The 55,346-nt window shown below is 68.8% G+C and carries 55 protein-coding genes (2 of these 55 cut by a window edge); 42 read left to right on the top strand and 13 right to left on the bottom strand.

Annotated features, from left to right (window positions below):
• Positions 1–483, bottom strand: partial view of a thiamine pyrophosphate-dependent enzyme gene (locus ACQ754_RS11820; RefSeq protein ID WP_440997236.1) — the 5' portion only. 1,659 nt of this gene lie to the left of the window's left edge; only the first 483 of its 2,142 coding nucleotides appear in the window; it begins with the start codon at positions 481–483; its stop codon lies beyond the left edge, outside the window.
• A 48-nt stretch (positions 484–531) separates the two neighbouring features.
• Positions 532–1,320: a cyclase family protein gene (locus tag ACQ754_RS11815; protein ID WP_440997235.1), complete on the bottom strand. Its 789-nt coding sequence runs from the start codon at positions 1,318–1,320 to the stop codon at positions 532–534.
• A gap of 161 nt (positions 1,321–1,481) precedes the next feature.
• Between ACQ754_RS11815 and ACQ754_RS11810 the strand changes: the two genes are divergently transcribed.
• On the top strand, positions 1,482–2,000 hold the full coding sequence (locus ACQ754_RS11810) for a MarR family winged helix-turn-helix transcriptional regulator (protein ID WP_440997234.1): 519 nt from the start codon (positions 1,482–1,484) through the stop codon (positions 1,998–2,000).
• Between the two features lie 19 nt (positions 2,001–2,019).
• Here the strand turns inward: ACQ754_RS11810 and ACQ754_RS11805 are convergent, their stop codons facing one another.
• Positions 2,020–4,386 (bottom strand): bifunctional salicylyl-CoA 5-hydroxylase/oxidoreductase, encoded by a 2,367-nt coding sequence (locus ACQ754_RS11805; RefSeq protein ID WP_440997233.1) that lies wholly within the window; start codon positions 4,384–4,386, stop codon positions 2,020–2,022.
• A 223-nt stretch (positions 4,387–4,609) separates the two neighbouring features.
• On the opposite strand from ACQ754_RS11805, the gene ACQ754_RS11800 reads away from it, so the two are divergent.
• The 13 genes from ACQ754_RS11800 (at position 4,610) to ACQ754_RS11740 (ending at position 16,151) form a co-directional block, all read left to right on the top strand.
• The gene (locus tag ACQ754_RS11800) at positions 4,610–5,068 is read left to right on the top strand and encodes an acyl-CoA thioesterase (protein WP_440997232.1); all 459 of its coding nucleotides are present in this window, start codon (positions 4,610–4,612) and stop codon (positions 5,066–5,068) included.
• A complete protein-coding gene (locus tag ACQ754_RS11795; RefSeq protein WP_440997231.1) occupies positions 5,065–5,823 on the top strand; it encodes an SDR family NAD(P)-dependent oxidoreductase in 759 nt (252 codons plus the stop codon). Before ACQ754_RS11800 ends, ACQ754_RS11795 begins: the two co-directional genes overlap by 4 nt.
• A 27-nt stretch (positions 5,824–5,850) precedes the next feature.
• The gene (locus ACQ754_RS11790; protein ID WP_440997230.1) at positions 5,851–6,660 is read left to right on the top strand and encodes an enoyl-CoA hydratase family protein; all 810 of its coding nucleotides are present in this window, start codon (positions 5,851–5,853) and stop codon (positions 6,658–6,660) included.
• Position 6,661: 1 nt separating this feature from the next.
• Positions 6,662–7,837, top strand: a complete 1,176-nt coding sequence (locus ACQ754_RS11785) for an acyl-CoA dehydrogenase family protein (protein WP_440997229.1) — start codon at positions 6,662–6,664, stop codon at positions 7,835–7,837.
• On the top strand, positions 7,834–8,262 hold the full coding sequence (locus ACQ754_RS11780) for an acyl-CoA thioesterase (RefSeq protein ID WP_440997228.1): 429 nt from the start codon (positions 7,834–7,836) through the stop codon (positions 8,260–8,262). Before ACQ754_RS11785 ends, ACQ754_RS11780 begins: the two co-directional genes overlap by 4 nt.
• 19 nt (positions 8,263–8,281) lie before the next feature.
• Positions 8,282–8,674: a RidA family protein gene (locus ACQ754_RS11775; protein WP_440997227.1), complete on the top strand. Its 393-nt coding sequence runs from the start codon at positions 8,282–8,284 to the stop codon at positions 8,672–8,674.
• A gap of 96 nt (positions 8,675–8,770) precedes the next feature.
• Entirely contained in the window at positions 8,771–10,378 is a 1,608-nt protein-coding gene (locus ACQ754_RS11770; protein ID WP_440997226.1) for an AMP-binding protein, read from the top strand.
• 39 nt (positions 10,379–10,417) lie between these two features.
• Entirely contained in the window at positions 10,418–11,599 is a 1,182-nt protein-coding gene (locus ACQ754_RS11765; RefSeq protein ID WP_440997225.1) for an ABC transporter substrate-binding protein, read from the top strand.
• Positions 11,600–11,711: 112 nt separating this feature from the next.
• Positions 11,712–12,629, top strand: coding sequence for a branched-chain amino acid ABC transporter permease (locus tag ACQ754_RS11760; protein WP_440997224.1), 918 nt, complete (start codon positions 11,712–11,714; stop codon positions 12,627–12,629).
• Complete coding sequence (locus tag ACQ754_RS11755; protein WP_440997223.1) at positions 12,622–13,608, top strand: branched-chain amino acid ABC transporter permease; 987 nt, start codon at positions 12,622–12,624, stop codon at positions 13,606–13,608. Before ACQ754_RS11760 ends, ACQ754_RS11755 begins: the two co-directional genes overlap by 8 nt.
• Positions 13,601–14,359, top strand: coding sequence for an ABC transporter ATP-binding protein (locus ACQ754_RS11750; RefSeq protein ID WP_440997222.1), 759 nt, complete (start codon positions 13,601–13,603; stop codon positions 14,357–14,359). Before ACQ754_RS11755 ends, ACQ754_RS11750 begins: the two co-directional genes overlap by 8 nt.
• Positions 14,359–15,048 carry an ABC transporter ATP-binding protein gene (locus ACQ754_RS11745; protein ID WP_440997221.1) on the top strand — a complete coding sequence of 230 codons (690 nt, stop codon included), beginning with the start codon at positions 14,359–14,361 and terminating at the stop codon, positions 15,046–15,048. Before ACQ754_RS11750 ends, ACQ754_RS11745 begins: the two co-directional genes overlap by 1 nt.
• A 275-nt stretch (positions 15,049–15,323) precedes the next feature.
• Positions 15,324–16,151, top strand: coding sequence for an alpha/beta hydrolase (locus ACQ754_RS11740; RefSeq protein ID WP_440997220.1), 828 nt, complete (start codon positions 15,324–15,326; stop codon positions 16,149–16,151).
• On the opposite strand, the gene ACQ754_RS11735 is transcribed toward ACQ754_RS11740, so the two are convergent.
• Positions 16,138–17,127, bottom strand: a complete 990-nt coding sequence (locus ACQ754_RS11735; RefSeq protein ID WP_440997219.1) for an MraY family glycosyltransferase — start codon at positions 17,125–17,127, stop codon at positions 16,138–16,140. The genes ACQ754_RS11740 and ACQ754_RS11735 overlap by 14 nt on opposite strands.
• Positions 17,128–17,324: 197 nt before the next feature.
• On the opposite strand from ACQ754_RS11735, the gene ACQ754_RS11730 reads away from it, so the two are divergent.
• Genes ACQ754_RS11730 through cysZ form a run of 3 tightly spaced genes read left to right on the top strand, consistent with a single transcriptional unit; the run spans position 17,325 to position 19,907 of the window.
• Positions 17,325–18,275 (top strand): glycosyltransferase family 2 protein, encoded by a 951-nt coding sequence (locus ACQ754_RS11730; RefSeq protein WP_440997218.1) that lies wholly within the window; start codon positions 17,325–17,327, stop codon positions 18,273–18,275.
• Entirely contained in the window at positions 18,262–19,092 is an 831-nt protein-coding gene (locus tag ACQ754_RS11725; RefSeq protein WP_440997217.1) for an NAD-dependent epimerase/dehydratase family protein, read from the top strand. Before ACQ754_RS11730 ends, ACQ754_RS11725 begins: the two co-directional genes overlap by 14 nt.
• Before the next feature lie 20 nt (positions 19,093–19,112).
• Entirely contained in the window at positions 19,113–19,907 is a 795-nt protein-coding gene (gene cysZ, locus ACQ754_RS11720; RefSeq protein ID WP_440997216.1) for a sulfate transporter CysZ, read from the top strand.
• Here cysZ and ACQ754_RS11715 read toward each other — a convergent pair.
• Positions 19,889–21,070, bottom strand: a complete 1,182-nt coding sequence (locus ACQ754_RS11715; RefSeq protein WP_440997215.1) for a pyridoxal phosphate-dependent aminotransferase — start codon at positions 21,068–21,070, stop codon at positions 19,889–19,891. The genes cysZ and ACQ754_RS11715 overlap by 19 nt on opposite strands.
• A gap of 306 nt (positions 21,071–21,376) precedes the next feature.
• Here ACQ754_RS11715 and gluQRS point away from each other — a divergent pair, with 306 nt between their 5' ends.
• The 8 genes from gluQRS (at position 21,377) to ACQ754_RS11675 (ending at position 32,208) form a co-directional block, all read left to right on the top strand.
• A complete protein-coding gene (gluQRS, locus tag ACQ754_RS11710) occupies positions 21,377–22,291 on the top strand; it encodes a tRNA glutamyl-Q(34) synthetase GluQRS (protein ID WP_440997268.1) in 915 nt (304 codons plus the stop codon).
• 95 nt (positions 22,292–22,386) lie between these two features.
• Complete coding sequence (locus ACQ754_RS11705) at positions 22,387–22,584, top strand: hypothetical protein (protein WP_440997214.1); 198 nt, start codon at positions 22,387–22,389, stop codon at positions 22,582–22,584.
• Positions 22,574–25,495, top strand: coding sequence for an ATP-binding protein (locus ACQ754_RS11700; RefSeq protein WP_440997213.1), 2,922 nt, complete (start codon positions 22,574–22,576; stop codon positions 25,493–25,495). The genes ACQ754_RS11705 and ACQ754_RS11700 overlap by 11 nt, the downstream gene beginning before the upstream one ends.
• Positions 25,496–25,506: 11 nt before the next feature.
• Positions 25,507–26,856: a sigma-54-dependent transcriptional regulator gene (locus ACQ754_RS11695; RefSeq protein WP_440997212.1), complete on the top strand. Its 1,350-nt coding sequence runs from the start codon at positions 25,507–25,509 to the stop codon at positions 26,854–26,856.
• A 191-nt stretch (positions 26,857–27,047) separates the two neighbouring features.
• Positions 27,048–28,985 (top strand): acetate--CoA ligase, encoded by a 1,938-nt coding sequence (gene acs / locus ACQ754_RS11690; RefSeq protein ID WP_440997211.1) that lies wholly within the window; start codon positions 27,048–27,050, stop codon positions 28,983–28,985.
• 202 nt (positions 28,986–29,187) lie between these two features.
• Positions 29,188–29,460, top strand: a complete 273-nt coding sequence (locus ACQ754_RS11685) for a DUF4212 domain-containing protein (RefSeq protein WP_440997210.1) — start codon at positions 29,188–29,190, stop codon at positions 29,458–29,460.
• An 18-nt stretch (positions 29,461–29,478) separates the two neighbouring features.
• Positions 29,479–31,269: a sodium:solute symporter family protein gene (locus ACQ754_RS11680; protein WP_440997209.1), complete on the top strand. Its 1,791-nt coding sequence runs from the start codon at positions 29,479–29,481 to the stop codon at positions 31,267–31,269.
• 105 nt (positions 31,270–31,374) lie between these two features.
• The gene (locus ACQ754_RS11675) at positions 31,375–32,208 is read left to right on the top strand and encodes an SDR family oxidoreductase (RefSeq protein ID WP_440997208.1); all 834 of its coding nucleotides are present in this window, start codon (positions 31,375–31,377) and stop codon (positions 32,206–32,208) included.
• A gap of 11 nt (positions 32,209–32,219) precedes the next feature.
• On the opposite strand, the gene ACQ754_RS11670 is transcribed toward ACQ754_RS11675, so the two are convergent.
• Both ACQ754_RS11670 and ACQ754_RS11665 read right to left on the bottom strand, forming a co-directional pair.
• A complete protein-coding gene (locus ACQ754_RS11670) occupies positions 32,220–32,936 on the bottom strand; it encodes a DUF72 domain-containing protein (RefSeq protein WP_440997207.1) in 717 nt (238 codons plus the stop codon).
• 2 nt (positions 32,937–32,938) lie between these two features.
• Entirely contained in the window at positions 32,939–33,472 is a 534-nt protein-coding gene (locus tag ACQ754_RS11665) for an NUDIX domain-containing protein (RefSeq protein WP_440997206.1), read from the bottom strand.
• Between the two features lie 110 nt (positions 33,473–33,582).
• Between ACQ754_RS11665 and ACQ754_RS11660 the strand changes: the two genes are divergently transcribed.
• From ACQ754_RS11660 to ACQ754_RS11640, 5 genes are all read left to right on the top strand, one after another.
• On the top strand, positions 33,583–34,770 hold the full coding sequence (locus ACQ754_RS11660) for a YbfB/YjiJ family MFS transporter (RefSeq protein WP_440997205.1): 1,188 nt from the start codon (positions 33,583–33,585) through the stop codon (positions 34,768–34,770).
• A gap of 92 nt (positions 34,771–34,862) precedes the next feature.
• A complete protein-coding gene (irrA, locus tag ACQ754_RS11655; RefSeq protein WP_440997204.1) occupies positions 34,863–35,282 on the top strand; it encodes an iron response transcriptional regulator IrrA in 420 nt (139 codons plus the stop codon).
• A 135-nt stretch (positions 35,283–35,417) separates the two neighbouring features.
• Positions 35,418–35,843, top strand: a complete 426-nt coding sequence (locus ACQ754_RS11650) for a rubrerythrin family protein (RefSeq protein ID WP_440997203.1) — start codon at positions 35,418–35,420, stop codon at positions 35,841–35,843.
• 55 nt (positions 35,844–35,898) lie between these two features.
• Positions 35,899–37,239 (top strand): heterodisulfide reductase-related iron-sulfur binding cluster, encoded by a 1,341-nt coding sequence (locus ACQ754_RS11645; RefSeq protein ID WP_440997202.1) that lies wholly within the window; start codon positions 35,899–35,901, stop codon positions 37,237–37,239.
• Between the two features lie 22 nt (positions 37,240–37,261).
• Complete coding sequence (locus ACQ754_RS11640; protein WP_440997201.1) at positions 37,262–37,846, top strand: DUF3501 family protein; 585 nt, start codon at positions 37,262–37,264, stop codon at positions 37,844–37,846.
• Position 37,847: 1 nt separating this feature from the next.
• Here the strand turns inward: ACQ754_RS11640 and ACQ754_RS11635 are convergent, their stop codons facing one another.
• Together ACQ754_RS11635 and ACQ754_RS11630 are read right to left on the bottom strand one after the other, a co-directional pair.
• Complete coding sequence (locus ACQ754_RS11635) at positions 37,848–38,675, bottom strand: patatin-like phospholipase family protein (protein ID WP_440997200.1); 828 nt, start codon at positions 38,673–38,675, stop codon at positions 37,848–37,850.
• Between the two features lie 73 nt (positions 38,676–38,748).
• The gene (locus ACQ754_RS11630) at positions 38,749–38,901 is read right to left on the bottom strand and encodes a DUF3149 domain-containing protein (RefSeq protein ID WP_440997199.1); all 153 of its coding nucleotides are present in this window, start codon (positions 38,899–38,901) and stop codon (positions 38,749–38,751) included.
• A gap of 158 nt (positions 38,902–39,059) precedes the next feature.
• On the opposite strand from ACQ754_RS11630, the gene ACQ754_RS11625 reads away from it, so the two are divergent.
• Positions 39,060–40,241 carry a diguanylate cyclase gene (locus ACQ754_RS11625; RefSeq protein WP_440997198.1) on the top strand — a complete coding sequence of 394 codons (1,182 nt, stop codon included), beginning with the start codon at positions 39,060–39,062 and terminating at the stop codon, positions 40,239–40,241.
• A 32-nt stretch (positions 40,242–40,273) separates the two neighbouring features.
• Here ACQ754_RS11625 and ACQ754_RS11620 read toward each other — a convergent pair whose 3' ends face one another.
• The 4 genes from ACQ754_RS11620 to ACQ754_RS11605 form a co-directional block, all read right to left on the bottom strand.
• Complete coding sequence (locus ACQ754_RS11620) at positions 40,274–40,720, bottom strand: PaaI family thioesterase (RefSeq protein WP_440997197.1); 447 nt, start codon at positions 40,718–40,720, stop codon at positions 40,274–40,276.
• A complete protein-coding gene (locus ACQ754_RS11615; RefSeq protein ID WP_440997196.1) occupies positions 40,717–41,184 on the bottom strand; it encodes a PaaI family thioesterase in 468 nt (155 codons plus the stop codon). Before ACQ754_RS11615 ends, ACQ754_RS11620 begins: the two co-directional genes overlap by 4 nt.
• 20 nt (positions 41,185–41,204) lie before the next feature.
• Positions 41,205–42,572: a magnesium transporter gene (gene mgtE / locus ACQ754_RS11610; protein WP_440997195.1), complete on the bottom strand. Its 1,368-nt coding sequence runs from the start codon at positions 42,570–42,572 to the stop codon at positions 41,205–41,207.
• Between the two features lie 93 nt (positions 42,573–42,665).
• Positions 42,666–43,610 carry an ABC transporter substrate-binding protein gene (locus ACQ754_RS11605; protein WP_440997194.1) on the bottom strand — a complete coding sequence of 315 codons (945 nt, stop codon included), beginning with the start codon at positions 43,608–43,610 and terminating at the stop codon, positions 42,666–42,668.
• A gap of 117 nt (positions 43,611–43,727) precedes the next feature.
• Here ACQ754_RS11605 and betI point away from each other — a divergent pair, with 117 nt between their 5' ends.
• The 11 genes from betI to ACQ754_RS11550 all read left to right on the top strand — a co-directional run.
• Positions 43,728–44,339, top strand: coding sequence for a choline-binding transcriptional repressor BetI (betI, locus tag ACQ754_RS11600; RefSeq protein WP_440997193.1), 612 nt, complete (start codon positions 43,728–43,730; stop codon positions 44,337–44,339).
• Positions 44,323–45,786 carry a betaine-aldehyde dehydrogenase gene (betB, locus tag ACQ754_RS11595; RefSeq protein WP_440997192.1) on the top strand — a complete coding sequence of 488 codons (1,464 nt, stop codon included), beginning with the start codon at positions 44,323–44,325 and terminating at the stop codon, positions 45,784–45,786. The genes betI and betB overlap by 17 nt, the downstream gene beginning before the upstream one ends.
• Positions 45,787–45,799: 13 nt before the next feature.
• Positions 45,800–47,455, top strand: coding sequence for a choline dehydrogenase (gene betA, locus ACQ754_RS11590; protein ID WP_440997191.1), 1,656 nt, complete (start codon positions 45,800–45,802; stop codon positions 47,453–47,455).
• Positions 47,456–47,747: 292 nt separating this feature from the next.
• Positions 47,748–49,241: a polyphosphate:AMP phosphotransferase gene (gene pap / locus ACQ754_RS11585; protein WP_440997190.1), complete on the top strand. Its 1,494-nt coding sequence runs from the start codon at positions 47,748–47,750 to the stop codon at positions 49,239–49,241.
• On the top strand, positions 49,238–50,524 hold the full coding sequence (locus ACQ754_RS11580) for an MgtC/SapB family protein (RefSeq protein ID WP_440997189.1): 1,287 nt from the start codon (positions 49,238–49,240) through the stop codon (positions 50,522–50,524). Before pap ends, ACQ754_RS11580 begins: the two co-directional genes overlap by 4 nt.
• The gene (glpK, locus tag ACQ754_RS11575) at positions 50,521–52,020 is read left to right on the top strand and encodes a glycerol kinase GlpK (protein WP_440997188.1); all 1,500 of its coding nucleotides are present in this window, start codon (positions 50,521–50,523) and stop codon (positions 52,018–52,020) included. The genes ACQ754_RS11580 and glpK overlap by 4 nt, the downstream gene beginning before the upstream one ends.
• On the top strand, positions 51,983–53,137 hold the full coding sequence (locus tag ACQ754_RS11570; RefSeq protein WP_440997187.1) for an ABC transporter permease: 1,155 nt from the start codon (positions 51,983–51,985) through the stop codon (positions 53,135–53,137). The genes glpK and ACQ754_RS11570 overlap by 38 nt, the downstream gene beginning before the upstream one ends.
• Positions 53,138–53,140: 3 nt before the next feature.
• Entirely contained in the window at positions 53,141–53,917 is a 777-nt protein-coding gene (locus ACQ754_RS11565; protein ID WP_440997186.1) for an ABC transporter ATP-binding protein, read from the top strand.
• Positions 53,902–54,828: an MlaD family protein gene (locus tag ACQ754_RS11560; protein WP_440997185.1), complete on the top strand. Its 927-nt coding sequence runs from the start codon at positions 53,902–53,904 to the stop codon at positions 54,826–54,828. The genes ACQ754_RS11565 and ACQ754_RS11560 overlap by 16 nt, the downstream gene beginning before the upstream one ends.
• Before the next feature lie 124 nt (positions 54,829–54,952).
• A complete protein-coding gene (locus tag ACQ754_RS11555; protein WP_440997184.1) occupies positions 54,953–55,150 on the top strand; it encodes a hypothetical protein in 198 nt (65 codons plus the stop codon).
• 137 nt (positions 55,151–55,287) lie between these two features.
• On the top strand, positions 55,288–55,346 hold the 5' end (the start) of the coding sequence (locus ACQ754_RS11550; protein ID WP_440997183.1) for an ABC-type transport auxiliary lipoprotein family protein. It continues 622 nt past the right edge of the window; only the first 59 of its 681 coding nucleotides appear in the window; it begins with the start codon at positions 55,288–55,290; the stop codon falls past the right edge of the window.

The following is a 55,346-nucleotide window of genomic DNA, read 5'->3' as shown; positions in this document are numbered from 1 at the left end:
GCTCGGCAGGTTGGGGCGCGGGTCGAGCAGCCACATCTGCGACTTCATGGCGAAGGCGTGGGTGCGCTCCTGCATGATGCTGGAGCCTTCGCCGTAGTCCTCGCCGACGATCACCAGCGATCCGCCGGTGACCCCGCCCGAGGCGAGCTGGGCGAGGGCGTCCGAGGCGACGTTGGTGCCCACGGTGGACTTCCAGGCCACGGCGCCGCGGATGGGATAGTTCACCGAGGCCGCCAGCGTGGCCGCCGCGGTGGCCTCCGAGGCCGAGGACTCGAAGTGGACGTCGAGCTCCTCGAGGATCTCGTTGGCGTCGGTGAGCACGTCCATCAGGTGGGAGATGGGCGCACCCTGGTAGCCGGCGACATAGCCAACGCCGGACTGCAGCAACGCCTTGGTGACGGCGAGGATGCCTTCCCCGTGGAACTCCTCGCCGGCGCCCATGCGCAGCTTCTTGACCTCTTTCGCGAATGAACGCTCCGCCATAGCTCTCCCTCCAGGGGCGATGGCCGGCGGCGCCGGCCCTGCCCTCTCTTAGTTGCCGCCGACCAAGGCGATGACCCGGCAGGGGCTGCCCGAGCCCTCCTCGATCTTCAGCGGCGCGGCCACGATCAGCGCCCCCGTGGGCGGCAGCTGATCCAGGTTGGTCAGGCTCGCCAGGCCGAACTTATTGGTACCGTGCATAACGTTGTGGCACGGGAACGGCGGGTCCATCTGCGGGGCCTGGCCGGCGTCGGTGCCCACCGTCTCGGTGCCGAAGCCGAGCACGTCGCGTTCCTCGGCGAGGAACTTCACCACTTCGTGGCTCGGACCGGGGGTATGGGCGCCGTCCTCGCGCATGTTGAGGAAGGCGTCCGGATCGGTGCGATCCGACCAGCGGGTCTGGAACAGTACCCAGTGGCCGGCGGGGATGCGACCGTGATCCCGCTCCCAGGCCTCCACGTGGGAGCGCTGGAGCAGGAAGTCCTCGTCCTCGGCGGCGTAGGCGGTGCAGTCGATCACACAGGCCGGGGCGACGAACTGCTGCGGATCGACGGTGTCGGTGGCGTTGTTCTCAAAGTCCTTGCCGGTGACCCAGTGGATGGGGGCATCGAAATGGGTCCCGGTGTGCTCGCCGCAGGAGATGTTGTTCCAGTACCAGGCCGGCCCGCGCTCGTCGTAGCGCGAGATCTCCTCCTTGCGGAACGGCCAGCCCTGGTTGAACTGCTCGGGCAACTGCAGGATGGGGGTGTCGTGCCTCAAGGTGACGCTGAGGTCGACGATGCGCACGCCGCCCTGGGCGACGGCGCTGGCGAGCTGCTGGAGCGTGTTGTTTGCGGTCATGCCTCTCCTCCGAAAATTGGATCCACTTGGATAGATTGCCACGCTGTGGGCGGCAACGTCGTTTACGTATAAAACATTTAGCTATGAGATATCAACCCGTCAGCTGATATCCGCTTCGCTGTTATCATGCGCTCATTGACACCCAGGCCCAGGAGAGCACGATGGCCCCGCCCGGTGAAGGCCCCGCCCGAAACGTGCCGGCGACGGATGCGCAGGACGCCCACATGTTGCCGCACAGCAAGCGCTCGCTGCGTGCCTGGCTGCACCTGATCAAGTGCTCCAAGCGCGTGGAACAGGCGATCTCGGACCTCTTCCGCGACGACTTCGACAGCACGCTGGCGCGCTTCGACGTGCTCGCCCACCTGGATCACGTCCACCCCGACGGGCTGAGCACCTCGGCGCTCGCCCAGCGGCTGCTCGCCTCCAAGGGCAATATCACCCGGTTGCTCGACCGCATGGAGGCCGACGGGCTCCTCCTCCGCCGGGCCTCCCACCGGGACCGCCGGGTCAGCGACGTCTACCTCACCGACCAGGGACTGCAGCTCTTTCGGGCCATGGCCGGCGCCCACGAGGCCTGGTCCGACGAGATCTTCGGTATCCTCGACGACGGCGAACTCGACCAGCTCGTCGAGCTCCTGGACCGGGTACGCCACCACCTGGACGCCCGGGGGCGCACCTGAACGGTGCGCCCCCGGCGGCTCACGCCGCCCGGCCAGTGCCCCTGCCCTCGCCGGACCCCGCCGGCTCCTCGACCACCTCGTGGCTGCGTGGCCGGGTCTGGATGCGCAGGTCGGTGAGCTCCTCGCGGTCCTTCTCGGCGTTGCGGTAGGCCTGGAAGCGCCCGGCCCCGTGGGCGCGGTGCCATTCCACGTCCGGCTGCTGGTACCAGGCGCCTGCGTGCAGGGTGAAGTACGGGTCCGAGAGATGCGGTCGCGCCAGGGCCACCAGGTCGGCACGCTCCGCCATCAGGATGGTGTTGACCTGGTCCGGCGTGGTGATGTTGCCCACGGCCATGGTGGCCACCCCCGTCTCGTTGCGCACCTTGTCGGCGAACGGGGTCTGGAACATACGCCCGTAGACCGGCTTCTGATCCGGCACCGTCTGCCCGGCGGAGACGTCGATGAGGTCCACGCCGGCATCGCGGAAGCTCCGCGCCACCACGCTGAGCTCCTCGTCGGACAGCCCGCCCTCCTTCCAGTCGGTAGCGGAGATGCGCACGGACATGGGCTTGTCCTCGGGCCAGACCGCACGCACCGCCTCGAAGACCTCCAGCGGGAAACGCAGCCGGTTCCCCACGCTGCCGCCGTATTCATCCTCACGCAGATTGGTCAGCGGCGAGATGAAGCTCGCGAGCAGGTAGCCGTGGGCCATGTGCAGCTCGAGCATGTCGAAGCCGGCCTCCTCGGCGAGCTTCGCCGAGCGCACGAAGTCATCGCGCACCCGGTCCATGTCCGCGCGGCTCATCTCGATGGGGACTTGGCTCTCGCCCTCGAAGTAGGGGATCGGTGAGGCCGAGTAGATGGGCCAGTTGCCCTCGGGCAGCGGGTGGTCCATGCGCTGCCAGCCCACCTGGGTGGAGCCCTTGCGCCCGGAGTGGCCGAGCTGCATGCAGATGCGGGTGTCCGACTGTTGATGAACGAAGTCCACGATGCGCCGGAAGGCGTCGCGCTGGGCCTCGTTCCACAGCCCCGTGCACCCGGGGGTGATGCGCGCATCCGGGGAGACGCAGGTCATCTCGGTATACATCAACCCCGCCCCGCCGACGGCACGGCTGCCGTAGTGCACCAGGTGCCAGTCATTGGGCATCCCGTCCTCGGCCATGTATTGCGCCATGGGTGAGACCACCACCCGGTTGGGCACGGTCATGCCGCGCAGCCGGAACGGCGTGAACATCGGCGCGGTGTCGTCGGCGACTTCGAAGCCGCGCTCGCGCTCGCGGCGGACGAACCACTCGTTGCAGCGGTCCACGAACGACTGGTCGCGCAGCTGGAGATTCTCGTAGGTGAGCTTCTTCGCCCGGGACATGAGGGCGAAGGCGAAGGGCTCCGGATCCATGCCCCAGTGGCGGTTGATGTTCTCGAACCAGGACAGCGACACATCCGCGGCGTGCTGGGTGATCTCCACCTCGGTGCGGCGGTTGTCCTCGAACTCCGCCAGCGCCTGGTCCACGTCGGTGGGCCGCGACTCCACCGCCTCGAACAGCGCGATGGCGCTCTCCATAGCGAGCTTGGTACCCGAGCCGATGGAGTAGTGGGCGGTGTGCTGGGAATCGCCGAGCAACACGATGTTGTCCTTGACCCAGCGACGGTTGCGGATCATGGGGAACTGGCGCCAAAGGGAGCGGTTGGCGATCAACGGGTGACCGTCGAGCTCCTCGTCGAAGATCTCCTCGAGCACCCGGGTGTACTCGTCCTCGGCCATCCGGTCGAAGCCGAGGCCCTGCCAGGTCTCCGGGGCCATCTCCACCACCCAGGTGCTGCGGCCCGGCTCGTACTGGTAGCAGTGGGCGATGACGACGCCGTGCTCGGTCTCCTGGAAGAAGTACTTGAAGGCGTCGAACTCGCGGCTCGAGCCGAGCCAGCAGAAGTAGTTCCGCCGCCAGTCGAACTGCGGCTGGAACCAGTCCTCGTGGTTCTGGCGGATGCGGCTGTTGATGCCATCGGCGGCGACGATCAGGTCGCTGTCAGAGAACTGGCCCTCGTCCTCGATCTCGGTGTTGAAGTGCATGGTCACACCGAGCTCGCGGCAACGCTGCTGGAGGATCTGCAGCAGGGTCAGCCGCGAGCAGCCGCAGAAGCCATTCCCGCCGGACTTCAGGACCTGCCCCTGGTAGTGCACGTGCACGTCGTCCCAGTAGGCAAAGCTACGACGGATGGCCTCGTAGGAGGGGTTGTCGTAGTCGTCGAGAAAACCGAGGGTTTCATCGGAGAACACCACGCCGAACCCGAACGTGCTGTCCGGCGCGTTGCGCTCGTAGACCGTGATGTCCCAGTCCGGCCAGCGCTTCTTGGCGAGCAGGGCGAAGTACAGCCCACCCGGTCCGCCACCCACGATGCTGATCTTCATGACTCTCCTCCAGCGCGTCTGCCCTGTGATCCTGACCGGTGTGCCATTCGCACACCCCATAGCGGGCAGGTTACCGGGGTGTTAATTTACGTGTCAACTTCTTACCCGTAACAAATACAGACTCCATCCCGGGTAAACATTTTATACTTGAATTAAATCGGTGCGATCGCTAGCCTGAGCGCACCATCCCGGGGCAGCGGACGCACGACGGAGGAGGACCGCGGTGAAGGAGCTGAGCAGAACGGTACCCGTCACCGGGATATGGTGCGACGCCACCGGGACGCTGCACACCTGGCGCTACCTGGAGGTGGTCAACGGCCTCGTCGAGGCGTGGTTCGCCCAAGTCGGCTATTCGTTCCGGGCGATGCACATCAGCGGCGACGTGGGCACCCCGACCACCCGGTTGCATCTCGACGTCGCCACCCCGGCCGCCCTGGGCGAGACGCTCCAGGCGCGCCTGCGCCTGCTGCACCTCGGCCACTCCTCGCTCGGCTTCCACGTCACGGCCTGCTGCGACGGGGCGCCGCGAATGGACGCCCGGGTGACCTTGGTATGGGTCGCCAACGACCGGGGCCGGCTCACCAGCCGCCCCATACCCGAGGACCTGCGCGGGCGCATGGCGGAGTGGCTGGCAGACGTCGAGGCCGGACTGGAAAACACCGGAGAAGGAGCACCGCGATGAGCACCCCCCGTCACGCCCTGATCACCGGCGGCGGCACCGGCATCGGTGCCGCCGTCGCCGAACGCCTCGCCGCCGAGGGGATGAACGTCACCGTGGTCGGCCGGCGTTCCGCCCCGCTGGAGGCACTGGCCGCCCGGCTCGAGGGTGCGAACGCCGTCACCGCCGACGTCACCGATGCCGGGTCAGTGGGCCGCGCCTTCGAGGAGGCCCGGGCGGTGCACGGACCGGTGGGGGTGCTGGTGAACAACGCCGGCGCGGCGAAAACGGCGCCCTTCGACCGCATCGAGGCCGGGGACTGGCAGTCCATGCTCGAGGTCAACCTCTCCGGCGTCTTCCACTGCATGCAGGTCGCACTGACAGACATGCGGGCCGTCGGTGGCGGGCGGATCGTCAATGTGGCGAGCACCGCCGGGCTGAAGGGCTATGCCTATGTGGCCGGCTATTGCGCCGCCAAGCACGGCGTCATTGGCCTGACCCGGGCGGTGGCCCTGGAGCTCGCCCGGGAGCCTATCACGGTGAACGCGGTCTGCCCCGGCTACACGGACACCGAGCTGGTATCGAATGCGTTGGACACCATCACCGCGAAGACCGGGCGCTCCCGCGAGGAGGCACTGCAGGAGTTCGTGAAGGTCAACCCCCAACGCCGGCTGGTACGGCCCGAGGAGGTGGCGGAAACGGTCTCCTGGCTGTGCCGGCCCAACACCGCGGCGGTCACCGGTCAGGCGATCTCGGTCTCCGGCGGCGAGGTGATGTAACCAATCGAGGCACAGGAGAACGCGAACATGGACCCCAACAATTACCAGCCCGAGCACTTCCGCTGGGAGATGCGCGGTGAGACGGCACTCGTCACCCTCGACCGGCCGGAGCGCAAGAACCCCCTGACCTTCGACTCCTACGCCGAGCTGCGGGATACCTTCCGCGAGCTGGTCTATGTCGACGGGGTCAAGGCGGTGGTGGTCCAGGGCGCTGGCGGCAACTTCTGCTCCGGCGGCGACGTCCACGAGATCATCGGCCCGCTCACCGAACGCGATATGAAGGGCCTGCTCGCCTTCACCCGCATGACCGGTGACTTGGTCAAGGCGATGCGCGCCTGCCCGCAGCCCATCGTCGCCGCCATCGATGGCGTCTGCGCCGGCGCCGGTGCCGCCATCGCCATGGCCGCCGACATCCGCTACGGCACGCCGCGGGCGAAGGTCGCCTATCTGTTCACACGGGTAGGCCTCGCCGGCTGCGATATGGGCGCCTGCGCCATCCTCCCGCGCATCATCGGCCAGGGCCGCGCCTCCGAGCTGCTGTTCACCGGACGCAGTATGCGCGCCGAGGAGGGCGAGCGCTGGGGCTTCTACAACCGCCTCTGCGAGCCCGACGCGCTCCTCGACGACGCCCTGGCCATGGCGGATCAACTGGTCGCCGGCCCGAACTTCGCCCACGGGATCACCAAGACCATGCTCAACCAGGAGTGGAACATGGGCCTGGACCAGGCCATCGAGTCCGAGGCCCAGGCCCAGGCGATCTGCATGCAGAGCGAGGACTTCCGCCGGGCCTACCGGGCCTTCGTTGCCAAGCAGCAGCCCGAGTTCGAGGGCAACTGACATGAGCGATCGCACGTTCCTGGACTGGCCGTTCTTCGAGCGCGCCCACCGCGAGCATGCCGAGCGCCTGGACGCCTGGGCCGCGGCCGCCCTCACGGGGCTCGACGAGTCCAACGTGGACGCCACCTGCCGGGGGCTGGTCCGGCGGCTCGGCGCCGATGGCTGGCTCGCCCCCTGTGTCGCCGAGGGTGAGAGCGAACGCCTGGACGCGCGTACCCTGTGTCTGACCCGCGAGACCCTGGCCCGGCACGACGGGCTGGCGGACTTCGCCTTCGCCATGCAGGGGCTCGGCACCGGGCCGATCTCGCTGTTCGGCACGCCGGAACAACGCGGCCGCTGGCTCCCGCCGGTGCGGGAGGGGCGGGCCATCGCCGCGTTCGCACTGTCCGAGCCGGAGGCCGGCTCGGACGTGAGCGCCCTGGCCACCACCGCCCGGCGCGAGGGCGACGAGTACATCCTCGACGGCACCAAGACGTGGATCTCCAACGGCGGTATCGCCGATGTCTACACCGTGTTCGCCCGCACCGGCGAGGGACCGGGCGCGAAGGGGCTGTCCGCCTTTGTGGTACCGGCGGACACCCCCGGCTTCTCGGTGCCCGAGCGCATCGATCTCATGGCGCCGCACCCGCTGGGCGCGCTGCGTTTCGAGGGCTGCCGCATCCCGGCATCCTACCGCCTCGGCGAACCCGGCAAGGGCTTCCGCATCGCCATGGCGACCCTGGACGTATTCCGTGCAACGGTGGGCGCGGCGGCGCTGGGTTTCGCGCGCCGTGCCCTGGACGAGGCCCTTGCCCACACCACCCGGCGGGAGCTCTTCGGCGCCCCCCTCGCGGACATGCAGCTCACCCAGGTCAGGCTCGCGGACATGGCCCTGGCCGTGGATGCCAGCGCCCTGCTCGTCTATCGCGCCGCCTGGGCCAAGGACTGCCAGGCCGAGCGGGTCACCCGCGAGGCCTCCATGGCCAAGCTCCACGCCACCGAGCAGGCCCAGCAGGTGATCGACGCGGCGGTGCAGCTGCACGGCGGCCTCGGCGTGACCGCCGGCGTGCCGGTGGAGCGCCTCTACCGGGACATCCGGGCCCTGCGCATCTACGAGGGGGCCTCGGAGATCCAGCAGCAGGTCATCGCCCGCCAGGTCCTGGCCGCCCATCACGCCGGAGGGGGGGAAGGGGCATGAGCGCGCCGGCCCACCGAACGAGCCGGGAAGTGGGCTTCCAGCACTGCGATCCCGCGGGGATCGTGTTCTATCCCCGCTACTTCGAGATGCTGGAGGAGATCATCACCGCCTGGATCACCGAGCTCGCCGACGCGGGCACGGAGGCCGCCCTGCTGCGAGAACGGCGCGAGGCACCCCGAATCACCAACCTGGAGTGCCGCTTCGCGCGGCCCACCCTGCTCGGCGATGTCATCGACTTCGAGATCGACGTCGTGGAGGCGGGGGCCGAACGGGTCCGGCTCGCCTACCGGGTCGTCCGCGACGGCGACGAGCGCATCGCCGGGGAGGTCGGGCTGGGCTGGTACCGATTCGATCCCCACCCGCGGGCCACTGAACTGCCACCGACCCTGCACGCCCGCCTCCGCGAGCGCGGGAATGAACAGTGAATCAAAGGAGTGTACCGATATGCAGACCGTAAACCCCGAAGGCTGGAAACGTCCCAAGGGCTATTCCAACGGCACCACCGCACGGGGCCGGATGGTGTTCACCGGCGGACTGGTGGGCTGGGACGAAAACGAGCACTTCCCGAGCGGTGATTTCATCGACCAGGTCCGCCAGGTGCTGAAGAACGCCGTCGCCGTGCTGGAGGCCGCCGACGCCGGGCCGGAGCACGTGGTCCGCTTGACCTGGTATATCACCGACAAGCAGGAGTACCTCTCCCGGCTCAAGGAGATGGGGGAGGCCTACCGGGACGTCATGGGCCGCAACTTCCCGGCCATGGCCATGGTGCAGGTAGCGGCGCTGATCGAGGACGAGGCCAAGGTGGAGCTCGAGGCGACGGCCGTAGTCCCGGACTGATTTGCGTGTAAGAAACCATGATCTAAAATTTCTGCGAGTCGATAACACGGCGACCCGGCGACGTACCGGGTCGCCCTGCCACGAGGAGGGGATCGGATGACCCAGACGCCGCGGGACACCTTCGCGGACGAGCACCTGCCACCCGCCGGCGAATGGCCGATACTGGATCTCTCCCACCCGGCCTATCAATTCCCCGAGCGGCTCAACTGCGTAGTGGAGCTCCTCGACCGCTGGATCGAGCGGGGCCACGGGGAACGGCGTTGCCTCCTGACCCCCGAGACCACCTGGACCTATCGGGATCTCCACGAAACCGTCAACCGCCTGGCCAACTATCTGGTCGCGGAGATGGGGCTGATCCCCGGTAATCGGGTACTGCTGCGCGCCCCCAACAATCCGATGATGGTGGCTGCCTACCTGGCGGTGATGAAGGCCGGCGGCATCGCCGTGGGCACCATGCCCATGCTCCGCGCCGGCGAGCTCGGCCAGATCATCGACAAGGCACGGATCAGCCATGCGCTCTGCGATATCCGCCTCGCCGATGACCTGCGCGCCGCGGCGGCGGAGCATCCCGTATTGCAACACTTGGCCTTCTTCGGTGGCGGTGAGGGCACCATGGACGCCGCCCTCACCGGGCAGCCCGCGGAGTTCGAGGCCTGGGACAGCGCCGCCGACGAGACCTGCTTGATCGCCTTCACCTCGGGCACCACCGGGATGCCGAAGGGGACGATGCACTTCCACCGGGACCTGCTGGCCATCTGCGAGGGGTTCTCCCGGCAGATCCTGCGCCCGGAACCGGACGATCTGTTCACCGGCAGCCCGCCCATCGCCTTCACCTTCGGCCTGGGCGGGCTGGTGCTGTTCCCGCTCCACGCCGGCGCCGCCACGCTCCTGCTGGAGAAGGCACCACCCCTGGAGCTCCTCGGCCACATCGAGCACCATCGGGCCACCGTCGTCTTTACCGCGCCCACGGCGTACCGGGCCATGCTGCCGGAGCTCGACAACCACGACCTCTCGAGCTGGCGGAAGGGCGTCTCCGCCGGCGAGCACCTGCCCGCGGCCACCTGGCACGAGGTCCACGACCGGCTGGGGCTGAAGCTCATCGACGGCATCGGCTCCACGGAGATGCTGCACATCTTCATCTCCGCCACCGAGGAGGCGATGCGCCCCGGCAGCACGGGCCGCCCGGTGCCCGGCTATACGGCACGGATCCTCGACGACGCCGGCAACGAGTGCCCACCGGACACCCCGGGACGGCTCGCGGTGCGCGGCCCCACCGGTTGCCGTTACCTCGCCGACGAGCGCCAGCGCCGCTACGTCCAGGACGGCTGGAATATCACCGGCGACACCTTCCGCATGGATGCCGACGGTTACCTCTGGTACGTGGCGCGCTCGGATGACATGATCGTCTCATCGGGCTACAACATCTCCGGCCCGGAGGTGGAGAATGCCCTGCTGGAGCACCCGGCCGTGGCGGAGTGCGCCGTGGTGGGCGTACCCGACGAGGAGCGCGGCCAGCTGGTCAAGGCCTTCGTGGTACCCGCAGAATCCGCGTCACCGGGGGAACAGCTGGCCGGCGAGCTGCAGGCGCACGTCAAGCAGCGCATCGCGCCGTACAAGTACCCGCGGGCGGTGGCCTTCGTGGACAACCTGCCACGTACCGCCACGGGCAAGCTGCAACGTTTCCGCCTGCGCGATACGGCCTGAGACCGCAACAACGAAAAGCCACTAACGAGGAGAAGGATCATGACACGGGGACCCATCCGCCTGGCCGCCGCAGCGGCCGCCCTTTGCGCCGCCGTTACCCTGCCCGCCATGGCCGAGCCGGTGAAGATCGGCATGATCACCACGCTGTCCACCGGCGGCGGCTATCTCGGCGAGGACATCCGCAACGGCTTCCAACTGGCCATGGAACACAATGACGGCACCCTCGGCGGCGTCGAGGTGGAGCTCATCGTCGAGGACGACGGCCGCGACCCGGGCAACGCCCGCCAGATCGCAACCCGGCTGATCCAGAGCGAGGGCGTGAAGATCATGACCGGCTCGGTGTTCTCCAACGTCGCCATGGCCTCCATCCCGAGGATCGTGCGCGACGGGGTGATCTACATCTCCCCGAATGCCGGCCCGGCGCAACTCGCCGGCCGGATGTGCCACGAAAACTACTTCAACGTGGCCTACCAGAACGACAACTTCTACGAGGCCATGGGCCAGTACTTCACCGACGAGGGGCTGGACAACGTCTACCTGCTCGCCCCCAACTACGCCGCCGGCAAGGATGCGCTCACCGGCTTCAAGCGCTACTTCGAGGGCAACGTGGTCGATGAGGTCTACACCCAGCTCGGCCAGACCGACTACGCCGCCGAGATCGCCGCGCTGCGCAATGCGGAACCGGACAATGTGTTCTTCTTCTATCCCGGCGGCATGGGCATCAACTTCATCAAGCAGTACGTCCAGGCGGGCCTGGATGAATCCATCCCCATGTACGGACCGGGCTTCTCCGCCGACAACACCCTGGTGGACGCGGTCGGCGAGGCGGCCATCGGCGTGGTGAACTCCTCGCACTGGAGCAAGGACCTCGACACCGAGCTCAACCCGCGCTTTGTGGCCGACTACATGGAGAACTACGAGCGCGAGCCCACCCTCTACGCCGCCCAAGGCTATGACGCGGCGAACCTCATCGGCAGTGCGCTGAAGGCCACGGGAGGCGACGTCTCCGACACCGCCGCCCTGCGCGAGGCGCTGGAGGCCGCGGACTTCACCTCCCTGCGCGGGGACTTCCGCTTCAACACCAACCACCACCCCATTCAGGACATCTACGTCCGCGAGGTGGTGCAGGAAGAGGACGGCAACCTCACCAACCGCCTGGTGGCGAAGGTCTTCGACGACCACGAGGATGCCTACGCCGGGGAGTGCGCCCTGGGTCAGTGACCCACCGGCCAGGGATGCCCCCGGATACGCGCGGATGAAAACCGTGCGTGCCGGCGTGCATCCCTGGCTCCTGCGACGCCACCCCTCCATCTGAAGATACCGGGAAGGACGCATGCAGCTGTTCCTGGAACAGGTGCTCAACGGGCTGCAGTTCGGCGTGACACTGCTGCTGATGGCCTCGGGGCTGACCCTGGTCTTCGGCATCATGCACCTGATCAACCTCGCCCACGGCTCGCTGTTCATGGTCGGCGCCTATGTGGCGGCGACGGTGCTCGCCGGGACCGGGAGCTTCCTGCTGGGTCTCGCGGCGGGGGTCGTGGCGGCGGCGTTGGTGGGTATGCTCATGGAGCTACTCATCATCCGCCGGCTCTACCGGCGCGACCACCTCGACCAGGTACTGGCCACCTTCGGCCTGATCCTGTTCTTCAACGAGGCCGTCCGGGTGATCTGGGGACGGCAGCCGCTGAATATGAACACCCCGGAATGGCTGTCCGGCCGCGTGGAGGTGATTCCCGGCATTCCCTACCCGGAATTCCGTCTGGCGGTGATCGTGGTGGGGGTGGCGGTCATCGCCCTGCTCTATTGGCTGATCATGCGCACCCGCCTGGGCGTGTGGATCCGTGCAGGGGCGTCCAACCGGGAGATGATCGGTGCCCTGGGGGTGAACATCCGCCTGCTGTATACGCTGGTCTTCGGCTTCGGCGCCTGCCTGGCGGGGCTGGCGGGGGTGATGGCGGCGCCCTTCCTCTCGGTGCAGTCGGGGATGGGCGAAGACATCCTCATCCTCACCTTCGTGGTCATCGTCATCGGCGGCATCGGCTCCATCAAGGGCGCGGTCGTCGGATCATTGCTCATCGGGGTGACGGATACCCTCGGCCGTGCCTACCTGCCCAGCATCTTCGAGCTGTGGCTGTCACCGTCAGCGGCCAGCACCGTGGGTACGGCCCTGGCCTCAATGACCATCTATCTGCTCATGGCCGCGGTGCTCGCGGTCCGGCCCCAGGGGCTGTTCGGGAGCGCCCATGCGTAGTTTCCTCGGCCGCGCGCCCCTGACCACAGCGGCACTGCTCCTGGCCCTCGCGGCCCTTCCACCGGTGGCCGAGGCGGTGGGCAATCCGTTCCTCATCACCATGGTCAACCGGGCCCTGATCTATGCCCTGGCCGCCGTGGCCCTGGATCTGGTCATGGGCTACGGACGACTGGTGAGCTTCGGCCACGCCGCGTTCTTCGGGCTGGGCGCGTATACCGTGGCCATACTGAGCACCCACGCCATGCAGGGACTGCCCCTGGTGGGGGAGTGGGTGGGCAGCAACGAGGCGCTGGTGGCCTGGCCGCTGGCCATGGCGATCAGCGGCCTCTATGCGCTGGTGGTGGGGCTGATCTCGCTGCGGACCTCCGGGGTGTACTTCATCATGATCACCCTGGCCTTCGGGCAGCTGGTCTACTACCTATTCATCTCCCTGCAAGGCTACGGCGGCGAGGATGGCCTGCCGCTATGGCTGCGCAACACCCTCGGCGGCGTCGAGCTCGGCGACGCCATGGGCTTCTATTACCTCTGCCTGGGGCTGCTGGTGGCGGTGTGGGCACTGCTCACCCGGGTGGTGGGCTCGCGTTTCGGCCGGGTCATCCGCGGCTGCCGGCAAAACGAGCGCCGCATGCGGGCCCTGGGCTATCGGCCGCTGCCCTACAAGCTCACCGCCTTCGTCCTCTCCGGCGCCATCACCGGCCTGGCCGGCGCACTGATCGCCAACCACCAGGAGTACGTGAGCCCCTCGCTGATGGCCTGGCACCAGTCCGGGCAGTTCATGATCATCGTCCTGCTCGGCGGGCTGTCCACCCTGGTCGGGCCCATCTACGGGGCGCTCGCCCTGCTGGTGCTGGAGGAGGTGCTGGTGTCGTTCACCGCGCACTGGCAGCTCTTCCTCGGGCCGCTGCTGATCCTGGTGGTGCTGTTCTTCCGAGGCGGGCTCTACGGGGCACTGTCGGGACGGGGGGAAGGCGATGGCTGAGCGGGAGGCCCCGATCTTCGAGGCCCGAGACCTGCAGAAACGCTTCGGCGGATTGCAGGCCACGGACAACCTCTCCCTGGCCCTGGAGCAGGGCCGGGTGCATGCCCTGATCGGGCCCAACGGCGCCGGCAAGACCACGGCGCTGGCCCAGCTGAGCGGCGAGCTCGTCCCCGACGGCGGGCGGATCCGCTTCCGGGGCCGCGACATCACCCGGCTGGACATGCCCGGCCGGGCGCGCCTCGGCATCGCGCGGTCGTTCCAGATCACCGCCATCTTCGAGGCCTTCTCCGTCCGCGACAACGTGGCGTTGGCTGTCCAGGCCCGGGCCCGGCACCACTTCCGAATGTTCGGCCGCGCCCGGCGGGATCGCAGCCTGGTGGAACCCGCCGAAGCGGCCCTGGAGCAGGTAGGGCTGACGGCGGTAGCCGACCGGCGCGCCAGCGAGCTGGCCCACGGGCAGAAACGGCAGCTGGAGATCGCCATGGCCCTGGCCACCGAGCCCTCGGTACTGCTGCTCGATGAGCCCATGGCGGGGATGGGACCCGCGGAGAGCGAGGTGATCATCGCGCTGCTGGAGGGGCTACGCTCGCGCTACGCCGTGCTGCTCGTCGAGCACGACATGGGGGTGGTGTTCCGCCTGGCGGATACCCTTAGCGTGCTGGTCAACGGCGGGCTCATCGCGAGCGGTGACCCCGTGGCGGTGCGGGATGACCCCCGGGTGCAGGCGGCCTACCTCGGGGAGGGCGGATAATGCTGGAGCTCGAGGGCGTCGAGAGCGCCTACGGCAGCAGCCGGGTCCTCTTCGGCGTGGACCTCGCCGTCGACGAGGGGGAAGTGGTCAGCCTCATGGGCCGCAACGGCATGGGCAAGACCACCACCATACGGGCGATCATGGGGCTGACCCCGCCGCGGGCGGGCACGATTCGCTTCCGCGGCGAGCGCATCGACGGCCTGCCCTCTTTCCGCATCGCCCGGGCGGGCATCGGCCTGGTCCCCGAGGGGCGGCAGATCTTCCCCAACCTCAATGTGCGGGAGAACCTCATCGCCGGGGGCCGGGGCGGCGGCTGGGGCCTCGACGAGGTCTACGAGCTGTTCCCACGGCTGGCCGAGCGCCGGGACAACATGGGCACCCAGCTCTCCGGGGGCGAGCAGCAGATGCTCGCCATCGGCCGGGCCCTGATGACCAACCCGGACCTGCTCATCCTCGACGAGGCCACCGAGGGGCTGGCGCCGGTGGTACGGGAGGACATCTGGGCCTGTATCCGCCGGCTGCGCGGGCTGGGGCAGTCGCTGCTGCTCATCGACGCCAACCCCGAGGCGCTGCTCGCGGTCTGCGACCGTCACTACATCATCGACCGCGGACGCATCGCCTGGAGCGGCGACGGCGAGGCCTTCCGGGCGGATGCTGAGGCGCTGCAACGGCAGTTCCTGAGCGTGTGAGCGGGAGACGCTCGCTACCGCAGTTTGCAGTTGACCGCCTTCCACGGCGGACGCGGGGAAAGGGCCTCCCGCGTGGATATTCGGTCGGAAAAAACCAGGGTTGGAAAGGAACCACAAGCGGGGCCTCACCGGTAGGGCGGTCGCCGCTCGCCTCGGGGAGCGTCGGCGGCCAGGGACGGCCGCCGTCGAGCCTACAGGGATGTATTGATGGCGTCTCTCCCGAGGCGAGCGGCGACCGCCCCCCTTACCATCCCTCAGCCATCAGGAGAATCTCCGTGAACGGCCAGGACACCGAGCTGGAGTACGAATACAACCCGCGCGTCACCGTGCCGGAGTTCGCGGACTACTTCGCGCGCCTGCAGCGGCTCTCCGAGGCGACCCGGGCCGAGCTGCCCAACCACCAGGAAGACGTGCCCTACGGGGACGGCGCCCTGCAGACCCTGGACTGCTTCCCCGCCGGCGATGCCGATGCCCCCGTGCATGTGTTCTTCCACGGCGGCTACTGGCGCAGCCAAGACAAGCGGGACTACGCCTTCGTCGCCCGGGCGCTGGTGCCCCGGGGGGTTTCCGTGGTGGTCGCCAACTACCGCCTCTGCCCGGCGGTGACCATCGCCGAGATCAACGAGGACTGCGCCGCGGCCATCCGCTTCCTGGAGGACAACCGGCAACGGCTGGGCCTCGGCCGGGGCGCGCTCACGGTATCCGGCCATTCCGCCGGTGGCCAGATCGTCGCCCGCCTGCTTACCCGGGACTGGTCCGGCACACACCCGATCCACGCGGCCCTGGCCATCTCCGGGGTGTTCGATCTCACCCCACTGCCGGGAACCAGCATCAACGACGCCCTCGGGTTGGACGAAGCCAAGGCGCGCTCGCTCTCGCCGCTCCACGAACCGCCGCCGCCACCGGGCATTCCCTTGCGCCTGGCGGTGGGCGGGGCCGAGACCGCGGCATTCCATCGTCAGAGTGAGGCCTATCACCGGCACGCCCGCGTGGACACACCGGTGGCAGCGCCGCCGGGACGGAATCATTTCGATGTACTCGAGGCGCTGTTCCTCGCCGACGGCGAGGCCTTCGACACCCTGCGCGCCGTCACCGGGGCCTGAGCCCCACCCCCAGTCGCCAGGCGACGGCCAGCAGCGGCAGGTAGGCCAGCGCGACGGCGAGGGGGGCATAGGTCGGCACATGCACCGCCAGCAGCGCCAGGGGGAAGAGCCACAGCCCATTCACCGCAGCCACCGCGGCACTGACCCGGGCGTGGCTGCCCCACTGCAGGGCCAGCTTCTGATAGCCGTGCAGGCGGTGCGGGGCATGCCAGGATTGCCCGGTCGCGATACGGGTGAGCAGGGTCACCGTGGCATCGACGAAGAACACCGCCGAGAGGATGAACCAGGCCACGGCGGTGGCCTCGGCGGCGAGCACCGCGACCGTGGTGCCGAGGCCCACCAGGTAGCCGAGCAGCGTGCTGCCACCGTCCCCCAGGAACAGCCGGGCCGGCGACCAGTTCAGCACCAGAAACCCGGCGAAGGCCGAGGCCGCCACCAACAGCGGCAAGGCGACGCTCCCGTCCTGTACCCCCAGCACCACCGCCATTCCCGCGAACACCGTCAGCGCCTGGACCCCGGCAATACCGTCGATACCGTCGATGAAATTATGCAGATTGATACACCACAGCCACCCGGGAAGCGCCAGGGCCCACCAGGGCCACGCCGGACCGGGCAGCGCCACCGGCAGCGCGGGCAGGATCACCAGCACCGCCAGAGTCTGGGCCGCCAGGCGCCAGCGGGCGGGCAACCGCCAGCGATCATCGGCGATACCGGTGGCCCAGACGAGCGTCGCGCCGGCGACTATCGCCAGCACATCCAGTCGGTACGGAACGGCCCCACCGGCCACCAGACCCGCCAGCATGGCCGGACCTACGGCGATCCCGCCCACCCGTGCCACGGGCGAGGCGTGCATACCGCGGCTGCTCGGCAGGTCGACGAAGCCAAGCCGCGGCGCGAGGGCGATAAGCCTGCGCGCCAGCAGATAGCTCGCGGTGGCGGCGACGACAGCCGCAGTGATGAGGGAAACGACATTCATGCCGGCCCTCCGGGCGCGACGGGACGGCGGGCGACGGAGGAATGGCAGATCCGCTGGCTCATTGGATTAATGTTGTCATGCTCCCTAAACTATTGGCCCTGTGAATCGGCCCCAAACGGCAGCTGCGGCGCCCGGGGCGCCGGCTCACGCCACGAAGACTCCACCATAGCAATGGCGAGGGAGGCGGCAACCCGGTCATGGCGGTGACGGAACCGGTACAAGCCACCGAGTGTCGCTGGCAGGCGACGGCCCCTGAACCCGCTGCCCTCTCGGCGGTGGTGGTGAATTACAACGCGGGCGCCATGCTGGCGGATTGCGTGGGCGCCCTGCTGGAGAGCCGGCTCCCGGTGGAGGTCATCGTCGTCGACAACGCCTCCGATGACGATAGTCTCGACACGCTCGTCCAGCGCTTCGACGGCACGCCGCGCCTGCGTGTGATCCACCGGCGCGACAACGGGGGCTTCGCGGTCGCGGTCAATCGCGGGCTGCGCGAGGCCCGCGCGGACTGGGTTGCCGTGGTCAATCCGGACTGCATTGTCCGCCCGGACACCCTGGGACGACTGCTCGACGGCGGGGATACCGCCGGCGTGGGCATGGTTGGGGGTCTGCTGCTCAACCCCGACGGCACCGAGCAGCGCGGCTGCCGCCGCCACCTGCCAACCCCACGCAACGCCCTGGCCCGAGTGCTGGGCCTCCACCGTCTGTTCGCTCGACGCTGGGACTTCAACCTCACCGGCACCCCCCTGCCGGCCGAACCCGTACCGGTAGGGGCCATCTCCGGGGCATTGATGCTGGTCCGACGGAGTGCCTGGCAGGCGGTAGGGACCCTGGACGAAGGCTATTTCCTGCACTGCGAGGACCTGGACTGGTGCCGCCGCTTCCGCGAGCAGGGATGGGGGATTCGCTTCGTCCCGGACGCGGTGGCCATCCACCACCAGGGTGTGTGCAGCCGGCGGGAACCGGTGCGTGTGCTCTGGTACAAGCATCGCGGGATGGTCCGCTATTTCCGCAAGTTCCATGGCCGCGGGGCGACCCTGGCACTGGTCGGCGCGGTGATCTGGGCCCGCTTCCTGGTGGCGGCCGGTGTCCGCACCGGCGCAGTGACCAAGAGACGGCTGCGCCGGCGGGATGCCGATGCCCGACGCTGACCTGCTGGTCACCGGCGTCTCCAGCCAGCCCGGCCACTTCCTGCTCCCGCAACTGGATGGGCTCACTCTCCGCGTGGTGGCGGTGGGTCGCCACCGCCCCGACGGCCTGTCCCCATCCATCGCCTGGCAGGAGGCGGACCTGGCCGCCCCGCCGACACTGCCGGCAGGGGCAGCGATCCTCCACCTCGCACCCGTGTGGTTGCTGCCCCCGCTGCTGGACGCCCTGCCACGCGCTCCGCAACGCATCATCGCCCTCTCCTCGGCCAGTGTCGGGACGAAGGCGCACAGCGCGGACACGGGGGAGCGGCGATTGGCCGAACGGCTGATCACGGCCGAATCCGCCGTCCGGTCCTTCGCGGATTCCCATGGCAGCGCGTGCCGGATTGTCCGCCCGACGCTGATCTATGGCCATCCCGGACGCGGTATCGTCGCGCGTCTGCGCCGCCTCGGTGGCCGCACCCGGGTGTTACCCGTGCCCCGGGGCGCGAACGGCCTGCGTCAACCGATCCATGCAGCGGATCTCGCCGCGGCGCTGCGACGACTGCTCACCGACCCACCGCCCGACGCAAACCGAGTGCTAACCTTGGGCGGCGGCGAGCGCCTGAGCGTGGAGGCACTGCTCCGGCGGGTCCTTGCCCACAGTGAACCACGGATACACCCGCTCCCCGTGCCGCCGGCGCTGCTGCGCCTGGCGCTGCAGCGCTTCGGCGGTGACGTGGGCGGGGGGTTCATCGACCGCATGCACCGGGACCAGAGCGTCGACGACGGGGCCGCGTGGCAGGCCCTGGGCATCGCGCCGCGCCCCTTCCGACCCTGAACCCCAACCCGAGGACGGCGATGTTCCGGAGCTTTCTTCACGGCATCAGCTTCGTGGCCCGTGGCTTCTCCCTGCTCACCGAGCCTGGCCTGCGCCGCTTCGTCGTGGCGCCGCTGCTCATCAACGTCGTCATCTTCATCGGCCTTTTCTGGCTGGGCGCGGAGTATTACCGCGCCCTGCTGGATTGGCTGCTGCCACGGCCCGCGGCGTTCGGTGACGGCTGGCTCGGCGAGACGGTGCAAGTGATCGTGACCGTGATCCGCTGGCTGCTCTGGCCGCTATTCCTGCTCGCCGGCTCGGTGGCCATGTTCTACACCTTCACGGCGGTGGCCAACCTGGTAGGCGCCCCCTTCAACGGCATGCTCTCGGCGCGGGTGGAGCAGCGCGCCACCGGACACATGCCCGCCGATGTCCACGGGCGGGGCCTGGTGGTGGAGACCGCCGGCGCCGTTGCCGACGAGCTACGCAAGATCGCGCATTTCGCGCTGCTGGCGGTGCCGCTTCTGGTGCTGTTCTTCATCCCCGTGGTCAATGTGCTGGCCCCGCCGCTGTGGGCAGCCTATGGCGCCTGGATCCTGGCGCTGGAGTACTGCGACTACCCGCTCGGCAATCACGGGCTGGCGTTCGCCGAACAGCGCCGGCTGCTGCGCCGCCGCCCGGCCATGCACTTGGGCCTGGGCGCCGGCCTGCTGGCCATGACCCTGATCCCCGGGGTGAACCTACTGGTGATGCCCACCGGGGTAATCGCCGCGACCCTGCTGCGCAGCGAGCTCGGCGAGTACGCCCTGCCCGCCGGTCAGCCCGCTGCCAGATAGCGGCGGATTCGCTCCACCCCCTCTTCAAGGCGCTCCAGCCCGGTCGTATAGGCGAAACGCAGGTGCCGCTCCGGCGCCGCGGACTCGAAGTCCAGGCCCGGGGTCGCCGCGACGCCGGCTCGCTCCAGTAACCCCCGCGCCAGGGCTTCACTGTCGCCGGCGAGGGCGCTGACGTCGGCATAGAGGTAGAAGGCCCCGGCGGGCTCACCCGGGATGGCGAAACCGAGCTCGCGTAGCGCCGGCAGCAGGAAGTCGCGGCGCTCTCGGAACGCCTCGCGACGGGCCTCGAAGATCTCCCTCGCCGCCGGGGTAAAACAGGACAGGGCGGCATACTGCGCCGGGGTGGAGGCATTGATATAGAGGTTCTGGATGAGCCGCTCGGTGGCGGTCTCCAGCCCCTCCGGGACCACCAGCCAGCCGAGGCGCCAACCGGTCATGCCGAAGTACTTGGAGAAGCTGTTGATCACCAGCGCCTGGGGTGCATGGACCACCGCGCTGGCCATCCGCCCCGTGTAGCACAGGCCGTGGTAGATCTCATCGACCATCAGGGCGATGCCCCGGTCATCCGCCAGCGCGGCGAGGCCCTCCAGGGCCTCCGGGGCGGCCATGGTGCCGGTGGGGTTGGCCGGGGAGCCAATGAGGATGGCGGCGGTGGCGGCATTCACCTCCCGCGCGGCACGTTCCGGCGTGAGCTGGAAGTCCGTATCACCGGTCACCGGGACGGGCCGGGGTACGGCATTGACCACGGTGGCGAAGTTGCGGTTGCAGGGGTAGCCGGGCTCGGGCAGGAGCACCTCGCGGCCGGGGTCTGCGGTCAGCGCCATCGCCAGGGTGAGCGCCCCGCTCGCCCCGGGAGTGATGAAGATCCGCTCCGGGGACACATCGGCCCCGTACTCGGCCGCGTAGTGCCCGGCGATGGCCTCACGCAGTGCCGGCAGGCCCGCGGCCGGGAGGTAGCCGGTACGGCCCTCGGCCAGTGCCCGCCGGCCCGCCTCCACCACCGGTTCGGCAGTGGCGAAGTCCGGCTCGCCGATCTCCATGTGCACGATGTCCTGCCCGGCGGCCTCCAGCTCCCGGGCCCGGCGCAGCAACTCCATGACATGAAACGGGCGGACCTCGCCGACGCGGACGGCGGGGGTGAAGGGCAGCCGGGCTTCTGTCACGATGCCTCCAGGGGTGTGGGGGTTTGAATGGCAGAGCCTAACCCCAAAGTTCGAGGAACGAGAAGGCGGCACCGGCTGCAGCGCAGTACACAGCTGTCAGCGAGGAACGGCCGCGACCCGGGATGACGGGCCCGCGCACCCGGCCCGCACGGGAAAGCGTAGCCCCCGGAGGGCAAGACCGGCGCGGGAGCGTCGGCGGCCAGGGACGGCCGCCGTCGAGCATACAGGGACGTATTCACAGCGTCTCCCGCGCCGGTCTTGCCCTCCCGGGGCGTCCCCGCTGTGGAAGGCTGTCCATTGACCACCATGGAATCCGAGATCACTACCGACGCATCCACCTACGTGGGCCGCTTCGCCCCCAGTCCCACAGGACCGCTGCACCTGGGCTCGCTGGTGGCGGCGGTGGGCAGCTGGCTGGACGCGCGCCGCCACGGCGGTCGCTGGGCGGTGCGCATCGACGACGTCGACCGGACGCGGGCGGTCACCGGCGCCGATGCCACCATCCTCCGCAGCCTGGAGGCCCACGGCCTCACCTGGGACGGTCCCGTGGTCTACCAGCGCGAGCGAGACGAGCAATACGCGGCCGCCTTGCAGCGGTTGATCGACGCCGGCCACGCCTTCCCCTGCGCCTGCACCCGCCGCGAGCTCCGCGCGGTGGCCCGCCACGGCCCCGCCGGAATGATCTATCCCGGCACCTGCCGCGACGGCCTGCCTCCCGGTCGCGAGGCGCGCTCGTGGCGCATGCGCGCCGCGGACATGACCCTGGAGTTCGAGGACCGGCGCCTCGGCCGGCAACGGGTCGCGATGGCCGCCGAGATCGGCGACTTCATCATCCGTCGCGGCGACGGCCTGTTCGCCTATCACCTGGCGATGGCGGTGGATGACGCCGATCTCGGGGTTACCGACATCGTCCGCGGGGCGGACCTGCTCATCGCCACCGCCCCGCAGATGGCGCTCCGCGACGCCCTCGGCCTGCACCGCCCGCGCCACCTCCACCTGCCACTGGCGATCAGCACCGCCGGCACCAAGCTCAGCAAGCAGACGGCGGCCCCGGCAGTGGACGACGCACAGGCAAGCCGGAACCTCGTCACTGTCCTCGCCATCCTCGGCCTGTCCGCCCCAAAGGAACTGGCCGGCGCGCCGCCTGGGGAGCTCCTCGCCTGGGCGGTCGATCACTGGGCTCCCGCCGCCCTACCGGAAGGGGATATACGGGTGGCCTGAGCGGTATTCCCTCCGCCAACCATGGTTGTGATACCTTAAGTAACAAATAAGCGGGGCAACCCCGACACCGCAGGGAAGCCGCAGGAGGAGAGCCGATGGCCGTACACATCGACTACGGGCCCCATGCGCCCAGTATCGTCACCTTCCTGTTGACGATCCTGGTATTTGCCTCCCCGGCGAGCGATTGGTGGTCCCGGCTCGCGCCGCCCTGGTACACGCCGTTCCTGCTCTGGGCCGGGGTGATCGCCGCCATCGCGATCAGCCTCCGACGCCTGGGCCATCATGAGGTTTGATCTCGGTACGCTCTCGGCCTTCGCCGTCGCGTACCTGCTGCTGCTGTTCCTGATCGCCTACGGCACCGAACGCCATGAACGGGCGCGCCGGCTCGCCGCCCATCCAGCGGTATACGTCCTTTCCCTGGGCGTCTACGCCACCACTTGGAGCTATTACGGGGCAGTGGGCTTCGCCGATCGCGTCGGCATCGGCTTCCTGACCATCTATCTCGGCGTGGCCATGGCCATGGCCCTGACCCCCGTGCTGCTGATGCCGCTGCTGCGGCTAACCCGGCAGTGGCAGCTCACCTCTCTCGCCGACGTCTTTGCCTTCCGCTTCAACAGCCAGGCGGCAGGGGTGCTCGCGACGCTGCTAATGCTCACCGGCAGCCTCCCCTACCTCGCTCTGCAGATCCGTGCCGTGGCGGAGTCCACCCAGGTCCTAAGCGCCCAGAGCTCCCCCGGCCCCATCGCCATCGGCTTCTGCGTGATCGTCACCGTCTTCGCCATCATCTTCGGGGCACGACACGTTACGCCACGGGAGAAACACGCCGGGCTGGTGGCAGCGATCGCCTTCGAGTCGCTGATCAAGCTGCTGGCCCTGCTGCTGGTCGCCATCATCGCCGTGCGCATGGCCTTCAGTGGCTTTAGCGGCCTCGAGCAATGGCTGGCCACACACCCGGCGACCCTCGAGCGCTTCTATGCCCCCATGCGCGAGGGCGCCTGGGGCGGGCTGCTGTTCATCGCCTTCGGGGCCGCGTTCCTGCTTCCGCGGCAGTTCCACATGATGTTCACCGAGAACTTCAACCCGCGGGCCCTGGTGGTGGCCGGATGGGGCTTTCCCCTGTACCTGCTGGCGGTGTCGGTGGCCATTCCGCCCATCCTTTGGGCCGGCCACGTGATCGCCCCCGGGGTCATCCCCGACTACTACGTGCTGGCGATGGCGATGGCCAGCGATTCACCCACCCTCGCGATGGTCGCCTACCTGGGCGGCATCTCGGCGGCCAGCGCCATGATCATCGTCACCACCCTGGCGCTGTCGTCGATGTGCCTGCACCACCTGCTGCTGCCGGTGGTACGGCCGGACCCCGAGCGCGATCTCTACAGGGCGCTGCGCTGGGCCCGACGGACGCTCATCGCCGCGATCATCGCCGCCGGATACCTGTTCTATCTCATCCTCGTGCGCACCGAAGGCCTGGTCTCCTGGGGGCTGCTCTCATTCCTGGCCATGGCGCAGTTCCTGCCGGGCGTCGTCGCCGTTCTGGCCTGGACGCGGGCCACCCGCGCCGGATTCATCGCCGGGCTGCTCGCCGGCGGTTCGGTGTGGGCGGCGACCGCGCTGCTGCCGGCGCTGACGACGGTGAGCCCGGTGACCATCATCGGCGTGGACATCGAGCGCACCCAGAGCGCCGGGCACTTCTCTGCGGTGGCGTTCTGGTCGGTGAGCCTGAACGCGCTGGTCTTCGCTTTGGTGTCATTGGTCACGCGCCAGGGCGAGCGCGAGGGCGAGGCGGCGGCGGCCTGCCGGGACGTCAGCACCGCCATTCCCCGCGGGGCGCTGGTGCTGGAATCCCCGGAGCAGTTCGTCGAGCAGCTGGCACCGGTCACCGGAGCGGCGGCGGGGCGTGCCGAGGTGGCCAAGGCACTCGCGGATCAGGGCATCGACTGGAACGAGACCCGTCCCGACCGGCTGCAGCAGCTCCGCGAGCAGATCGAGCGCAACCTCTCCGGCATGATGGGCCCCATCCTCGCGCGCATGATCGTCGACGAGCGCCTGCGGGTGGACACCGACACCCGCACGGCGCTGGCGCAGAACGTCCGCCTCATCGAGGAGCGCCTGGAGCGCTCACACAGCCGCTTCCGCGGGCTCGCCGCCGAGCTCGACGAGCTCCGCCGCTATCACCGCCAGATCCTCGAGGACCTCCCCCTAGGCGTGGTGGCGGTGACCCCGAGCGACCGCATCGTGCGCTGGAACCCGGCGATGCAGACGCTCACCGGCCTGTCCGCCGCCCGGGTGATCGGCCGCCGGATCCAGGAGCTGCGCCCTCCCTGGGGGGAACTGCTGGGCAGCTTCCTGGCCTCCGATGAGAGCCACGCCCACAAGCGGCCCCTGGCCCTGGTCGAGGAGACCCGGTGGCTGTCGCTGCACCGGGCGTTTATCGGCGGTGCTCGCCGGGGTGAGCCCGGGGATCGGCTGCTGCTGGTGGAGGACGTCACCGAGCTCCAGCGCCTCGAGGAGGAGCTCACCCACAGCGAACGCCTGGCCTCCATCGGCCGGCTCGCCGCCGGCGTGGCCCACGAGATCGGCAACCCGGTCACCGGCATCACCTGCCTGGCCCAGGAGCTGCGCGCCGGCGTGGAAGCCGGCGAGCTCCCGGAGTACGCCGAGGACATACTCACCGAGGCACAGCGCATCAACAACATCGTCCAGACCCTGGTCAGCTACGCCCACGCCGGGGGCTCCGATGGTCATCGGCCGGTGACCGTCTCGGTGGCGGAGGTGATCGGCGAGGCGGAACGCCTGGTACGCCTGTCCAAGCGCGCACGGGGAGTGGAGCTCCGGCGGCGCATCGACGAGGGGCTGACGGTGCACGGGGACATGCAGCGCCTGGTGCAGGTGTTCGTGAACCTGTTTACCAATGCCGTGGACGCCTGCGGCGACGGCGGCCGCATCAGCGTCACGGCCGCCCGACGTCACGGCCGTGTGGAGATCCGGGTGGTGGACAACGGGCCCGGGATCCCCGCGCATATCCGGGACAAGATCATGGAGCCGTTCTTCACCACCAAGCGCCCCGGTCGCGGCACGGGCCTGGGCCTGCCGCTAGTCTACAACATCGTCCGCGAGCATGACGGCGAGCTGCGCATCCGCGAGCGCTGGGGCCGCCAGCGCGGAACGGTGGTGCTGGTGGTGCTGCCGGCGAGCGAGGAGTGAGGGAGACGCGTATGCCACGGGTGCTGATCATCGAGGACGAGAAGGTCATCCGCCGCTCCGTGCGGCGGCTGCTCACCCGCGACGGCATGGAGGTCACCGAGGCGGGGTCACTCGAGGAGGCGGAGGAAAGCGCCGACCTCGGCCGCTTCGACATCATCCTTGCCGACCTACGGCTGCCGGGGGCCGAGGGCATCGAGGCGGTGCGCCGTGCCCCGGAGGTGCCGGTGATCATCATGACCAGCTACGCGAGCGTCCGCTCCGCGGTGGCGGCCATGCGCGAGGGCGCGGTGGACTATATCGCCAAGCCCTTCGACAGCGACGACCTGCTGCTAACCGTCCGACGTGCCATCAAGGAGACCCAGATGAGCCGGCAGAACGAGGCCCTGCGGGCCGACGTGGAGGCCGCCTATCCGGTCAGCGGGATCGTCGGCGACTCCGAGGCCATGCAGGCGGTATTCCGCCGCATCGACAAGGTCGCCCCCACCGACACCACGGTGCTCATCCTCGGCGAATCCGGCACCGGTAAGGAGCTCGTCGCCCGCGCCCTGCACGAGCGCAGCCCACGCCGGGAAGCGGCCCTGGTGGCGGTGAACTGCGCCGCCATTCCGGAATCGCTGATCGAGGCGGAGTTGTTCGGCCACGAGAAGGGGGCCTTCACCGGGGCCGATGGCCGGCGCCGGGGGCTGGTTGAATCCGCCGACGGGGGCACGCTGTTCCTCGACGAGGTGGGGGAGCTGCCGTTGGCGGCCCAGGCCCGGCTGCTGCGGGTACTCCAGGAGGGCGAGATCCGCCGGGTGGGCTCGGACCGTCCGAGCCGGGTCGATGTCCGGCTGGTGGCCGCCACCCATCGCGACCTCGGGGCGATGGTACGCTCCGGCGACTTCCGCGAGGACCTCTACTTCCGCATCCAGGTCATGGAGATCCGGTTGCCCCCCCTGCGCGAGCGCAGCGAGGACCTGCCGGCCCTCGCGCGGTTCCTGCTCGATAAGGCCTGCCGCCGGCTCAATCGCCCGCCGATGCGCCTCAGCGACGACGCACTGGAGGCGATCCGGGCCTACCACTGGCCGGGCAATGTCCGCGAGTTGGAGAACGCCATCGAGCGCGCGGTGATCCTCGCCGAATCCACGGCCCTCACCGCGGACCTGCTAGGCCTGCCCGCCGGCGAGGAGCCCGAGGACCCCGGCTTTCCCGACATGTCCCTGGAGGGCTACTTCCGCGAGTTCGTGCTGCGTCACCAGGATCACATGACCGAAACCGAGATCGCCCGGCGGCTCGGAATCAGCCGCAAGGCGCTGTGGGAGCGGCGCCAGCGACTGGGCATTCCCCGCCCGGCTACGACCGGTTCTGGCGAGAGAGCCTAATCTGGCGTTATCGTTACCGGGAGTGACGGGCCGTTACCCCACGTAACGGAGAATCACGCAGCAAAGCCCCGAAAGAAGGGGCGAGAAGCCCACGACGAGCCGGAACGAAAGTTGCAAAAGAGCGCTGCGAGGTGACAACACCCATTTCCCGACGGACGTGAAGACATCAGCCTGAAAGGAGGAGAAGCAGGATGTCCTATACCAAGGTCTACCCCGTCCCCAAGGAGGCCGCGGACCAGGCGCTGATCAACCGCGAGCAGTACGAGCAGATGTACCGCCGCTCCCTGGAGGAACCGGACGCATTCTGGTCCGAGCAGGCCGAGAAGTTCCTGAGCTGGAACAAGTACTGGGATTCCGCGGACAGCAGCAGCCTGACCAAGGGCGATATCCGCTGGTTCGAGGGCGGCCGACTGAACGCCGCCTACAACTGCGTGGAGCGCCACCTGGCGAGCCGCGGCGACCAGGTCGCCATTATCTGGGAGGGTGACGACCCGGATCGGTCCCGGAATATCACCTATCGGGAGCTGCACTCGGAGGTCAACCGCTTCGCCAATGCGCTCAAGTCCCGCGGCGTGAAGAAGGGCGATCGTGTGTGCATCTACATGCCCATGATCCCCGAGGCCGCCGTGGCCATGCTGGCCTGCGCCCGCATCGGCGCCGTGCACTCGGTGGTCTTCGGCGGCTTCTCGCCCCACGCCCTGCGCGACCGCATCCAGGACTCCAAGTGCAAGGTGGTGGTGACCGCGGACGAGGGCGTGCGCGGCGGCAAGGCCGTCCCCCTGAAGGAGAACGTGGAGAAGGCCCTCACCGAATGCCCGGAGGTGTCCACGGTGTTCATGGTCAAGCGCACCGGCGGGCACGTGCACTTCGAGCAGAACCGGGACATCTGGTACCACGAGGCCATCGAAGCAGCCTCCGAGGACTGCCCCGCCGAGGACATGGATTCTGAGGATCCGCTGTTCATCCTCTACACCTCCGGCTCCACCGGCAGTCCCAAGGGCGTGTTGCACACCACCGGCGGCTACCTGCTGCAGGCGGCGATGACCCACAAGTACGTCTTCGACTACCAGGAGGGCGAGGTCTACTGGTGCACCGCCGACGTGGGCTGGGTCACCGGCCACAGCTACATCGTCTACGGCCCGCTGGCCAACGGTGCCACCACGCTGATGTTCGAGGGCGTGCCCACCTACCCGGACGCCGGGCGCATGTGGGAAGTGGTCGACAAGCACAACGTCAACATCTTCTACACCGCCCCCACCGCCATCCGCGCCCTGATGGGCCAGGGTGACGACCACGTGACCCGCCACTCCCGCAAGAGCCTGCGCATCCTCGGTACGGTGGGCGAGCCCATCAACCCGGAGGCGTGGGAGTGGTACTACCACGTGGTCGGCGAGGACCGTTGCCGGATCGTCGACACCTGGTGGCAGACCGAGACCGGCGCGATCATGATCAGCCCCCTGCCCGGGGCCACCGACCTCAAGCCGGGTTCGGCCACCCTGCCGTTCTTCGGCGTGGAGCCGCAGCTGGTGGACAACGAGGGCAACGTGCTCGAGGGCGCCACCGAGGGCAATCTCTGCATCGCCCGGGCGTGGCCGAGCATGATGCGCACCATCTACGGCGACCATCAGCGGTTCATGAACACCTACCTCACCCACTACACCGGCAAGTACTTCACCGGTGACGGGGCCCGTCGGGACGAGGATGGCTATTACTGGATCACCGGCCGGGTCGACGACGTGATCAACGTCTCCGGCCATCGCATGGGCACCGCCGAGGTGGAGAGCGCCCTGGTGCTTCATGACAAGGTCGCCGAGGCGGCGGTGGTGGGCTTCCCCCACGACGTCAAGGGCCAGGGGATCTACTGCTACGTCACCCTGGTCGCCGGGGCGGAGCCCTCCGAGGAGCTCAAGAAGGAGCTGGTGCAACTGGTGCGCAAGGAGATCGGCGCCATCGCCTCGCCGGATGTGATCCAATGGGCCCCGGGCCTGCCCAAGACCCGTTCCGGCAAGATCATGCGCCGCATCCTGCGGAAGGTGGCCACCAACGAGACCGACAACCTCGGCGACACCAGCACGCTGGCCGACCCGGGGGTCGTCGACGACCTCATCGAGAACCGTGCCAACAAGTAGGCGCATGGACGGCTGTTACCGTGGGTAACGCTTCCGTTCCCATCGGTAACGGCCGTTCCCGTTCGCCTGACGCGCCAACCCGTTGTGACCAGGGGGCTGGCGCGGGCATGAATATTGCTTTTCCCGGTTCCGGGTCGAGGGTTCATCCCCGGCCGCGACAGGGATTGTAACCGCACCGAGTCGACAACAGAGGAGGAGAACAATGTCGGACGAATCCGCACGCCAGGATTCGGCGGCCGCCTACTGGAAGGAGCACGTACGGCTATTGCTGACGCTGCTCGTCATCTGGTTTGTGGTCCCCTTTATCTTCGGGATCCTGCTGGCCCCGCTGCTTAACAACGTCCTCATCGGGGGCTATCCCCTTGGGTTCTGGATCGCCCAGCAGGGCTCCATCTACCTGTTCCTGATCCTGATCCTCGTGTACGTGTTCAAGATGAACACGCTGGATCGCAAGTACAACGTCCACGAAGAATAAGGGGGAGGGGATCTAGCAATGGACCTTACAGTACTCACCTACATCGTCGTCGGCGCCACGTTCGCGCTCTATATCGGCATCGCCATATGGGCGCGGGCCGGCAGCACCGGCGAGTACTACGTGGCCGGCAAGGGGGTGAACCCCATCGCCAACGGCATGGCCACGGCGGCGGACTGGATGTCCGCGGCCTCGTTCATCTCCATGGCCGGGCTGATCGCCTTCATGGGCTATGACGCCTCGGTCTACCTGCTCGGCTGGACCGGTGGCTACGTGCTCCTGGCGCTGCTACTCGCGCCCTACCTGCGCAAGTTCGGCAAGTTCACGGTGCCCGAGTTCATCGGCGACCGCTTCTACTCCAAGACCGCGCGCATCATCGCCGTCGTCTGCCTCATCGTCGCCTCGCTGACCTACGTCATCGGGCAGATGAAGGGCATCGGGGTGGCGTTCTCGCGGTTCCTGGAGACCGAGTACACCACGGGCCTGCTCATCGGCATGGCCATCGTGTTCTTCTACTCCGTGCTCGGTGGCATGAAGGGCATCACCTACACGCAGATCGCGCAGTACGTGGTGCTTATCTTCGCCTATACGGTCCCGGCGATCTTCATTTCGCTGCAGATCACCGGCAACCCCCTGCCCCAGCTCGGCCTCGGGGCGACCATCGAGACCGGCGCGAGCAGCGGGCAGTACCTGCTCAACACCCTCGACCAAATCCTCGTGGATCTCGGCTTCACGGAATACACGAAGATGGAAGAGGGCAACACCTTCAACATGATGATGCTCGCGATGTCGCTGATGATCGGCACGGCGGGTCTGCCCCACGTCATCGTGCGCTTCTTCACGGTGCCGCGGGTGGTGGACGCCCGCCGGTCGGCCTTCTGGGCGCTGCTGTTCATCGCCATCCTCTACACCACCGCCCCGGCCGTGGGTGCCATGTCCTACTTCAACCTGATCCAGACGGTGAAGGGCGGTGCGGCGACCGAGGTGGAATCCACCCTCGCCTACGAGGAACGGCCGGACTGGTTCCGCAACTGGGAGCAGACCGGCCTGCTCGCCTGGGAGGACAAGAACGGCGACGGCCAGATCCAGTACTACAACGATGCCAACGAGGAGTTCGCCCAGACGGCCGAGGAGGAGTTCGGCTGGGCCGGCAGCGAGCTCGAGGTCGACCGGGACATCATGGTGATGGCCAACCCAGAGATCGCGCAGTTGCCCAACTGGGTGATCGCCCTCGCGGTGGCCGGCGGCCTCGCGGCGGCACTGTCCACGGCGGCCGGGCTGCTCATGGCCATCTCCTCGGCGGTCTCCCATGACCTGATCAAGGGGGTATTCAACCCCAATATCGGCGAAAGGGCGGAATTGCTCGCCGCTCGCCTGTCCATGGCGGGTGCGGTGATCGTGGCCGGTTACCTGGGCCTGAACCCACCGGGCTTCGCGGCACAGGTGGTGGCCCTGGCCTTCGGCCTGGCGGCGTCGTCGCTGTTCCCGGTGCTCATGCTCGGCATCTTCAACAAGCGCATGAACACCGCCGGCGCCATCGCGGGCATGCTCGTCGGCCTGACCAGCACCCTGCTGTACATCTTCACGTACAAGGGCTGGTTCTTCGTGCCGGGCACCAACATGCTGCCCAACGAGCCGGAATACTACTTCCTCACCATCCAGCCGGAGTCCTTCGGTGCCCTGGGCGCATTGCTCAACGTGATCGTGGCCTATCTGGTCTCCCGGGCCACCGCTCCGCCGCCGGAGCATATCCAGCACCTGGTGGAGAACGTCCGCGTGCCCCGCGGCGCGGGCGAGGCGACCGGCCACTGAGCCGGACGCCGCTCCCGCTCACGAGGGCCCCTTCGGGGGCCCTTTCTCGTTGTGGGGATCCACCGTGCTATGGTGCCGGCGAACGAGGAGGAGGTATCGACCGGCATGGACCTGAAGGGAAAGACACTGTTCATAACCGGCGCGAGCCGTGGCGTGGGCAAGGCCATCGGCCTGCGGGCCGCCCGCGACGGGGCCAACGTGGTCATCGCGGCCAAGACCGCGGAGCCCCACCCGAAACTCCCGGGGACCATTTACAGCGCCGCCGAGGAGATCGAGGCCGCCGGCGGCCGGGCGCTGCCGGTGGTCACCGATATCCGCGACGAGACCAGCGTCGAAACGGCGGTGGCGAAGGCGGTGGAGCGCTTCGGCGGCATCGACGTCCTGGTCAACAACGCCAGCGCCATCAACCTGGCCGGCACCCTGGAGCTGCCGCTGAAACGCTTCGATCTCCTGCAGCAGGTCAACACCCGCGGGACGTACCTGTGCACCCAGAAGTGCCTCCCGCACCTGTTCAACGCGGGCAACCCCCATGTCCTGATGCTCGCGCCACCGCTGGACATGCATCCACGCTGGTTCCGGGACCATCCCGCCTACACCATCTCCAAGTACGGGATGAGCATGTGCGTGCTCGGCATGGCCGAGGAGTTCCGCGACCGAGGTGTGGGCTTCAACGCCCTGTGGCCACGCACGTTGCTGAAGACCGCCGCGGTGGACAATCTCCTCGGTGGCCCGGAGGTCTCATCGCGGGGCCGTTACCCCACCATCGTCGCCGACGCCGCCCACTGGATACTGACCCGGCCGGCACGGGAGTGCACCGGCAACTTCTTCATCGACGAGCAGGTGCTCCGGCAGGCGGGGGTCAGCGACTTCAGCCGCTACCGCGTGGACTCGGACCGTTCCGAAGGGGAGCTGCAGCTGGACCTGTTCATCCGTCCGTAGCGGGGATCGGGTCAGCCCAGACGAGCCCGCAGCCGGCGCGCGTCGGCCACCGCGTGGCCGACGGTGTCGTTGTTGAAGAACGCCCACACCTCACGACCGGCAGCACGCTCGCCGGCAAGCCACCCGGCCCAGTCGTCGAGCGCCGCATCGGAGTAACCCGGCGTTTCCGGCCCGCCGTGCAGGCGCAGGTACACCCGATCGGCCGTGGTCACGCGGGGATGGTCGGCAATGGCATCGTGCACGCAAAGCGCCGCGCCACGATCACGCAAGACGCCGAAGACGTCATCGACAAGCCAGCGTGGATCCCGGAACTCCACCGCCCAATCCCAACCACCGGGGGCAGCGGCGAGAAAGGCGTCCAGGCGCTCCGGCACCGGCCGCCAGCGCGGCGGCAGCTGCAGCAGCACCCCACCGAGGCTGTCACCGAGTGCCTCCGCCACCTCCTGGAAGCGCGGGAGACTGGCCTCCGGATCCTTCAGTCGTTTCATGTGGCTGCCATAGCGACTGAACTTGAGCACGAAACGGAAGCCCGCGGGCACCTCCTCCGCCCATCCGGCCGCCGTCTCCGGCTTCGGCAGGCTGTAGAAGGTGCCATTGATCTCCACTGTGTCGAACGACTCGGCGTAGCAGGCCAGGCGCCGATTGCGCGGCAATCCCGCCGGGTAGAGGTGCTCGCGCCAGTGATCGTAGTCGTAGCCCGAGGTGCCGATATGAAGCCCACCCACCATGCTCACACCTCCTCGTCGATCCAGCGGGGCGTATGCCCTCGCGCGGTGAGCCAGTCATGCACCGCCGGCCCCGTGCCCCGCCGCCAGGGCCGGACCCGCTCCGGCGGCAGGCAGCGGACCTCGGCGAGCTCCTCGCCGGCGGAGGGCTCACCGGCGAGGTCCACCTGGTAGACGATGAGCAGCTGGTTGTTGCGGTGAAACGGATAGAGCCCCTGAAAGGCCCGGATCCGGCCGGAGACGCAGAGCTCCTCGGCGACCTCGCGGACCATCCCCTCCTCCGGCCCTTCCCCTGGTTCCAGGAAACCCGTCACCAGGCCGAACTTCCCCGGGGGCCACTCCGCATTGCGGGCCAGCACCATCCGACCGGCCGGGGTCATGGCGATGGCGGCCACCACCGGGACGGGATTGTCCCAGAACACGAATCCGCATTCGGCACGGGGGCAGGCCAGCCGCGGGATGCCGCCCAGCTCCCGGCGGACCAGCGCCGCCGCGCAGCACGGGCACAGGCGCCGTCGCTCGATCTCCATGGGCGCCATTGTAGGCGGCACCCGATGGGTGCGCGAGCCCGAGGCAATGGCCTCCCCCTCGGTGCCGCAAAGCGGTACAGTGCCACCTCCCCCGGCAATCGAAGAACCGCAGCGAGCGTATGGCCTCCGCATCGACACCACTACGCCCCGGATTGATTGGGGGTGCGGCGACCTTTTCCGGTATCGGTCTGGCACGGTTTGCCTATACCCCCCTGATCCCGGCCATGGCCGAGACGGGATGGTTTACCGCGGCCGAGGCGGCCTACCTGGGCGCAGCCAACCTGATCGGATACCTCCTGGGGGCGGTGGCGGCGAACCGCCTCGCCGCCCGCTTCGGCACCGCCGCCACGGCGCGCGTCTCGCTGCTGCTGGTGGCGGCGAGCTTTCTGCTCTGCGCCCTGCCCGCGCCGTTTCCCTGGTTTGCCCTTTGGCGACTGCTCTCCGGCGTCGCCGGTGCAGTGCTCATGGTGGCCGGCGTTTCAGCGGCCATAGGCGCGGTCCCTCCCGAACGCAGGGGCCCGACCGCGGCCCGCGTGTTCACCGGCATCGGTCTCGGCGTCCTGCTCTCCGCGGTGGTGGTGCCACTGCTGCTGCGAATCAGTCTCACCACGGCGTGGCTGACCCTCGGCGCCTGTGCCGTGCTCGCCTGCTGGGTGGGCTGGGCGGGCTGGGGAAGGCTCAGCGGCCAAGCACCGGAGGCCCCTGCCGAAGCACCGGCAGGAGGGCGCGAGCTGCTCGCCCTCTCTGCCGCCACCCTCTCCGCCTACGCTCTGGATGCGGTAGGGTTCATCCCCCACACGGTGTTCTGGGTGGACTTCCTGGCCCGGGGGCGGGGCCTGGGCATTGACGCCGCCGGCCTGCAATGGGCCCTGTTCGGGCTCGGGGCGGTGAGCGGGCCGATGCTCGCCGCCCGTGTGGCCGCGCGTCTTGGCTGGCGCGGTGCGCTCATCGCCGTGCTCGCCACCAAGACGGCGGTGGTGGCACTGCCGCTGCTCACACCAGGGGCTTGGCTGCTGGGTGCAAGCTCCTTGGTGATGGGGGCCCTGGTCCCGGCCACCGTCGCCATCACATCCGCCCGAATGGCGGAGATCGCGGGGCCGGCGGCCCACCGCCGGGTATGGGGCTGGGCCACTGCGACCTTCGCGCTCAGCCAGGCGGGCACCGGCTACCTCTTCGCGCTACTCTTCGACCACAGCGACAGCTACCTCCTGCTGTTCGCACTGGCGGCGACCGCCCTAGCCATAGCCACGGCGCTGGCGGCGTTCAATCCCATACCCCGACGCCGCGGCCAACCCCCGCGAAGATAGACGGGAGCACGGACGCGAACGCGAAACGCTCGCACCATTGCGCACAACCGGCTACGCTGGGAGCAGAGGAAACCGGAGACAGGAAGCCAGGCATGTCCGCCATCACCCGTGAACAGCTCCGAACCCACCTGCGTCAGGCCGGACTGCGGGCCACGCGGGCGCGGCTGGATCTCGCAGCGCTGATCTTCGGCGGCGGAGCGCAGCATCTCACCGCCGAGGGCTTGCACCGTCGGGCACGGGAGACCGGCATACAGACCTCCCTGGCCACCGTTTACAATACCCTCAACCGACTCACCGCTGTGGGGCTGCTGCAGCGCATCGTGCTCGACAGCCGGCGCACCTATTTCGATACCAACACCGAGCCCCATCACCACCTCTTCGACGAGGATGACGGCGAGCTCCAGGACATCCCCGCCGAAGCGGTGGAGTTCCTGCGCCTGCCGGAGGCACCCGCCGGCCGCCGTATCGAGAGCGTGGACATCGTCATCCGGGTCCGCCGCGAGAACCCCTAAGCGGTCTTCTTGGAATCATTCTAAACTACTTGAACAACGCCCCGTGCCCTGCTATTACATGGGGTACGGTCCCGTGATGACGGCGGGGCTGCGCAGTGACTACCCGCAAATGACCCCCATGAGAGGAGGTGAGCCATGACGGATCTCAAGGGCTCCAAGACGCACAAGAACCTGACCGAGGCCTTCGCCGGCGAGTCCATGGCGAATCGGCGCTATCTGTACTTTGCCCAGAAGGCCGACGTGGAGGGCCACAACGACATCTCCGCGGTATTCCGCTCCACCGCCGAGGGCGAGACGGGTCACGCCCACGGCCATCTCGAGTTCCTCGAGGAGGTCGGTGACCCGGCGACGGAGGAGCCCATCGGCGACACCGAGGCCAATCTGAAGTCCGCCATTGCCGGCGAGACCTACGAATACACGGACATGTATCCCGGCATGGCCCGGGACGCCCGGGATGAGGGCTTCGACGAGATCGCCGACTGGTTCGAGACCCTGGCGAAGGCCGAGCGCTCCCATGCCGGGCGCTTCAAGAAGGCCCTGGAGGGCATGGAGGCGCTTTGAGCCTTGAGGGGCGGCACCGCCGCCCCTTCCCTTTCAGCCAGCAGGAGCGAGAGCCATGAGTGAGGGCGGTCTCGGCGCACCGGTGCGCCACCCGATCAACTGGCAGGACCCGGACTTCTACGACCCCGAGAAGCTCGACGAGGAGGAGCGGCGGGTCTTCGATATCTGTCACAGTTGCCGGCGTTGCTTCAATCTCTGCGACGCCTTCCCGCGGCTGTTCGACCTCATCGACGAATCCGAGACCATGGAACTCGACAGCGTGCCCAGCAGTGCCTTCCAGCAGGTGGCCGACGCATGCACGCTCTGCGATATGTGCTTCATGACCAAGTGCCCGTACGTGCCGCCGCACGAGTTCGACGTGGACTTCCCCCACCTGATGCTGCGTCACCGCGCCGTGGAGGAACGTCAGGGGCGGCACGGCTTCGCCGACAAGGCACTCGCCGAAACCGACCGCAATGGCCGGCTCGCCGGCAGCGTGGAACCGCTGACCAACTGGGCGAACCGCCGCGACAACCGCCTGACCCGTCCGGCGATGGAGAAGTTCGTCCACGTCCACCGGGATGCGGAGCTGCCGGAATTCCACCGTCGCACCTTCGTCAAACGCGCCGCCGACGCCCCCACGGTCAATACCGAGGCGCCGGCCCACGGCCGCAAGGCGGTGCTCTATGCCACCTGCTTCGCCAACTACAACAATCCGGACATCGGTGAGGCCACGCGCGCCGTGCTCGCCCACAACGGGGTGGAGACGGAAGTGGCCTACCCGGGATGCTGCGGTATGCCCAAGCTCGAGCAGGGCGATCTGCCGGCCGTGGCGGAGGCCGCGCACCGGACCGCGGACGCCCTGCTGCCCTGGGTGGACCAGGGCCACAAGGTCATCGCCCTGGTGCCCTCCTGCGCGCTGATGCTGAAATTCGAGTGGCCGCTGATCGTCGACGACCCCAAGATCCAGCGGCTCGCCGAGAACACCATGGACGTAGCCGAATACGTCGTCGACATCGCCCGCCATGAGGGTCTGGCCGAGGGCCTGAAGCCCCTCGACGGCGGTGTGTCCCTGCATTTGGCCTGCCATGCGCGGGCCCAGAACATGGGGCCCAAGGCGGCGGACATGCTGCGCCTGATCCCCGACATCGACCTGGAGGTCCAGGAACGTTGCTCCGGCCATGGCGGCGCCTGGGGGGTGAAGAAGGAGAACTTCGAGGTGGCCATCAAGGTGGGCAAGCCCTTGGCGCGCCGCGTATTCAAGTCCGGCAAGCAGCATCTGGCCTCGGAATGCCCGCTCGCCGGCACCCATATCGTCCAAGGGCTGGAGCGCCAGGCGGATGACGACAACCCGCCGCCCCATGACGCCTCGGTCCACCCCATTCAGCTACTGGCCCGGGCCTACGGGCTCAAGTGATTAACGGGCAAGGGAGGCCGGAATGAGCAAACAGATCACCCGCGACGACATACTGCCCATGGAGCGCTACGCCGCCATTCGGCGGGACAAGGCGCGCGAGATCACCGCCATCAAGCGCCACCGGCGCATGCCCATCGGGCCGGAGGCGATGATCTACTTCGAGAACTACGACACCATGTGGCGCCAGATCCACGAGATGCTGTTCATCGAGCGCGGCGGTGAGGAGCAGATCGACGACGAGCTCAATGCCTACAACCCGTTGATCCCCAAGGGGCGGGAGCTGGTCGCCACGCTGATGTTCGAGATCCCGGACCGGGCGAGGCGCCAGCGCATCCTCGGCCAGCTCGGCGGCGTCGAGGAGACGGTGGTGCTCAAGCTCGGCGACGAGCGCATCCCCGCCGAGGCCGAGCAGGACGTTGACCGCTCCACCGCCGACGGCAAGGCCTCATCGGTGCACTTCCTCCACTTCCCCTTTACCGATGAGCAGGTCCAGCGCTTCTCGGATCCTGCTGTGGAAGTGGTGGTCGCCATCGAGCATCCCAACTACCAGCACATGGCGGTGATGCCGAAGGACGTGCGCACCGCGCTGGCCGGCGACTTCGATTGAGTCAGCCGGCGCCGGCGTCGCGGACCAAGGCCTTCAGACGGCGCTTGAGCTCCTCCTTGGCAGGGCGGGCGCCGGCGTAGACCTGGTCGCGCTTTTGCACCTCCAGGGCACGGACGTCGACGATATCCGTCTCGATGTAGACGGTGGGTGCCGCCCGAGCGAGCTTCTCGTTGATGATGGTGCTCTGCATGATCTGGAAGGTGTTGAACACCGAGTCCAGGAAGGTGAAGTCGTCCTTGGGCGAGCGCTTGCCGGTGACGTTGATGGCCACCGTGACGTCACAGTCGTCGAGCAGGTCATAGGGCAGCGGGTTCACCGCACCCCCGTCCACCAGCACCCGCCCGCCAAGGGTCACCGGGGTGAACACCCCGGGCAGGGCCATGCTCGCCCGTACCGCTGGCAGTACCGGCCCGCTCTCCAGCACCACCGGCTCACGGCGCCACAGGTCGGTGGCGACCACGCGTAGGGGGATGCGTAGGTCGGCGAAGTCGATCTTCGTATCGGTGCCGTAGAGGAAGGCCAGCAGCGCCTGGCCGCTGACAAAGCCACCACGGCCAAGCTCGGGATCGAGCAGCTCCAGGTAGCGGAAGAGCTTGCGCTCGAGCAGCAGCTCCTTCCAGGAATCGCTCTCCTTGAGCGCCAGCTCCTCGGCGATGGCGTCGATGTCGTCGCCGCTGCGGCCCGAGGCGTACAGCGCCCCGATGATGGCGCCGACACTGCTGCCGGCGATGCGCGCCGGCCGCAGGCCGAGCTCGTCGAAGACCTGCAGCATGAGGATATGCGCGAGGCCGTTGGCACCTCCCGCACCCAGGGCGAGGCCGATCCTCATTGCCGACACCTCCGCTTCGTGGGGTAGTGGCCCCGCACTATCCCCCGACGCGCCAATGACGGCAAGCGTGGCGCTAGCGATCCTTGCGCCGGCTGCGCTCTTCCTCGCGGATATGACGGAGGAAGAAGATCACGAAGAACGCCCCCATGCCCAGCATGAACAGGATGACCACCAGGCTCAGCCAGAAATCGGGCCGGCCCGCCAACAGCTCGCTCAATGTCTCCATGATCCCGCCTCCCGGTGTCTCGCCCTCAGATTGCGTGGGCTGGCGCACGCGGGTGTTGACCTGGATCAAAGGTCTGCCCGTTCCCCAGTGGGCGCCAGCCCCCGCAGTGGTACGCTTGCGCGCGTCCCACACAGCAGAAAACGTACCCCGGAGAACCCATGGCGCCCAAGCCCAAGTCGTCGCGCAGCCGCCAGCGCCGAAAGGCGCCGGCGATCTCCCTCGCCCCGGCCGAGGCCCCCCGCGGCCCGGCCGCGACCTTACGGGTCAGCGCCGGCGACCTGTTGGACGCCCGTCACCATTCACCGGATTTCACCGCCATTCGCACCGCCTACCTGCGCGAGCGACTGCGTATCGTCCAGCTGGTCTTCGCCCTGGGCTTTCTGGCCTGGATCCCCATGGACTTCCTGCTGCTGCCCCAGCGCGAGGCGGTATTCATCACGGTGGCCCGGGCGAGTCTCGGCGTTGGCCTGGCTGCCCTCTGGCTTGCCAGCGGCCCGACTCGGAGCTACGGGCGGACCCTGGGCCTCATCGGGGCCACGGTCTTCCTGTTGGCGTTGTTCTATGCCGTGTCCATGACCCTGCAGACCAACGGACGGGAGATGGCCGCCGCCGTGGGTGGCTACCGCGCCCTGCCGTTCGTCCTCATCGCCCTGACCGCGCTGTTCCCGGTGACCGTGTTGGTGGGGGCGGCACTCATCGGGATCACCATCGCGATGCACCTCGCCGTGGAGCTCGCCCACGGCACCCTGACCGGCACCGCCGCCCTGAACACCCTCTGGATGCTCGTATTCATCGCGGGGATGACCCTGTGGATCCAGGGCGGGCAGCTATGGATGCTACTGCGCCTGTACCGCGAGTCCACCCGGGACCCGCTCACCGGACTGCTCAACCGCCGGGTGCTGACCCGGACCCTGGAGCGGCTGTGGTACCGGGACCGCGGCCGGCCGTTCTCACTGATCATGCTCGATATCGACCGCTTCAAGCGCATCAACGATGAGCACGGCCATCACAGTGGCGACCGGGTGCTCCAGCATGTGGCGGCGGTGCTCCGCGGCGAGCTGCGCAGCGGCGACCTGGTGGCCCGCTACGGCGGCGAGGAGTTCCTGGCGATACTGCCCGAGGTGGGCGCCGACGAGGCGGCGGTGGTGGCCGAGCGACTGCGCCGCGCCGTGGCCGCCGAGGATGTGGACGCCGTCGACGGCGAGCGCATCGCCGTACGCATCAGCCTCGGGGTGAGCGCATTCCGCCCCGGCGAGCCACTGGAGAGCACCCTGCGCCGCCTGGACGAGGCCCTCTATGCCGCCAAGGGTCGCGGACGCGACTGCGTGGTCAGCGCCTGAGCCCCGCCTCAGATGCCATGCAGGCCCAGCGATCAGGGGCCGGAGAGCAGGAAATGGCAGCGTGCCGTGGCCACCTCGCGCTCCGCGCCGTCGGCGACCTGCCAGGCCCGGACACCGACGTTGGCCACCCGGCGGCCCTGGCGCCGGACATCGCAGCGCGCCCATAGGGTCTCCGGCCGGCCGGGGCGCAGGTAATCGATGGAGAAATCCACCACCTTGGGCACCCGCCCGGCCTCTTCCCGCCAGAGCAGATGGAGGGCCGCGGCGTTCTCCATGAAGGCCCCGATCACGCCACCGTGCAGCGCCGGCAGGTGGGGATTGCCGACGTTGCCTTGCTGAAACCCCAGCCGGAAAGACAGCTCCCCGCCCTCGTCACGGAAGGCGATGCCGAGCAGCCGGGCATAGGGGATGAGGGCGACCAGGGCGTCCGGGTCCCCGGCGGCCCGGGCGGCCGCGATGCGATCCATGAGGTCCTTCATCCGGCCCCCTCGGTCAGGTTGGGCTCGCCCTCGGCGGCGCGCATGAAGGTACTCATACTCATGGCGATGGGGTCGCGGAAATCCTGCTGATACACGGTGCAGCGGGCGAAGGCGATCTGGCTGGTGACCTTGTAGCACTCGGCGTGGGCGTAGACCACCTCGCCCGGCTCGGCGGGGCGCATGTAGTCGATGCGCAGATCCAGAGTCGCCACCGCCTGGGGACGGTCCAGGGCGGCGATCACCGCACCGCCGCTGGTCTGATCCACCAGGGTGGTGATCACCCCGCCGTGGATTACCCCAGTGACCGGGTTGCCCACCAGCTCGGGGCGGTAGGGCACCCGGGCAGTGAGGCAGCCCTCGCCCACCGCCACCGGTTCCATGCCCAGCACCGTGCTGTGCGGGATGGTGTCGAAGAAGCGGCGCGCCGTGGCCAGGCGTTGCGCATCATCCCCTTGCTGCCCCATGCCCCCATTTCCCGTTTGCTTCACACCAGAATCCACGCCGCCAGGCCGAGGAAGCTCGCGAACCCGAGAATATCGGTGAGCGCGGTGAGCAGCATCCCGCCGGCCAGGGCCGGGTCGATGCCGGCGCGCTCGAGGGCGAGCGGCACCAGCGTGCCCGAGAACGCGGCGTTGGCCAGGTTGATCACCACCGCCGCGCCGAACACCAGCGCCAGGGTGGGATCCCGGAACCATACCAGGGCCGCGGCCCCCAGGATAAGCGCCAAGGCAAGCCCCAGCACCAGGGCCACGCGGAACTCGTGGCCGAGCAGGCGCAGGCCGTTGGCCCTGCCTATCTGGTCCAGGGCGATGCCCCGCACCACCAGGGTCAGGGTCTGGATACCGGCGACGCCGCCCATGCTGGCCACGATGGGCATGAGGATGGCCAGCGCCACCCGCTCCTCGATGGTGGCGCCGAACAGCCCGATCACCCAGGAGGCGATGAAGGCGTTGACCAGGTTCGCCCCCAGCCAAACGCCGCGCCGGGCGGCGGTGGCCAGCACCGGGGCGAACATGTCCTCGTTGCGGTTGAGACCCGCGGACTGCATCAGCGAGCGCTCGCCCTCGTCGCGAATGACGTCGACCACGTCGTCCACGGTGATGCGCCCGATGAGCCGGCCCTCCGGGTCCACGACGGGTGCGGTCGTGAGATCGCGGTCCTCGAACAGTCGGGCCACCTGGCGGGCGGGGGTGTCCGCCGGGATGGCGCGGAATTCGTGGTCCATGGTCTCGCCCACCAGTGCCGACTGTGGCTGCGCCACCAGCTCGTCGAGGGGCAGCAGGCCGCGGAAGCGGTTCTCCCGGTCGATGACGAACAGCGCGGTAATGTGCTCGGGCAGCGCACCCTCCTTCTTGCGCACACGCCGCAGGTAGCGTTGGGCGGTCTCCAGGGTGATGTCCTCGCGCACCGCCAGGGCATCGGCATCCATGAGGCCGCCGGCGGTGTCCTCGGGATAGGACAGCACCCGACGCAGGCGCTGGCGGCGCTGCAGGTCCATGGTCCGGATCAGCGCCCGGACCACCTTGCGCGGGAGCTTGTCGTAGAGATCAGCGAGCTCGTCGAGCTCCAGGTGGGAGACCGCCTCGGCAAGCTCAGTGGAGCGGGTGGCCTCGATCAGTCGGTCGCGGACCTCGCGGCGGGCCTCGATAAGGACCTCGCCGCGTACCTCCGGGTCCGGCAACAGCCGCCACAGCGCGAGCCTTGCCTCGCCAGGCAATGCCTCCAGGATGTCGGCGAGCTCGGCGGGGTGGCGCTGCGCCGCGAGCTCCGCGGCGGTGGCGGTATCGCCCGCATCCAGGGCCGCGGCGATGGCCCCGGTCCAGCTCTCCAGTTGGGTAGCGGGCTCGCTCATCACTGTCCCCCCGGTGAACCGGCGGCCATTATACGCAAAAGCGCCGGCCCTCCGGCCGGCGCTGCGGGTGGGTCGCTCGGGGGGCGGACCCCGCTATTCCACACCCAGGGCCTTGCGGACCACGGGCAGGGCGTCGGAATCCCCGGAGAAGGTGGTCACGCCCTCGAGCCAGCCATCCAACCGTCCCGGGCGCTCCTGGACGAAGGTCCGCGCCGCCGGCGCATAGTCCATGTCCTCGTTGAGGACGTAATCGCCCATCAGACTCTGGTCGTCGACGCTGACCTCGAACTGCTCGAGCAACCGCGCGACGTTGGGGCAGCGCTCCGGGTAACCGGCGGTGACGATGGTGTGCACCGTCGCGCCGCCCTGATTGGGCCCGAAATAGTCCTCGCCGCCCTCGAGGAAGCGCATGTCGATGTTGCGGGTCATGGGATGGGGCGCCCAGCCGAGGTACACCACCCATTCGTCACGGCGGACCTTGCGGCGGACCTGGGTGAGCATCCCCGCCTCCGACGAGGGCATCAGCTCCCAGTCACCGAGGCCGTAGGCATCGTCATCGATCATGGCCTGAATCATGAGGTTGCCGTCGTTGCCCGCCTCGATGCCGTAGATGCGGCCCTCGAAGCGGTCCTGATGCGCATCGAGGTCACCGAAATGGGTGACACCGGCCTCGTGCACGTAGGTGGGTACGGCCAGGGTGTACTTGGCGCCTTCGAGGTTGGTCGCCAGTTGGGTGATCTCGCCCCCCTCCAGGTAAGGGGTGATCATCTGCTCCTGGGTGGGCAACCACAGCCCCAGGAAGGCGTCACGCTCGCCACTGGCCACGGCTTGGAAGGCGATGGGCACGGAGGCGGTGGTCAGGGTCACGTCGTAACCGAGTGCGGTGAGCATTTCCTCCATGAGATGGGATTTCACCGATACCCCGGTCCAGTTGACATTGGCCAGACCCACCTGCCGGCATTCCTCGGGCTCCTGGGCCTGGAGTGCCGGCGCCAGGGCGGCCAGTCCCAGGGCGGCGGTAAGGACGTGTTTGATCATGACTCCCCCTTCCTCATTGCTGCGGGATCTCTCTAGATCGCAACGGAAACGTTAGTTGAACGTTCAATCAACTTCAAGTAAGCTTTCCCCAGAGGATGTCACCGGCCGGAGCCAGCCATGCCCAAACGGGGAATGGAACCCATACGCCAGCAGCAATACATCGAGGCGACCCTGGCGGTGATCCACGAGGTGGGCCCCCAGGCCACCACGTTGTCCCGGGTGGCACGCCGCGCCGGCACCTCCACCGGGCTGGTGGCCCACTACTTCGGCGACAAGGCTGGTCTTCTGGAGGCGACCTTCCGCTCTCTCGCCCGGGAGCTGGGACGGGAGTACCGCCGCCGCCTGGCCCGGGCGCACGGTCCGCTGGAACGGGCCATGGCCTTCATCGAGGCCAACTTCGCCGACAGCCAGGCCCGCCCCGAGGTGATCAGCGGCTGGCTGTCGTTCTGGTCCCAGGTCAACCAGCGCGCGGAGCTCGCCCGGGTCCAGCGGGTGGTGACGGCGCGCTTGCGTAGCAACCTGCTCCACGATCTCCGCGCCCTGCTGCCGGCGGCGGACGCCGCCCATATCGCCAACGGCCTGCCGGTAATGATCGACGGTCTGTGGCTGCGGGCGGGCCTGAGCGGGGGCGGCATGGACTTCGACCGGGCCCGGGCCCTGGCCCGGGACTACCTGATGACCCAACTGGCGGCACGAACCGAGGAGCAACGGCATGAGTATGCAGGCTGACGCCAGGCTATGGATCCACGGCGGCTACACGGATGCCGCCGGCGGTGAAGGCGCCGACAATATCAACCCCGGCACCGGCGCGGTGATCGGCCGCCGCCAGCACGCCGGCGCGGAGGACGTGGACCGTGCCGTGGCCAGCGCCGGCGAGGGCCAACGACGGTGGGCGGCGATGACCGGCGCCGAGCGCGGCCGGGTGCTGCAGCGGGCCGCGGAGCTGCTGCGCACCCACCGTGACGAGCTCGCACGGTTGGAGTCCCTGGACGGCGGCAAACCCATCGCCGAGACCCCGGAGGCGGACGTGGACTCCGGCGCCGACTGCCTGGAGTACTTCGCCGGCCAGGCCGCCTCGCTCACCGGCGACTATCAAGCCGTCGCGGGCGGGTTCTATTACACCCGCCCCGAACCGCTGGGAGTGTGCGCGGGTATCGGCGCCTGGAACTACCCCCTGCAGATCGCCTGCTGGAAGAGCGCGCCGGCGCTGGCCGCCGGCAATGCCATGGTGTTCAAGCCTGCCGAGCTGACCCCGCTGTCGGCCCTGCGACTCGCGGAGCTCTACAGCGAGGCGGGCCTTCCGGACGGGGTGTTCAACGTCGTCCAGGGCGAGGCCTCGACGGGGCAGGCGCTGGTGGCCCACCCCGCGGTGGCCAAGGTCTCGCTCACCGGCGAGGTGGGCACGGGCAAAGCGGTAATGCGCGACGCCGCCGATACGCTGAAGGCGGTGACCATGGAGCTCGGCGGCAAGTCGCCGCTGATCGTATTCGACGACGCGGAGCTCGACGATGCCGTCTCCGGTGCCCTGCTCGGCAACTTCTACACCCAGGGCGAGATCTGCACCAACGGCACCCGGGTGTTCGTCCACGAGTCGGTGCTCGACGGCTTCCTGGAACGGCTGGTGGCGCGCACTGGGAGGCTGCGCATCGGCGACCCCATGGACCCGGAAACCGACGTGGGCGCGCTGATCTCCGCGGGCCATCTTGAGCACGTGCTCGGCTACATCGAGCGCGGCCGTGCCGAGGGCGCCGAGCTGCTCGCCGGCGGTGAGCGGGTGACCGTTCCCGGATGCGAGGGGGGATACTACGTCGCGCCCACGATCTTCGCCCATTGCCGCGACGACATGACCATCGTCCGCGAGGAGATCTTCGGGCCGGTGATGTCGGTGCTCGCCTTCCGCGACGAGGACGAGGTGATCGCCCGGGCCAACGATACCGACTACGGCCTCGCCGGTGGCGTGTTCACCCAGGACCTACCGCGCGGCCACCGCGTCGCCGCCGCCCTCGAGGCCGGCGTGGTATGGGTGAACCATTACAATCTCACCCCCATCGAGATGCCCTTCGGCGGGGTCAAGCACTCCGGGCTCGGCCGCGAGAACAGCCGCCACGCCCTGGAGCACTACACCCGGCTGAAGAGCGTGTTCGTCGCCGATGCGCCGGTGGACGCCCCCTACTAAAGGTTCGCACCCCATGAGCACCGAGCGTTACGACTACGTCATCATCGGCGCCGGCTCCGCCGGCGCGGTCCTCGCCCACCGGCTCACCGAGGACCCCGGTACCCGCGTGCTGCTCCTCGAGGCGGGCCCCATGGACCACAACCTGTTCATACAGATGCCCTCGGCCTTCGCCCATCCCCTCGCCGACGACCGCTTCAACTGGTACTACCACAGCGAGCCGGAGCCCTGGATGGACGACCGGGCCATGTACTGCCCCCGCGGCCGGGTCCTCGGCGGCTCCTCATCGATCAACGGCATGGCCTACGTCCGTGGCAACGCCGGCGACTACGAGGGCTGGGCCGAGGACTTCGGCCTGGAGGGCTGGCGCTACCGCCATGCCCTGGCCTACTTCAAGAAGGCGGAGGACTTCGACCAGGGCGCCAACGACTACCACGGCGGCGGCGGACCGCTGCACGTGACCACCGGGCCCATGGAGAACCCGCTGTACGGTGCCTTCGTGGACGCCGGGGTAGCGGCCGGGTACCGCCACAATCCAGACACCAACGGCTACGCCCAGGAAGGGCTCGGCCCCATGTTCATGACCACCCGCAAAGGTCGGCGCTGGTCCACGGCCAACGCCTACCTGCGCCCAGTGATGGGGCGGGACAACCTCACCATCCGCATCAATGCGCTGACCGAGCGCATCGAGCTGAGCAACGGCCGCGCCACCGGGGTGCATGTCCACCACCGTGGCGAGCGCCGCTTCATCGAGGCCGAGCGGGAGGTACTCCTATGTGCCGGGGCCATCAATAGCCCGCAGCTGCTGATGCTCTCCGGGATCGGGCCGGCCGATCACCTGCGCGAGCACGACATCCGGGTGCGCGAGCACCTCCCCGGCGTCGGTGCCAACCTCCAGGATCACCTGGAGGTCTATGTCCAGTACGAATGCACCCAACCCATCACCCTCTACAGCGCACTCAAGCCCTGGAACCAGGCCCTCATCGGCCTGCAGTGGCTGACCCGCGGCAGCGGGCTAGGGGCGACCAATCACTTCGAGTCCGGGGGATTCATCCGCAGCGAGGCAGGGGTGAAGTTCCCCAACCTGCAGTATCACTTCCTGCCCATGGCGATCAGCTACGACGGCAGCGCCACGGCGGACAGCCACGGCTTCCAGGCCCACGTGGGGCCGATGCGCCCGGGCAGCCGCGGCCATGTGAGCCTGGCCGGCGCGGACCCGCGGCAACCGCCACGCATCCGATTCAACTATATGTCCACGGAACGCGACCGTCGCGAGATGCGCGACGGCATTCGGCTCACCCGGGAGATCATCGCCCAGGCGCCCATGGACCCCTACCGGGGCCGGGAGCTCGCCCCCGGCGAGCACGTGCAAAGCGACGCGGAGATCGACGCCTGGGTCCGGGCCAACGGCGAGAGCGCCTACCATCCCTGCGGCACCTGCCGCATGGGCCATGACGACGATGCAGTGGTGGACGGAGATGGCCGCGTCCACGGCGTGGCCGGCCTACGGGTGGTGGACGCATCGGTCATGCCGCGCATCGTCAGCGGCAACCTCAACGCCCCCACCATCATGATCGCCGAGCGCCTCGCTGATGCCATCCTTGACCGTGAACCACTGGCCGACGATCAGCCCTGGTTCGTGCCCGAGGAGTGGGAGCACCGCCAGCGCTGAGCGGTCTGCCTGCGCCGGACGGGTGGGCATCATCGGCGCCGCTGATACCGGCCCGGGGAGGGGATTCCCGGTCCGGGGGTGTCTGCGGCAGGGATGCCGCAGTCAAGGCTACAGGGATGTATTCACGCCGGGACCGGGAACCCCCGCCCCGGGCCGACGCAAAGGCGAGCCTGTCCACATGGCACGCAGGACGTGGTGAGGGCGTCGTGCTTTTGGCCCCGACCCGCGCAAAGGCGGTATGCTCGGGGTAGGCGGCCGCGCGGCCGCCATTGGCACGGCCGCAGGGAACGCCATGTTCGAGACCGCCGAGATCGGCAGGCGCATCGACCGCGACACCTACCATCGGGCCCTGCCCCGCCTGCGCAGGGACCTCATCGACCTCCAGGAGCAACTGCAACGGGCGCACTTCCCGGTAATCGTGCTCCTCGAGGGCGTGGACAACGCGGTCAAGGGCGAGTTGATCAACACCCTCGGCAACTGGCTGGACAGCCGGGCAGTGGACTTTACGGCCTTCGGCGCCAAGACCGACGAGGAACGCAGCCGCCCCCGCTTCTGGCGCTACTGGCGAGGCCTTCCCGCAGCGGGGCGCATCGGCGTCTTCCACAGCTCCTGGTATTCCGGCACTCTCATACAGCGAGCCCTCCATGACCTCCCGGCGGACGCCTTCGAGCACCACATGCATCGCATCAACGCCCTGGAGGCACTGCTCAGCCGGGAGGGGGCGCTGCTGCTCAAGTTCTGGCTACATATGTCCGCCGAGCGCCAGCGGGCGTATTTCGAGGCGCTCGCCCGCGACCCCCGCGGCCGCTGGCTGACCTCGGAGCTGGACCGCCGCCTCAACGAGCAACACGAACAGGCGTGCGCCGCCGGCGAGTGGGCGATCCACCTGACCGACCACGCCAGCGCCCCCTGGATCGTGGTGGAGGCACAGGACAGCGCCTACCGCAATCTCACGGTGGGCCACATCCTGCGGGATGGCCTGCAACAGCGCCTCGACGTCGGCCCGGAAGTACCGCCGCAGACCCCGGTACCGGCCGCGGACCCCGTGTCCCCCACGGATACGGTGCTGCAACACCTGGATCTCCGCCAGCACCTGGACAAGCCGGAGTACCGCCGACACAAGCGGGCCCTCGGCCGCTCACTCACCGCCGCCACCTGGCGCGCCCATCACCACGGTGTTTCCCTGGTGGTGGTCCTCGAGGGTTGGGACGCCGCCGGGAAGGGCGGGGCCATCCGCCGCCTGCTGCAGGGCATCGATGCGCGGCTGGCACGGGTCATCCAGGTGGGCCCGCCCAGCGACGAAGAGCGCGCCCACCCCTATCTCTGGCGCTTCTGGCGCCACCTCCCCCGGGACGGCCACGTCACCATCTATGATCGCAGCTGGTACGGGCGGGTTTTGGTGGAACGGGTGCGGGGGCTGACCCCCGAGGCGCGCTGGCGCGAGGCCTATGCCGAGATCAACGACTTCGAGGATCAACTCATCGCCCATGGCACCGCCCTGGTGAAGTGTTTCCTCCACATCGACGCCGACGAACAGCTCCGCCGCTTCCGTGCTCGGCAGCGAACGCCACACAAGCGGCACAAACTCACCGACGAGGATTGGGAGGACCGGGCCTTGCGCCCCGACTACGAGAAGGCGGTGCATGAGATGGTCACCCACACCTCCACCGGGCAGTCGCCCTGGCACCTGATCGCCGCCAACGACAAGCGCCACGCCCGGGTGGAGGTAATGCGCCATGTGCTGGACACCCTCCAGCAACGCCTGGGGCCGGAGGCGCGCCCGTGAACCTGTGGGAGGATCTCACCGCGGCCCAAAGCCCCCTGCCCGGCCTGCTGCTGGCGCTGCTGCTCGGTGCGGTGATCGGGCTGCAGCGGGGCTGGCAGGGCCGCGAGCTACCCGCGGGCCAGCGCATCGCCGGCTTCCGCACCTACACGCTGGTCGGGCTGCTCGGCGGCTTCGCCGTGGTGCTCCACGAGCCGCTGGGCCCGTGGCCGGGTGTGGCCCTGCTGGTCGCGATGGCCGCCGCGGCCCTGATCGGCTTCGGGCTCCATGCCCGGGAGGCGGAGGACTACAGCATCACCGGCATCGTGGGGCTGCTGCTGACCTTCTGCTTCGGCGCCCTCGCCGTCGCGGGTGAGCCGGTCACGGCGGCCGCGGCGGCGGTGGTCACCGCCTTCCTGTTGGACAACAAGACGGAAATCCACGGCCTGCTCCGCCGGTTGCAGGGCCGGGAGCTGGAGGCCGCCCTGAAGCTCCTGCTGATCTCGGTGGTCCTGCTGCCGCTGCTGCCCAACCGCGGCTATGGCCCCGGTGAGGTGCTCAACCCCTACGCCATCTGGTGGATGGTGGTGCTCATCGCCACGATCTCCTTCGTCGGCTACTTCGCCATCCGCATCGGCGGCACCGAGCGGGGGACGCTGTTCACCAGTTTATTCGCGGGCCTGGCCTCCTCCACCGCACTGACCCTGCACTTCGCGCGCCTGTCACGGGACAACCGGGTGCTCTCCCCCCTGCTGGCGGCGGGGATACTCATCGCCTGCGGTACCATGTTCCCGCGCATCCTGGTGGTCTGCCTGGCCCTAAATCCGAGCCTGCTGCCCGCGCTGACACCGCCGGTGCTGGTCATGATGATGGTGCTCTACGCACCGGCCCTGGTGATCTGGTGGCGCCACCACGGCAGGCGCGTCGAGCAGCCGCCAGTGCAGCAGAATCCGCTGGAGTTGATGACGGCGCTGACCTTCGGCCTCATCCTGCTGGTCATCCTGGTCCTCGGTGAGCTGCTACAGCGATGGCTCGGCGATGCTGGGATCTATCTGCTCGCCGCCACCTCCGGGATCACCGACGTGGACCCCATCACCCTGTCACTGACCCGCATGGCCCAGGGGGACCTCGCTACCGGCGTGGCCGTGGTGGGCATCATCATCGCCGCCAGCGTCAATAGCCTGGTCAAGGCGGGCATGGCGGCCTCCATCGGTACCCGCGCCCTGGGCTGGCGCGTGGCCACACCCATCGCGGCGGCGCTGGTACTGGGCCTGGGGACCGCCGTGGCGACGAGGCTGACACCATGAGCGCGACCGATGCCATCCTCGCCCTGGACCAGGGCACCACCAGCTCGCGGGCCATCGTCTTCGATGCCCACAGTCGGCCGGTGGCGGTCAGCCAGGAGGAATTCCCCCAGCACTATCCCGGCGACGGGCGTGTGGAGCACGCCCCTGAGGACCTCTGGGCCTCCAGTCTGCGGGTCGCCCGGGATGCCGCGCGGCAGGCCCGGGCCGCCGGGCTGCGCATTGTCGCCCTGGGGCTGACCAACCAGCGCGAGACCACCCTGGTCTGGGACCGGGCCACCGGCGAGCCCATCCACCCGGCCATCGTCTGGCAGGACCGGCGCACCGCCGACGAGTGCGCCCGACTGCGCGACCTCGGCCACGAGGCCTCCGTGACCGCCCGCACCGGGCTGGTGCTCGATCCCTATTTCTCGGCCACCAAGGTCGCCTGGATCCTGGACCACGTCCCCGACGCCCGGCGGCGTGCGGAGCGCGGCGAGCTCGCCTTCGGCACCGTGGACAGCTGGCTGCTGTGGCGGCTCACCGGCGCCCGGGTCCATGCCACCGATGCCACCAACGCCGCACGGACGCTGCTGTTCGACATCCACCGCCAGGACTGGGACGACTCCCTGCTCGCGCTATTCCGAGTCCCCCGCCCCATGCTCGGGGAGGTACGGGATTGCGCCGACGACTTCGGCGTCGCCGATCCGCAATGGCTGGGCGAGGCGATCCCTATCCGCGGCGTCGCCGGGGACCAGCACGCGGCGATGATCGGCCAGGCCTGCTTCCGCGAGGGGACGGTCAAGGCCACCTACGGCACCGGCTGCTTCGCCCTCCTCCATACCGGCACCCGTCCCGTACCCTCAAGGAATCGGCTGCTCACGACCCCGGCCTATCGACTGGAGGGGCGCACCCACTACGCCCTGGAAGGGGCCATCTTCGTCGCCGGCGCGGCAATACAGTGGCTCCGCGACGGCCTGGGCATCATCGACACCGCCGCCGAAAGCGAGGCCCTCGCCGCGGCGGCCCCCGCGGACCACGGGGTGCACCTGGTACCGGCATTCACCGGCCTGGGCGCGCCCTACTGGGATGCGGACGCCCGCGGCGTTGTCCACGGGATCACGCGCAGCACCGGCCGCCCCGCCCTGGCCCGGGCAGCCCTGGAATCGGTGGCCTTCCAGACCCACGACCTGATCGCCGCCATGGGTCGGGACACCGGCCACCCGCCGCGGGAGCTGCGCATCGACGGCGGCATGGTGGTCAACGACCTGTTTGCCAGCCTGCTCGCCGATCTCGCCGGGGTCACCGTGCGGCGCCCGGTGGTCAGCGAGACCACGGCCCTGGGGGCGGCCTACCTGGCCGGGCTGCATCGCGGGATCTGGTCCTCCTCGGAGACCCTCGCCGGCCAGTGGCGGGAGGACCGCGAATGGCGCCCCCGGCTGGCCGCCGTAGAGCGGGACCGGGCCCTGGAGGGCTGGCACGATGCGGTCCGCCGTACCCTCTCCGATCATGGCCGCTGAGCAAGGGCAGGAGACGGGCGGGGGGCCACCCCGCCTCGAGGAGGATGCCCGGGGGCAGCGACTGCTCGTCCGCGGCATATGGCGGCTGGACACCATCGCCCCGCTGGCCCGTCGTCTCGAGCACCAGAAGGCGCCCGACCCCGGGTGGCGGCTGGACCTCTCGGGGCTGGAGGGGCTCGACACCGCTGGCGCGGTCTTCCTGAACCGCCTCGCCCGCTCCCTCGGCGGGCCGGAGACCCTGACCGGGGCCTCCGAACGCCATCGTGCCCTGCTGGAACTGGCCACCGAGACGGAGCACGCCCCCGGGGCGCCGCCACCGCGACCCAACCCCCTGGCCCGCCTCGGTAGACTCACGCTGATCCACCTGGAACGGGCCCTGGGTTTTCTGGAGTTCACGGGCGCCCTGGTGGCCGACACCCTGCCCCGGCTGCCCCGCCCCCACCGCCTGCGCTGGCGCCAGGTAATCGCGGGGATCGAGCAGGCCGGCGTCCACGCCCTGCCCATCGTCGGCCTGCTCGCCTTTCTCATGGGCGTGGTCATGGCCTATCAGGGCGGCACAGTGCTGCAGAGCTACGGGGCCAACGTTTTCCTGGTCGAGTTGGTGGGCATCACGATGCTCCGGGAACTCGGCCCGCTGCTCGCCGCCATCATCGTCGCCGGCCGCACCGGTTCCTCCTACGCCGCCGAGATCGGCACCATGCGCATCACCGAGGAGGTGGACGCGTTGCGTACCATGGGCATCACCCCCTACGAGATGCTGGTGCTGCCGAAGGTGCTGGCGCTGGTGGTGGCGATGCCCCTGCTCTCGCTGTGGGCGGATATCGCCGGCATTTTCGGCGGGATGATGGTGGCCAGCACCCTTTATGACGTCAGCTTCCTGACCTTCCTGGATCGCCTGCCGACGGCGGTGCCGGTGCGCATGTTCTGGGCGGGCATCGGCAAGACCCCGGTATTCGCCTTGCTCATCGCCATGGTCGGCTGCTATCAGGGGCTCAAGGTCCGGGGCAGCGCCGAAGAGGTGGGGCGGGCCACGACGTTGGCGGTGGTGCAGTCCATCTTTCTGGTGATCATCGCCGATGCCCTGTTCTCCATCACCTTCCAACAGTTCGGGATCTGACCCATGGGCGAGGCGGTCATCGATGTGCGTGGCCTGGTCACCCGTATCGGCGGGAACACCATCCACGACGGCCTGGACCTACGGGTGGAGCGTGGCGAGCTGCTGGCCATCGCCGGCGGCAGCGGCTCCGGCAAGACGGTGCTGATCCGCGCCATCACCCGACTGCTGCCGGCCGCCGCCGGCGAGATCCGGCTATTCGGGGTGCCGATGGAAGGCCTGGACCGCCAGAGGGAACGGGCCATGCGCCGGCGCATGGCGCTGATGTTCCAGCGCGGCGCCCTGTTCACGGGGATGACGGTGTTGGAGAACGTAACGATGCCGCTGATCGAGCACACCCGCCTGCCACGGGGACTGCGCGCCGAAATCGCGCGGCTGAAGATCCACCTGGCGGGTCTGGAGCCCGAAGCGGCGTACCGCTACCCGGGTGAGCTCTCCGGGGGCATGACCAAGCGCGCCGCCCTCGCCCGCGCCCTGGCCCTGGACCCGGAGCTGCTGTTCCTGGACGAGCCCACCGCGGGCTTGGACCCGTTGAGCGCCGCCGCCTTCGACGAGCGCATCCAGGAGCTTCGTGAACTGCTCGGCCTCACGGTGGTGGTAATCACCCACGACGTGGACTCGCTGTGGGAGATCGCCGACAGTATCGCCTTCCTCGGCGAGGGACGGGTCCTCGCGCGGGGCAGCGCCGCGGAGCTCGCCGAGGCCGACGAGCCGGCGGTGCGCGCCTATTTCTCGGGAGCGCGGATGCAGCGCGGCAGGGAGCGGTCATGGGAAGCCGAGTAAGCTACACCGTCGTGGGTGTGTTCGTGGTCGTTCTGACCGCCGCCCTGGTGGCCGCCGGGCTATGGCTGGCGACCGGCCTGCGCCAGGGCGACACACGGCTGTATTCCATCTACCTCACCGACTCCGCCGCCGGCCTGGGCCGGGACTCGCCGGTCAGCTACCGGGGGGTGGACGTGGGCCAGGTCCGGGAGCTGGACATCGATCCCAGCGATCCCCGGCGCGTACACGTGGTGGCGGCCCTACGCGCCGACCTGCCGGTACGCGAGGGGATCTCCGCCACCCTGAAGATGCGTGGGGTAACCGGTATCGCCTACCTGGATCTCTCCGGTGGCGCCCCCGATGCCCCGCCGCTGCAGGCCCCTGCCGACGAGCCCTATCCGGTAATCCCCTACCGGGAATCGCTGTTGATGCGCCTGGACACCGCCGTCAGCGAGGGACTGGACAGCCTCGACGAGCTAACGAGACAGGTTTCTGAGGCCCTGTCCGAAGACAATCGGCGCGCCTTGGCGGAGACGCTGGCCAACCTGGCGCGACTCACCGGCACCCTGGCCGAGCAGAGTGAACGCATCGACGGGATGGCACGCCGTAGCGAAGAGGTCCTTGACGGCGTAAACGACAGCGTCGCGCGCCTGCCCGATACCCTGGCCGCCGTGGAGGCGGCGGCGCGTTCCCTGGAAGACACGGCCGGCCGGTTCTCCGAGGCCGGTACCGAGCTCACCGGCCTGGGGGAGAGCGGGCGGGAGGGGATCCGCCAGCTCAATGAGGACACCCTGCCGCGGATCAACGCGCTTACCGAAGAGCTGCGCCGGACCTCCGGCCGACTGGAACGCACCCTGGAGTCCCTGTCCCGGGACCCGCAGCAGCTCCTCTATGGTCCGGCCCGCCGGGAACCCGGACCGGGGGAGCGCTAGGCCCGCGGCAATCAACGGCATCGGCCGGGGGTTGCCTTCAAGCCGGCAACACCCCATGACGCCTGGAAGGGCGGAGGCGTTACCCGCTCGACCCCGTGCGGCAATCATTGAGGAGGTGCGCACCATGAAAGTAATAACCGGCGATTTCGAAACCGAGGAACAGATGACGAACGCCCGTGATGATCTGATCTCCACGGGCATCGACGCCGAGAAGGTCACCGTCGACCGGGAGCATATGCAGCTCAAGGTCGTCATCCCCGCCGATATCGAGCGCGAGATCAACGAGATACTTCAGCGCCACGATCCGTTGAAGCTGCATTGACCACAGGGGCGGCCCCGGCCGCCCCCGGCAGTACCCGATGCCGTTGGCTCCGGCTCGCATCCCTACGGCCTCGTGAGCGCCGTAGTACAATCGGGCAACGCCCTACGAGTCATCAGCACTGAGGACCTCGCAGGAAGATGGACCTCCATCAAAGCCAGCACACGGCCGCTAACCGGCACCGCCGCGGGCCAGGCGT

It is taken from the genome of Arhodomonas sp. SL1 (assembly GCF_052060015.1).
Lineage (GTDB): Bacteria > Pseudomonadota > Gammaproteobacteria > Nitrococcales > Nitrococcaceae > Arhodomonas.
The sequence above is the reverse complement of the archived record's forward strand: the minus strand, read 5'-3'. Positions and strand labels throughout refer to the sequence as shown.

Excerpts from the sequence above, each read along its gene's own strand:
- ACQ754_RS11815 (WP_440997235.1), bottom strand. The coding sequence starts at position 1,320 with ATGACCGCAAACAACACGCTCCAGCAGCTCGCCAGCGCCGTCGCCCAG.
- ACQ754_RS11810 (WP_440997234.1), top strand. The coding sequence starts at position 1,482 with ATGGCCCCGCCCGGTGAAGGCCCCGCCCGAAACGTGCCGGCGACGGAT.
- ACQ754_RS11805 (WP_440997233.1), bottom strand. The coding sequence starts at position 4,386 with ATGAAGATCAGCATCGTGGGTGGCGGACCGGGTGGGCTGTACTTCGCC.
- ACQ754_RS11795 (WP_440997231.1), top strand. The coding sequence starts at position 5,065 with ATGAGCACCCCCCGTCACGCCCTGATCACCGGCGGCGGCACCGGCATC.
- ACQ754_RS11790 (WP_440997230.1), top strand. The coding sequence starts at position 5,851 with ATGGACCCCAACAATTACCAGCCCGAGCACTTCCGCTGGGAGATGCGC.
- ACQ754_RS11785 (WP_440997229.1), top strand. The coding sequence starts at position 6,662 with ATGAGCGATCGCACGTTCCTGGACTGGCCGTTCTTCGAGCGCGCCCAC.
- ACQ754_RS11780 (WP_440997228.1), top strand. The coding sequence starts at position 7,834 with ATGAGCGCGCCGGCCCACCGAACGAGCCGGGAAGTGGGCTTCCAGCAC.
- ACQ754_RS11775 (WP_440997227.1), top strand. The coding sequence starts at position 8,282 with ATGCAGACCGTAAACCCCGAAGGCTGGAAACGTCCCAAGGGCTATTCC.
- ACQ754_RS11770 (WP_440997226.1), top strand. The coding sequence starts at position 8,771 with ATGACCCAGACGCCGCGGGACACCTTCGCGGACGAGCACCTGCCACCC.
- ACQ754_RS11765 (WP_440997225.1), top strand. The coding sequence starts at position 10,418 with ATGACACGGGGACCCATCCGCCTGGCCGCCGCAGCGGCCGCCCTTTGC.
- ACQ754_RS11760 (WP_440997224.1), top strand. The coding sequence starts at position 11,712 with ATGCAGCTGTTCCTGGAACAGGTGCTCAACGGGCTGCAGTTCGGCGTG.
- ACQ754_RS11755 (WP_440997223.1), top strand. The coding sequence starts at position 12,622 with ATGCGTAGTTTCCTCGGCCGCGCGCCCCTGACCACAGCGGCACTGCTC.
- ACQ754_RS11750 (WP_440997222.1), top strand. The coding sequence starts at position 13,601 with ATGGCTGAGCGGGAGGCCCCGATCTTCGAGGCCCGAGACCTGCAGAAA.
- ACQ754_RS11745 (WP_440997221.1), top strand. The coding sequence starts at position 14,359 with ATGCTGGAGCTCGAGGGCGTCGAGAGCGCCTACGGCAGCAGCCGGGTC.
- ACQ754_RS11735 (WP_440997219.1), bottom strand. The coding sequence starts at position 17,127 with ATGAATGTCGTTTCCCTCATCACTGCGGCTGTCGTCGCCGCCACCGCG.
- ACQ754_RS11730 (WP_440997218.1), top strand. The coding sequence starts at position 17,325 with ATGGCGGTGACGGAACCGGTACAAGCCACCGAGTGTCGCTGGCAGGCG.
- ACQ754_RS11725 (WP_440997217.1), top strand. The coding sequence starts at position 18,262 with ATGCCCGACGCTGACCTGCTGGTCACCGGCGTCTCCAGCCAGCCCGGC.
- cysZ (WP_440997216.1), top strand. The coding sequence starts at position 19,113 with ATGTTCCGGAGCTTTCTTCACGGCATCAGCTTCGTGGCCCGTGGCTTC.
- gluQRS (WP_440997268.1), top strand. The coding sequence starts at position 21,377 with ATGGAATCCGAGATCACTACCGACGCATCCACCTACGTGGGCCGCTTC.
- ACQ754_RS11705 (WP_440997214.1), top strand. The coding sequence starts at position 22,387 with ATGGCCGTACACATCGACTACGGGCCCCATGCGCCCAGTATCGTCACC.
- ACQ754_RS11700 (WP_440997213.1), top strand. The coding sequence starts at position 22,574 with ATGAGGTTTGATCTCGGTACGCTCTCGGCCTTCGCCGTCGCGTACCTG.
- ACQ754_RS11695 (WP_440997212.1), top strand. The coding sequence starts at position 25,507 with ATGCCACGGGTGCTGATCATCGAGGACGAGAAGGTCATCCGCCGCTCC.
- acs (WP_440997211.1), top strand. The coding sequence starts at position 27,048 with ATGTCCTATACCAAGGTCTACCCCGTCCCCAAGGAGGCCGCGGACCAG.
- ACQ754_RS11685 (WP_440997210.1), top strand. The coding sequence starts at position 29,188 with ATGTCGGACGAATCCGCACGCCAGGATTCGGCGGCCGCCTACTGGAAG.
- ACQ754_RS11680 (WP_440997209.1), top strand. The coding sequence starts at position 29,479 with ATGGACCTTACAGTACTCACCTACATCGTCGTCGGCGCCACGTTCGCG.
- ACQ754_RS11675 (WP_440997208.1), top strand. The coding sequence starts at position 31,375 with ATGGACCTGAAGGGAAAGACACTGTTCATAACCGGCGCGAGCCGTGGC.
- ACQ754_RS11670 (WP_440997207.1), bottom strand. The coding sequence starts at position 32,936 with ATGGTGGGTGGGCTTCATATCGGCACCTCGGGCTACGACTACGATCAC.
- ACQ754_RS11665 (WP_440997206.1), bottom strand. The coding sequence starts at position 33,472 with ATGGCGCCCATGGAGATCGAGCGACGGCGCCTGTGCCCGTGCTGCGCG.
- ACQ754_RS11660 (WP_440997205.1), top strand. The coding sequence starts at position 33,583 with ATGGCCTCCGCATCGACACCACTACGCCCCGGATTGATTGGGGGTGCG.
- irrA (WP_440997204.1), top strand. The coding sequence starts at position 34,863 with ATGTCCGCCATCACCCGTGAACAGCTCCGAACCCACCTGCGTCAGGCC.
- ACQ754_RS11650 (WP_440997203.1), top strand. The coding sequence starts at position 35,418 with ATGACGGATCTCAAGGGCTCCAAGACGCACAAGAACCTGACCGAGGCC.
- ACQ754_RS11645 (WP_440997202.1), top strand. The coding sequence starts at position 35,899 with ATGAGTGAGGGCGGTCTCGGCGCACCGGTGCGCCACCCGATCAACTGG.
- ACQ754_RS11640 (WP_440997201.1), top strand. The coding sequence starts at position 37,262 with ATGAGCAAACAGATCACCCGCGACGACATACTGCCCATGGAGCGCTAC.
- ACQ754_RS11635 (WP_440997200.1), bottom strand. The coding sequence starts at position 38,675 with ATGAGGATCGGCCTCGCCCTGGGTGCGGGAGGTGCCAACGGCCTCGCG.
- ACQ754_RS11630 (WP_440997199.1), bottom strand. The coding sequence starts at position 38,901 with ATGGAGACATTGAGCGAGCTGTTGGCGGGCCGGCCCGATTTCTGGCTG.
- ACQ754_RS11625 (WP_440997198.1), top strand. The coding sequence starts at position 39,060 with ATGGCGCCCAAGCCCAAGTCGTCGCGCAGCCGCCAGCGCCGAAAGGCG.
- ACQ754_RS11620 (WP_440997197.1), bottom strand. The coding sequence starts at position 40,720 with ATGAAGGACCTCATGGATCGCATCGCGGCCGCCCGGGCCGCCGGGGAC.
- ACQ754_RS11615 (WP_440997196.1), bottom strand. The coding sequence starts at position 41,184 with ATGGGGCAGCAAGGGGATGATGCGCAACGCCTGGCCACGGCGCGCCGC.
- mgtE (WP_440997195.1), bottom strand. The coding sequence starts at position 42,572 with ATGAGCGAGCCCGCTACCCAACTGGAGAGCTGGACCGGGGCCATCGCC.
- ACQ754_RS11605 (WP_440997194.1), bottom strand. The coding sequence starts at position 43,610 with ATGATCAAACACGTCCTTACCGCCGCCCTGGGACTGGCCGCCCTGGCG.
- betI (WP_440997193.1), top strand. The coding sequence starts at position 43,728 with ATGCCCAAACGGGGAATGGAACCCATACGCCAGCAGCAATACATCGAG.
- betB (WP_440997192.1), top strand. The coding sequence starts at position 44,323 with ATGAGTATGCAGGCTGACGCCAGGCTATGGATCCACGGCGGCTACACG.
- betA (WP_440997191.1), top strand. The coding sequence starts at position 45,800 with ATGAGCACCGAGCGTTACGACTACGTCATCATCGGCGCCGGCTCCGCC.
- pap (WP_440997190.1), top strand. The coding sequence starts at position 47,748 with ATGTTCGAGACCGCCGAGATCGGCAGGCGCATCGACCGCGACACCTAC.
- glpK (WP_440997188.1), top strand. The coding sequence starts at position 50,521 with ATGAGCGCGACCGATGCCATCCTCGCCCTGGACCAGGGCACCACCAGC.
- ACQ754_RS11570 (WP_440997187.1), top strand. The coding sequence starts at position 51,983 with ATGCGGTCCGCCGTACCCTCTCCGATCATGGCCGCTGAGCAAGGGCAG.
- ACQ754_RS11565 (WP_440997186.1), top strand. The coding sequence starts at position 53,141 with ATGGGCGAGGCGGTCATCGATGTGCGTGGCCTGGTCACCCGTATCGGC.
- ACQ754_RS11560 (WP_440997185.1), top strand. The coding sequence starts at position 53,902 with ATGGGAAGCCGAGTAAGCTACACCGTCGTGGGTGTGTTCGTGGTCGTT.
- ACQ754_RS11555 (WP_440997184.1), top strand. The coding sequence starts at position 54,953 with ATGAAAGTAATAACCGGCGATTTCGAAACCGAGGAACAGATGACGAAC.